The 55,772-nt window shown below is 67.0% G+C and carries 54 protein-coding genes, 4 tRNA genes and 1 other RNA gene; 36 read left to right on the top strand and 23 right to left on the bottom strand.

The features are described from left to right. Positions 1-96 precede the first annotated feature (96 nt). Together AB4Y67_RS15540 and AB4Y67_RS15535 are read left to right on the top strand one after the other, a co-directional pair. Complete coding sequence (locus tag AB4Y67_RS15540; protein ID WP_441406663.1) at positions 97-894, top strand: IclR family transcriptional regulator; 798 nt, start codon at positions 97-99, stop codon at positions 892-894. Between the two features lie 169 nt (positions 895-1,063). Continuing rightward, entirely contained in the window at positions 1,064-2,413 is a 1,350-nt protein-coding gene (locus AB4Y67_RS15535; protein ID WP_441406662.1) for an MFS transporter, read from the top strand. 208 nt (positions 2,414-2,621) lie between these two features. Here AB4Y67_RS15535 and AB4Y67_RS15530 read toward each other — a convergent pair whose 3' ends face one another. Then, positions 2,622-3,686, bottom strand: coding sequence for a D-2-hydroxyacid dehydrogenase (locus tag AB4Y67_RS15530; protein WP_441406661.1), 1,065 nt, complete (start codon positions 3,684-3,686; stop codon positions 2,622-2,624). Between the two features lie 75 nt (positions 3,687-3,761). Here AB4Y67_RS15530 and AB4Y67_RS15525 point away from each other — a divergent pair, with 75 nt between their 5' ends. The 3 genes from AB4Y67_RS15525 to AB4Y67_RS15515 are packed head-to-tail and all read left to right on the top strand — an operon-like array spanning position 3,762 to position 6,554. After that, positions 3,762-4,703 carry an NAD(P)-dependent oxidoreductase gene (locus AB4Y67_RS15525; protein ID WP_441406660.1) on the top strand — a complete coding sequence of 314 codons (942 nt, stop codon included), beginning with the start codon at positions 3,762-3,764 and terminating at the stop codon, positions 4,701-4,703. A gap of 13 nt (positions 4,704-4,716) precedes the next feature. Then, complete coding sequence (locus AB4Y67_RS15520; protein ID WP_441406659.1) at positions 4,717-5,487, top strand: SDR family oxidoreductase; 771 nt, start codon at positions 4,717-4,719, stop codon at positions 5,485-5,487. Continuing rightward, the gene (locus AB4Y67_RS15515) at positions 5,487-6,554 is read left to right on the top strand and encodes an L-idonate 5-dehydrogenase (protein ID WP_441406658.1); all 1,068 of its coding nucleotides are present in this window, start codon (positions 5,487-5,489) and stop codon (positions 6,552-6,554) included. Before AB4Y67_RS15520 ends, AB4Y67_RS15515 begins: the two co-directional genes overlap by 1 nt. A 36-nt stretch (positions 6,555-6,590) precedes the next feature. Here AB4Y67_RS15515 and AB4Y67_RS15510 read toward each other — a convergent pair whose 3' ends face one another. Continuing rightward, positions 6,591-7,319: a FadR/GntR family transcriptional regulator gene (locus tag AB4Y67_RS15510; RefSeq protein WP_441406657.1), complete on the bottom strand. Its 729-nt coding sequence runs from the start codon at positions 7,317-7,319 to the stop codon at positions 6,591-6,593. Between the two features lie 239 nt (positions 7,320-7,558). Here AB4Y67_RS15510 and gndA point away from each other — a divergent pair, with 239 nt between their 5' ends. After that, positions 7,559-8,995 carry an NADP-dependent phosphogluconate dehydrogenase gene (gene gndA, locus AB4Y67_RS15505; RefSeq protein ID WP_441406656.1) on the top strand — a complete coding sequence of 479 codons (1,437 nt, stop codon included), beginning with the start codon at positions 7,559-7,561 and terminating at the stop codon, positions 8,993-8,995. 118 nt (positions 8,996-9,113) lie between these two features. After that, entirely contained in the window at positions 9,114-9,947 is an 834-nt protein-coding gene (locus tag AB4Y67_RS15500; RefSeq protein ID WP_441406655.1) for an oxidoreductase, read from the top strand. A gap of 30 nt (positions 9,948-9,977) precedes the next feature. Here the strand turns inward: AB4Y67_RS15500 and epsC are convergent, their stop codons facing one another. The 3 genes from epsC to msrA form a co-directional block, all read right to left on the bottom strand. Continuing rightward, positions 9,978-10,562 (bottom strand): serine O-acetyltransferase EpsC, encoded by a 585-nt coding sequence (gene epsC / locus AB4Y67_RS15495; RefSeq protein WP_441406654.1) that lies wholly within the window; start codon positions 10,560-10,562, stop codon positions 9,978-9,980. A 37-nt stretch (positions 10,563-10,599) separates the two neighbouring features. Beyond that, positions 10,600-11,535 carry a cysteine synthase A gene (gene cysK / locus AB4Y67_RS15490; protein ID WP_441406653.1) on the bottom strand — a complete coding sequence of 312 codons (936 nt, stop codon included), beginning with the start codon at positions 11,533-11,535 and terminating at the stop codon, positions 10,600-10,602. A gap of 67 nt (positions 11,536-11,602) precedes the next feature. Next, entirely contained in the window at positions 11,603-12,127 is a 525-nt protein-coding gene (gene msrA, locus AB4Y67_RS15485) for a peptide-methionine (S)-S-oxide reductase MsrA (RefSeq protein ID WP_441406652.1), read from the bottom strand. Between the two features lie 79 nt (positions 12,128-12,206). Here msrA and AB4Y67_RS15480 point away from each other — a divergent pair, with 79 nt between their 5' ends. Then, on the top strand, positions 12,207-13,124 hold the full coding sequence (locus AB4Y67_RS15480; protein WP_441406651.1) for a Nif3-like dinuclear metal center hexameric protein: 918 nt from the start codon (positions 12,207-12,209) through the stop codon (positions 13,122-13,124). Between the two features lie 123 nt (positions 13,125-13,247). Beyond that, a complete protein-coding gene (locus tag AB4Y67_RS15475; protein WP_441406650.1) occupies positions 13,248-14,006 on the top strand; it encodes a zinc ribbon domain-containing protein in 759 nt (252 codons plus the stop codon). A gap of 43 nt (positions 14,007-14,049) precedes the next feature. Here AB4Y67_RS15475 and AB4Y67_RS15470 read toward each other — a convergent pair whose 3' ends face one another. Beyond that, entirely contained in the window at positions 14,050-14,814 is a 765-nt protein-coding gene (locus AB4Y67_RS15470; protein WP_441406649.1) for a YaaA family protein, read from the bottom strand. A 34-nt stretch (positions 14,815-14,848) separates the two neighbouring features. Next, entirely contained in the window at positions 14,849-15,742 is an 894-nt protein-coding gene (locus AB4Y67_RS15465) for an alpha/beta hydrolase (protein ID WP_441406648.1), read from the bottom strand. 72 nt (positions 15,743-15,814) lie between these two features. Here AB4Y67_RS15465 and rnpB point away from each other — a divergent pair. The 8 genes from rnpB to AB4Y67_RS15425 all read left to right on the top strand — a co-directional run bounded on the left by rnpB (position 15,815) and on the right by AB4Y67_RS15425 (position 23,300). Beyond that, positions 15,815-16,208, top strand: an RNA gene (rnpB, locus tag AB4Y67_RS15460) — RNase P RNA component class A. Positions 16,209-16,358: 150 nt separating this feature from the next. Next, entirely contained in the window at positions 16,359-17,969 is a 1,611-nt protein-coding gene (locus AB4Y67_RS15455) for a GMC family oxidoreductase (RefSeq protein ID WP_441406647.1), read from the top strand. Positions 17,970-18,285: 316 nt separating this feature from the next. Continuing rightward, the gene (locus tag AB4Y67_RS15450) at positions 18,286-19,782 is read left to right on the top strand and encodes a glyceraldehyde-3-phosphate dehydrogenase (RefSeq protein ID WP_441406646.1); all 1,497 of its coding nucleotides are present in this window, start codon (positions 18,286-18,288) and stop codon (positions 19,780-19,782) included. An 84-nt stretch (positions 19,783-19,866) separates the two neighbouring features. After that, positions 19,867-20,076: a hypothetical protein gene (locus tag AB4Y67_RS15445; RefSeq protein ID WP_441406645.1), complete on the top strand. Its 210-nt coding sequence runs from the start codon at positions 19,867-19,869 to the stop codon at positions 20,074-20,076. A gap of 99 nt (positions 20,077-20,175) precedes the next feature. Further along, complete coding sequence (locus AB4Y67_RS15440; RefSeq protein WP_441406644.1) at positions 20,176-20,994, top strand: HNH endonuclease family protein; 819 nt, start codon at positions 20,176-20,178, stop codon at positions 20,992-20,994. After that, positions 20,991-21,449 carry a DUF1579 family protein gene (locus AB4Y67_RS15435; RefSeq protein ID WP_441406643.1) on the top strand — a complete coding sequence of 153 codons (459 nt, stop codon included), beginning with the start codon at positions 20,991-20,993 and terminating at the stop codon, positions 21,447-21,449. The genes AB4Y67_RS15440 and AB4Y67_RS15435 overlap by 4 nt, the downstream gene beginning before the upstream one ends. Positions 21,450-21,623: 174 nt before the next feature. Further along, the gene (gene ppk2, locus AB4Y67_RS15430) at positions 21,624-22,520 is read left to right on the top strand and encodes a polyphosphate kinase 2 (RefSeq protein ID WP_441406642.1); all 897 of its coding nucleotides are present in this window, start codon (positions 21,624-21,626) and stop codon (positions 22,518-22,520) included. 69 nt (positions 22,521-22,589) lie between these two features. Continuing rightward, positions 22,590-23,300: an alpha/beta fold hydrolase gene (locus tag AB4Y67_RS15425; protein WP_441406641.1), complete on the top strand. Its 711-nt coding sequence runs from the start codon at positions 22,590-22,592 to the stop codon at positions 23,298-23,300. Positions 23,301-23,463: 163 nt separating this feature from the next. Here the strand turns inward: AB4Y67_RS15425 and def are convergent, their stop codons facing one another. The 4 genes from def to orn form a co-directional block, all read right to left on the bottom strand. Beyond that, positions 23,464-24,036, bottom strand: coding sequence for a peptide deformylase (gene def / locus AB4Y67_RS15420; protein ID WP_441406640.1), 573 nt, complete (start codon positions 24,034-24,036; stop codon positions 23,464-23,466). Between the two features lie 45 nt (positions 24,037-24,081). Next, positions 24,082-25,236: an acyl-CoA dehydrogenase family protein gene (locus AB4Y67_RS15415; protein ID WP_441406639.1), complete on the bottom strand. Its 1,155-nt coding sequence runs from the start codon at positions 25,234-25,236 to the stop codon at positions 24,082-24,084. A 117-nt stretch (positions 25,237-25,353) separates the two neighbouring features. After that, positions 25,354-25,426, bottom strand: a tRNA-His gene (locus AB4Y67_RS15410). 157 nt (positions 25,427-25,583) lie between these two features. Next, on the bottom strand, positions 25,584-26,237 hold the full coding sequence (orn, locus tag AB4Y67_RS15405; RefSeq protein WP_441406638.1) for an oligoribonuclease: 654 nt from the start codon (positions 26,235-26,237) through the stop codon (positions 25,584-25,586). Between the two features lie 158 nt (positions 26,238-26,395). On the opposite strand from orn, the gene mptB reads away from it, so the two are divergent. Beyond that, the gene (gene mptB, locus AB4Y67_RS15400; protein WP_441406637.1) at positions 26,396-27,952 is read left to right on the top strand and encodes a polyprenol phosphomannose-dependent alpha 1,6 mannosyltransferase MptB; all 1,557 of its coding nucleotides are present in this window, start codon (positions 26,396-26,398) and stop codon (positions 27,950-27,952) included. Between the two features lie 11 nt (positions 27,953-27,963). On the opposite strand, the gene AB4Y67_RS15395 is transcribed toward mptB, so the two are convergent. Then, positions 27,964-28,644: a DNA alkylation repair protein gene (locus AB4Y67_RS15395; RefSeq protein ID WP_441406636.1), complete on the bottom strand. Its 681-nt coding sequence runs from the start codon at positions 28,642-28,644 to the stop codon at positions 27,964-27,966. A gap of 44 nt (positions 28,645-28,688) precedes the next feature. Here AB4Y67_RS15395 and map point away from each other — a divergent pair, with 44 nt between their 5' ends. After that, on the top strand, positions 28,689-29,456 hold the full coding sequence (gene map, locus AB4Y67_RS15390) for a type I methionyl aminopeptidase (RefSeq protein WP_441406635.1): 768 nt from the start codon (positions 28,689-28,691) through the stop codon (positions 29,454-29,456). Here the strand turns inward: map and AB4Y67_RS15385 are convergent. Continuing rightward, positions 29,453-30,082 (bottom strand): GNAT family N-acetyltransferase, encoded by a 630-nt coding sequence (locus tag AB4Y67_RS15385; RefSeq protein WP_441406634.1) that lies wholly within the window; start codon positions 30,080-30,082, stop codon positions 29,453-29,455. The genes map and AB4Y67_RS15385 overlap by 4 nt on opposite strands. A gap of 25 nt (positions 30,083-30,107) precedes the next feature. Further along, on the bottom strand, positions 30,108-30,602 hold the full coding sequence (locus AB4Y67_RS15380; protein ID WP_441406633.1) for a LapA family protein: 495 nt from the start codon (positions 30,600-30,602) through the stop codon (positions 30,108-30,110). Positions 30,603-30,848: 246 nt separating this feature from the next. On the opposite strand from AB4Y67_RS15380, the gene AB4Y67_RS15375 reads away from it, so the two are divergent. After that, complete coding sequence (locus AB4Y67_RS15375; protein WP_441406632.1) at positions 30,849-31,865, top strand: magnesium and cobalt transport protein CorA; 1,017 nt, start codon at positions 30,849-30,851, stop codon at positions 31,863-31,865. Positions 31,866-31,947: 82 nt separating this feature from the next. Here the strand turns inward: AB4Y67_RS15375 and AB4Y67_RS15370 are convergent. Further along, positions 31,948-32,023, bottom strand: a tRNA-Arg gene (locus tag AB4Y67_RS15370). A 177-nt stretch (positions 32,024-32,200) separates the two neighbouring features. Between AB4Y67_RS15370 and ssb the strand changes: the two genes are divergently transcribed. Further along, positions 32,201-32,773: a single-stranded DNA-binding protein gene (ssb, locus tag AB4Y67_RS15365; RefSeq protein WP_441406631.1), complete on the top strand. Its 573-nt coding sequence runs from the start codon at positions 32,201-32,203 to the stop codon at positions 32,771-32,773. A 114-nt stretch (positions 32,774-32,887) separates the two neighbouring features. Further along, positions 32,888-34,570, top strand: coding sequence for an energy-dependent translational throttle protein EttA (gene ettA, locus AB4Y67_RS15360; RefSeq protein WP_441406630.1), 1,683 nt, complete (start codon positions 32,888-32,890; stop codon positions 34,568-34,570). Positions 34,571-34,659: 89 nt separating this feature from the next. Here ettA and AB4Y67_RS15355 read toward each other — a convergent pair whose 3' ends face one another. Continuing rightward, positions 34,660-35,640, bottom strand: a complete 981-nt coding sequence (locus AB4Y67_RS15355) for an acyl-CoA thioesterase (RefSeq protein WP_441406629.1) — start codon at positions 35,638-35,640, stop codon at positions 34,660-34,662. A gap of 63 nt (positions 35,641-35,703) precedes the next feature. On the opposite strand from AB4Y67_RS15355, the gene AB4Y67_RS15350 reads away from it, so the two are divergent. After that, positions 35,704-36,375, top strand: coding sequence for a hypothetical protein (locus AB4Y67_RS15350; protein WP_441406628.1), 672 nt, complete (start codon positions 35,704-35,706; stop codon positions 36,373-36,375). Between the two features lie 20 nt (positions 36,376-36,395). Here the strand turns inward: AB4Y67_RS15350 and AB4Y67_RS15345 are convergent, their stop codons facing one another. The 3 genes from AB4Y67_RS15345 to AB4Y67_RS15335 form a co-directional block, all read right to left on the bottom strand. Continuing rightward, a complete protein-coding gene (locus AB4Y67_RS15345) occupies positions 36,396-36,839 on the bottom strand; it encodes a GNAT family N-acetyltransferase (protein ID WP_441406627.1) in 444 nt (147 codons plus the stop codon). 148 nt (positions 36,840-36,987) lie between these two features. After that, positions 36,988-37,446, bottom strand: coding sequence for a globin (locus AB4Y67_RS15340; protein ID WP_441406626.1), 459 nt, complete (start codon positions 37,444-37,446; stop codon positions 36,988-36,990). A gap of 4 nt (positions 37,447-37,450) precedes the next feature. After that, positions 37,451-38,116 (bottom strand): mechanosensitive ion channel family protein, encoded by a 666-nt coding sequence (locus AB4Y67_RS15335; RefSeq protein ID WP_441406625.1) that lies wholly within the window; start codon positions 38,114-38,116, stop codon positions 37,451-37,453. A 136-nt stretch (positions 38,117-38,252) separates the two neighbouring features. On the opposite strand from AB4Y67_RS15335, the gene AB4Y67_RS15330 reads away from it, so the two are divergent. Next, positions 38,253-39,278: an epimerase gene (locus AB4Y67_RS15330; RefSeq protein ID WP_441406624.1), complete on the top strand. Its 1,026-nt coding sequence runs from the start codon at positions 38,253-38,255 to the stop codon at positions 39,276-39,278. A gap of 19 nt (positions 39,279-39,297) precedes the next feature. Here the strand turns inward: AB4Y67_RS15330 and AB4Y67_RS15325 are convergent, their stop codons facing one another. Together AB4Y67_RS15325 and pepN are read right to left on the bottom strand one after the other, a co-directional pair. Then, entirely contained in the window at positions 39,298-39,783 is a 486-nt protein-coding gene (locus tag AB4Y67_RS15325; protein WP_441406623.1) for an OsmC family protein, read from the bottom strand. Positions 39,784-39,858: 75 nt separating this feature from the next. Then, positions 39,859-42,414 carry an aminopeptidase N gene (gene pepN, locus AB4Y67_RS15320; RefSeq protein WP_441406675.1) on the bottom strand — a complete coding sequence of 852 codons (2,556 nt, stop codon included), beginning with the start codon at positions 42,412-42,414 and terminating at the stop codon, positions 39,859-39,861. Between the two features lie 158 nt (positions 42,415-42,572). Between pepN and AB4Y67_RS15315 the strand changes: the two genes are divergently transcribed. From AB4Y67_RS15315 to AB4Y67_RS15305, 3 genes are all read left to right on the top strand, one after another. Beyond that, positions 42,573-43,574, top strand: a complete 1,002-nt coding sequence (locus tag AB4Y67_RS15315) for a hypothetical protein (protein ID WP_441406622.1) — start codon at positions 42,573-42,575, stop codon at positions 43,572-43,574. A gap of 120 nt (positions 43,575-43,694) precedes the next feature. Next, complete coding sequence (locus AB4Y67_RS15310) at positions 43,695-44,186, top strand: ribose-5-phosphate isomerase (RefSeq protein ID WP_441406621.1); 492 nt, start codon at positions 43,695-43,697, stop codon at positions 44,184-44,186. Further along, positions 44,186-45,127 (top strand): Fpg/Nei family DNA glycosylase, encoded by a 942-nt coding sequence (locus AB4Y67_RS15305; protein WP_441406620.1) that lies wholly within the window; start codon positions 44,186-44,188, stop codon positions 45,125-45,127. The genes AB4Y67_RS15310 and AB4Y67_RS15305 overlap by 1 nt, the downstream gene beginning before the upstream one ends. 212 nt (positions 45,128-45,339) lie before the next feature. On the opposite strand, the gene AB4Y67_RS15300 is transcribed toward AB4Y67_RS15305, so the two are convergent. Next, a tRNA-Gly gene (locus AB4Y67_RS15300) sits at positions 45,340-45,410 on the bottom strand. A 133-nt stretch (positions 45,411-45,543) separates the two neighbouring features. Here AB4Y67_RS15300 and AB4Y67_RS15295 point away from each other — a divergent pair. The 7 genes from AB4Y67_RS15295 to AB4Y67_RS15265 all read left to right on the top strand — a co-directional run bounded on the left by AB4Y67_RS15295 (position 45,544) and on the right by AB4Y67_RS15265 (position 51,671). Beyond that, positions 45,544-45,618 (top strand) — tRNA-Pro (locus AB4Y67_RS15295). 67 nt (positions 45,619-45,685) lie between these two features. Beyond that, positions 45,686-47,089 (top strand): trigger factor, encoded by a 1,404-nt coding sequence (gene tig / locus AB4Y67_RS15290; protein WP_441406619.1) that lies wholly within the window; start codon positions 45,686-45,688, stop codon positions 47,087-47,089. 246 nt (positions 47,090-47,335) lie between these two features. Continuing rightward, complete coding sequence (locus AB4Y67_RS15285) at positions 47,336-47,965, top strand: ATP-dependent Clp protease proteolytic subunit (protein WP_441406674.1); 630 nt, start codon at positions 47,336-47,338, stop codon at positions 47,963-47,965. Positions 47,966-48,003: 38 nt separating this feature from the next. Then, positions 48,004-48,663, top strand: a complete 660-nt coding sequence (locus tag AB4Y67_RS15280; RefSeq protein WP_441406673.1) for an ATP-dependent Clp protease proteolytic subunit — start codon at positions 48,004-48,006, stop codon at positions 48,661-48,663. Positions 48,664-48,812: 149 nt separating this feature from the next. After that, a complete protein-coding gene (gene clpX / locus AB4Y67_RS15275) occupies positions 48,813-50,093 on the top strand; it encodes an ATP-dependent Clp protease ATP-binding subunit ClpX (protein WP_441406618.1) in 1,281 nt (426 codons plus the stop codon). Positions 50,094-50,195: 102 nt separating this feature from the next. After that, positions 50,196-50,828 carry a mycothiol-dependent nitroreductase Rv2466c family protein gene (locus AB4Y67_RS15270; protein ID WP_441406617.1) on the top strand — a complete coding sequence of 211 codons (633 nt, stop codon included), beginning with the start codon at positions 50,196-50,198 and terminating at the stop codon, positions 50,826-50,828. Positions 50,829-51,377: 549 nt separating this feature from the next. After that, positions 51,378-51,671, top strand: coding sequence for a putative quinol monooxygenase (locus AB4Y67_RS15265; RefSeq protein WP_441406616.1), 294 nt, complete (start codon positions 51,378-51,380; stop codon positions 51,669-51,671). A 43-nt stretch (positions 51,672-51,714) separates the two neighbouring features. On the opposite strand, the gene valS is transcribed toward AB4Y67_RS15265, so the two are convergent. Then, on the bottom strand, positions 51,715-54,333 hold the full coding sequence (gene valS / locus AB4Y67_RS15260) for a valine--tRNA ligase (RefSeq protein ID WP_441406615.1): 2,619 nt from the start codon (positions 54,331-54,333) through the stop codon (positions 51,715-51,717). Between the two features lie 71 nt (positions 54,334-54,404). Between valS and AB4Y67_RS15255 the strand changes: the two genes are divergently transcribed. Both AB4Y67_RS15255 and AB4Y67_RS15250 read left to right on the top strand, forming a co-directional pair. Next, the gene (locus tag AB4Y67_RS15255) at positions 54,405-54,764 is read left to right on the top strand and encodes a DUF488 domain-containing protein (RefSeq protein WP_441406614.1); all 360 of its coding nucleotides are present in this window, start codon (positions 54,405-54,407) and stop codon (positions 54,762-54,764) included. 18 nt (positions 54,765-54,782) lie between these two features. Beyond that, a complete protein-coding gene (locus AB4Y67_RS15250) occupies positions 54,783-55,559 on the top strand; it encodes an SDR family oxidoreductase (RefSeq protein ID WP_441406613.1) in 777 nt (258 codons plus the stop codon). Positions 55,560-55,772: the final 213 nt, after the last annotated feature.

Here is a 55,772-nt window from a genome sequence, read left to right as displayed (position 1 = left end):
TTGGCGACTCCAGACATTATGATGGTTACTGTTCAGCTGAATGAACAGCCGTTCGAACGGCGCCTGCGACACACACGCGATACCTGAAGGAGAATCATGGCCGATTCCCGAGCTCCCCGAACCTCTGATGGACTGGGAAGTGCCTCGCCGGCTCCGGCGGTCACCCGCGCCGCCGCCGTGTTGGAGGCCCTGGCTGCGTCTGCGACCGGACGGCTCACGCTGAGTGACCTCGCGCGGGAGTTGGGAATTCCGAAATCCTCCACATCGAACCTCCTGCTTGCCCTTGAAGAGGCCCGGCTCATCAACCGCCAGGGTGCGGAGTTCACCCTGGGGCGCAAATTGGTCGAGCTCGGCGCGGCCTACCTCAGCCGCCTTGACGAGGTCCAGGAGTTCTACCGTTTCTGTGAGCAGGCTCCGACGCTTTCCGGCGAAACAGTCCGCATCGCCATGCTGGACGGAACCAACGTCATCTACCTGGCCCGCTATGAGGGCCATCCCGCCGTGCGCCTGACGTCCAACATCGGCGACAAGATGCCGGTTTCCCTCTGCGCCGTCGGCAAGGCGCTGCTGGCACGGCTGCATGACCACGATATTGCCGAGATGTTCCCGGACGACGCCGAACTTCCGGTGCTGACCCCCAAGTCGCTGCGGACCGGCGCCGAACTCAAGGCCCAGCTCGAGGTCATTCGGGAACAGGGCTATGCCTTCGAGGACGAGGAGTCCACCACGGGTGTCGTCTGCCTGGCCGTTTCCGTCCCGACCCGCGGTGCGCACGGGCCCAGCCTGGGCCTGTCGGTCACAGCGCTGAAGGCCACCTACTCGGACGAACAGGGCGCCCTGATGGTCAAAGAACTCAAGGAACTGGCCCGGTCCCTGGGCAACCCCATGGGCTAACGCCGGCGCCAACCCCCGCGCGGTGGCGTCCCCGAAAAATATATCGGATTACACATTGGCTAGGTGATCACCATGTTGTACGCTGTTCAACATGGTGATCATCCTCTTCGAGGGTTGTTCATATCCCACCAGGCCAACGGGGGTCTGGAGTGTTCTTGAGGGAGTGCTTGTGACAACCAGTACCAATACACCGCTTGCTGAAGCCGACGGCGCCGTCGTCGATCCAGATCAGCTGCGACGGGCGACTCTTGCCAGCTCCGTGGGCTCGGCCCTGGAGTACTACGACTTCTACATCTACGGCCTGGCCTCGGCCCTGATCTTCGGGCCGCTCTTCTTCAAGCCGCTCGGCGACGACGGCGCACTAATCGCGTCGTTCGCCACGTATGGCGTCGGTTTCGCGGCCCGGCCCTTTGGCGGAATGATCTTCGGCTACATCGGCGACAGGTTCGGCCGCAAGATGGTCCTCATCCTCACTATCGGCCTGATGGGGACGGCCAGCTTCGCCATTGGCCTGCTGCCGACCTTTGAACAGGCGGGAATGGTGGGGGCCGTGCTCCTGGTCACCCTGCGCATCTTCCAGGGCCTGGGCGCCGGCGCGGAGCAGGCGGGGGCCACCACGCTGATCTCCGAAGTCGCACCCCGCCGCCGTCGGGGCTTCTTCGCTGCGCTCCCGTTCGTCGGCATCCAGCTGGGCACACTGCTCGGCGCCGGTACCTTTGCCCTGATCGCCATGGCGGACAAGGCCACCCTGGAGGGCTGGCTCTGGCGAGTGCCGTTCCTGTCCAGCGTGCTCCTGATTGCGGTAGCCATCTTCATCCGGCTGCGGCTGAAGGAAACACCCGTCTTCCAGGAACTTGAGAAGCACAAGAACGTGGCCAAGAACCCCATCGGACAGCTGTGGAAGCACTCCAAGAAGAACACCCTGATCGGGATCGGCCTGCGGATGGGCGAGAACGGGAACTCCTCCATCTACTCCGCCCTGCTTATCGCCTTCCTGGCGTCCAAAGACGGAATCTTCCCCGGCGACAAGTTCATCGGACCCGTCGGCCTGCTCATTGCCGCCGGCTTCGCCGCCGTGATGGTCGTGACCTTCGGTGCGCTGTCGGATAGGTTCGGCCGGGTTCCGGTCTACCGCTACGGCGCGCTGTTCCAGGCCATCATCGCGCTGCCGGCGTTCTACCTGGTGACCCTGGGCAACGTCACGCTCGTGTGGATCGTTATGGTGGTGGGCATTGCCCTGGGTGTCCAGTCCATGCTCGGCCCGCAGTGCCCGCTCCTGCCCGAACTCTTCGGTTCGCGGTACCGGTTCACCGGCGTGGCCATGAGTCGCGAACTCTCTGCCGTGATGGCCGGCGGGCTGGTGCCATTGGTTGGCGCGGCCCTCCTGGCTGTCACCGATCACTCCTGGCTGGTGCTCGCCATCTACTCCCTGGTACTTGCCCTCATCTCGTTCGTCACCACCTTCTTCACCCCCGAGACCGTGGGGCGCGACCTCCTCCTCACGGAGGACGCCAGCTAAGCCCTCGCGTTTGCTGCCCGGTCAGCCGGGCCGGCCGCGCCCCCTTCCGCTCAGGAAGGGGGCGCGGCTTCGCGTTTTGCGTCGCCGGGCTCGACACAGCGCGCATCGACCCAACACGAACCGACACAAAAGGGGCGGCCGTCCGTTGTTGGGAGGGCCGCCCCTGGGCGTGCAACCAGGACCGCAGAAACCCGGCCGAGGTCTGGATCTAGTAAAAGTGAACCGTGTCCACCACGTGGGGGAGTTCGCCGCCGTCGAGGTAGGTCCGCAGATTGCTGCAGAACCGTTCGGCGATCAGCCGGTTCTCGGCGGCGCTGAGGGCCGAGGTGTGCGGGGACACCATCACCTGGGGGTGGTTCCACAGCGGGCTGTCCTGCGGAAGCGGCTCCACGGCAAACACGTCCAGGCACGCGTAGGACACCTGGCCGTTCCCAAGCGCCTCCAGCAGCGCCTCCTCGTCCACAACGGTGCCGCGCCCCACGTTCACGAAGACCGTGCCGGGCTTCATGGCCGCAAAGACTTCGCGGCTGAAGAGCTTTTCGGTGGACGGCGTGCCGGGAAGGGTGTTGACGACGGCGTCCGCGGCGCCCAGCAGGCCGGCGAGGCCGTCGTTGTCCGTGACGTCCTGGATGCCTTCGAGGGGCTCGACCGTCCGCTTGGTGCCGCTGACGGTCATGCCGAGTGCGCGGGCGATCCGGGCAGTCTCCAGGCCGATCTCCCCGAGCCCGGTGACCACGAGGTGGGAGCCGTTGACCAGCCGCGTGGGGGTGCGCAGCTCGGGCCAGTTCCTTGCCGCCTGGTCCAGAGCCAGTTCCGCGCTGCGCTTGAAGCCGTTGAGGATGCCGAGGGCGGCGAACTCGGCGAGCGGCAGGGCGTGCACGCCGGCGGAGGTGGTCACCTTGAACTTCTGCAGCGTCCCGGCGTCGAGCCCCGATGCCTTCACGGCACCGCCGGCTCCTGCCGCCATGGCGTGGATCCACTCCAGGTGGGCATTGCTGCCGGCGATCCTTGCGAGACCCGCGGGGCTCTCGTTGGGGAAGCCGTACAGCACCTGGGCCTGGTTGAGCATGTCCCAGTAGCGCTCCTCCTGCTCAGGTGTCCGGCGGAAGTCCGGATCGCCCGAGTGGTCTGCGGGAAAGCGCTCCGGAGGCAACAGTTCCGGTTCGTAGAGGACGGTAACGGAGGGATCTACTGCGCGGATGCGCTCCACCAGCTCTGCTTCGAGCGGGACGGCGATCGCGACGGTGGTTTTAGTCGTCATGGTGTTCATCATACTGAATGGAGGCTAGGATATTGAACAGATTTCAAAGAGGGCCACTACAGACTAACCACGACGAAGTGAGGCAGCATGGATAGGGACCGGAAGGAAGCCGGCTTTGTGGGTCTGGGCCTGATGGGGGCGCCGATGGCGGCAAACCTCCTCAAAGCGGGTTGGGCTGTCAGCGCCTGGAACCGTTCGCCGGCGGCGCTGGAAGGAATCGAAACCCTCGGCGGCGACCGCGTGGCAGAGGTGGAAGAGCTCCGCGACGCCCCGGTCATCATCTTTATGCTCCCGGATCTGCCCTACATCGAAGACGCCGCCGCGGGGCTCCTGGCCAGCTGGTCCGTAAACCCGCCCGCAGCCGGAACCGCCGTKSTKGTCATGAGCAGYGTCTCGCCGGCSGCGGTSAAGGAATTCGGSGCGCGGGTGGCCCGGGCAAGCGGCGGRAACGCCGTCGTCGTCGACGCTCCCGTCAGCGGTGGCACCCAAGGGGCACTGGAGGGGACCCTGGCCATCATGGCGGGCGCCAGCGAAACTGACTTCCAGCGGCTCCTGCCGCTCTTCAGCGCCATGGGCAGCACCGTGCGGCGGCTAGGGCCGCTCGGGTCCGGATCGCTTGCCAAGGCGTGCAACCAGCTCATCGTGGGGACCACGACGGCGGCGCTCGCCGAGGCAGCGGAACTCGCCGAACGCTCGGGCATGGACGTCACTGCCCTCTACGACGTGCTCGCGGGCGGCCTGGCCGGCAGCAGGGTCCTGGACATCGTGGGCCCCCGGCTCGCCGCGAAGGACTACGAGCCCACCGGACCGGCAAAATTCATGCACAAGGACCTGTCCTTCGTGATCGAGAGCGCCGGTGCCGCCGGTGCCGCCGTGCCGATGGCGGAGGCCGGCGTCGAACTCTACGCGGAACTGAAACGCCAGGGGCTGGGGGACCGGGACCTTGCCGTCGTCCGGCAGGCCGTCGCGAATCTCAGCGACGCCGCCAGAAGCGGCACGACAGTCACCACAACCGTCAACACCAAGTGAGGATCAGCGAACCATGAGCGGACTTTTTGACCTGACAGGCCGGACCGCACTGGTCACCGGCTCCAGCCGGGGGATCGGCAACGCGCTGGCCCGGGCGCTGGCCGACGCCGGCGCCACGGTGGTGCTCAACGGGATCAACCCCGAACGGCTGAAAGCCGCGGAAACCGCCATGGCCGCGGACTACCCGCCGGGGCGGATCTCCAGCTGCGCCTTCGACGTCACCAGCGACACCGAGGCTGCCCGGGGCGTCGCGTGGGTGGAAGAGAACGTCGGACCGCTCGAAATCCTGGTCAACAACGCAGGCATCCAGCACCGGGTCCCCATGCTGGAGCTGGATGTCGCCGACTGGGAGCGGGTGATCTCCACCGACCTGACCAGCGCCTTCCTCGTTGGCCGGGAGGCGGCGCGGCACATGATTCCGCGCGGCCGGGGAAAAATCATCAACATCTGCTCCGTCCAGACGGACCTCGCCCGGCCCACGATCGCCCCCTACATCGCGGCCAAGGGCGGACTGCGCAACCTGACCCGGGCCATGACGGCCGAGTGGGCGGGGTCCGGCCTGCAGATCAACGGCATCGCACCCGGCTACATCCACACCGAAATGACCCAGAACCTCGTGGACGACGAGCAGTTCAATACCTGGATCCTGGGCCGCACTCCGGCGCATCGCTGGGGGACCGTGCAGGACCTCGCCGGCCCGGCGGTCTGGCTCGCGTCCGACGGCTCGAATTTCGTCAACGGCCAGACCATCTTCATCGACGGCGGAATGACAGTGGTGGTCTGATGGGCGGCGTAGCGGAACTTCCGGCCATGGCGGCCGCAGTGGTGGCCCACGCGGCGGGTGATCTCCGGATCGAGGACGTTCCCGTCCCCGCGCCGGCGCCCGATGAGGCAGTCGTCGAAGTCGCCTTCGGCGGTATCTGCGGCTCGGACCTGCACTACTGGCTGCACGGAGCCGCGGGGGAATCGGTCCTCAAGGCGCCGATGATCCTGGGCCACGAGATCGTGGGAACGGTCCTCGTGGCAGCCGGAGACGGCTCGGGGCCCGCGGCCGGCACGCGTGTCGCCGTGCATCCCGCCACACCGGGGCCGGGGTCCGCCCCGTATCCGCAAGACCGTCCGAACCTTTCGCCGGGCTGCACCTACCTCGGCAGTGCGGCGCGGTTCCCGCATACCGACGGTGCCTTCAGCCGGTACGCCGTCCTGCCCGCCCGGATGCTCCGTCCCCTGCCGGCAGGGCTGGACCTCAGGACAGCCGCGCTGGCGGAACCTGCGGCCGTGGCCTGGCACGCTGTCTCCCGTGCGGGAGACGTGGCGGGAAAGACGGCCCTCGTGATCGGCAGCGGGCCCATCGGCGCGCTGGCCGTGGCTGTCCTCAAGCGTGCGGGGGCGCGGCGGATCGTGGCCGTGGACATGCACGAACGCCCGCTGGAAATTGCCCGCGCCGTGGGCGCGGACGAGGTCCTCAAGGGCGACGATGCGGAGGCTATTGCGGCCGTCGGGGCCGACGTTGTCATTGAATCCTCGGGCAGCCACCACGGCCTGGCCTCCGCGGTCAAGGGTGCCGTCCGCGGCGGCAAAGTGGTGATGGTGGGGCTCCTGCCCTCAGGGCCGCAGCCCGTCCTGATCTCGCTGGCCATCACCCGCGAGCTGGAGCTGCTGGGGTCCTTTCGCTTCAACGACGAAATTGACGACGTCATCAATGCGCTCGCCGACGGATCGCTGCTGGTGGATCCGGTGGTCACCCACACCTTCCCGCTCGGCAGCGGACTGGAAGCCTTCGAGGTGGCCAGGAACGCGGCGGCATCGGGAAAGGTGCTGCTGGACTTCAGCCCGGATGCAGGGGAGTGAGCATGGCAGGGGCGCCACGGCGGCGGGGCAGGACGGCTAGGGCCGCGGGACCGCGACGAACACCCTCGGCTGGTCCTTCCACTCAGGTTCCATGTCCGAAATGGTCTCCCGCATGATCCGCTCCGAGGCCTCGCGGGCCGCCGCCGGGTTCCCGGCGGCAATCGCCTCCGCCACGTCCACGTGCCACTGCAGCGCCGTGTCGCGCGGGTGGTCCGGCATCAGGCCGTGCACGGTTCGCCCGGTCAGTGTCTCGGCCACCTGGCCCACCAGGTTGGCGAACATTTCGTTCCCGGAACCGGTCAGCAGCAGGGAGTGGAAGTGGATGTCCAGCTCCAGGAACTTCGGCACATCCCCGGCCCGGCCGGCGTCGCGCATCGCGTGCGAGACGTCCACCAGCTCGCGGCGGATCTCCTCCGGGGCGTTGGCGGCGGCCAGTTCGGCGGCCACGGGCTCGACGGCGGTGCGCAGCTCGGCGAGGGAGCGCAGCTGCGCGCCGCGGCCCTCGCCGGCGAGGCGCCACCGGATGACCTGGGGATCGAAGGGATTCCACCGGTTGGCCGGCAACACCCGGATGCCCACACGTTTGGTCGTTTCGACCAGGCCGAGCGACTGCAGGACACGCACCGCCTCCCGGACCACCGAACGGGAAACCTGGAGTTCGGCTTCGAGGTGCTCGGCCAGCATGATGTGGCCGGCCGGGAGATCGCCCGCCACAATGCGGGTGCCCAGGTGCTCAATCGCACGGTGGTGGAGGCTGGTTGACATAGTGGTAAGCATAGTGGTGCGGGTGCCGATCCGGCCGCCGTTTCGTCCCCGACCGGCGTGCAGGGCGCCGGAAATCATAGACTGTTTGTGACGCGCCATATTCCGCCACGTGGGCACTGCTTTCCAGCGGCCCGCGGAAATACATATGGTTTATTGACAGCCACTGATCCCAAGAAGAAAAGTTCCGCCCCACGCGCGGGACGAACTGCACTCGTTGCACAGAATGAATTGGAGTTTTGATGTCAGCACACATCGGTGTCACCGGCCTTGCGGTGATGGGGGCAAACCTCGCCCGCAACCTGGCCCGGAAYGGCTTCACCGTTGCCCTGCACAACCGGTCCGTCGAGAAGACCGACGCCCTGCTGGCGAAGCACGGCCAGGACGGCGACTTTGTCCGCACAGAAACCCTGCAGGAGCTCGTCGACTCGCTGGAAAAGCCGCGCCGCGTGCTGATCATGGTCAAGGCCGGCAAGCCGGTCGACTCCGTGATCGAGCAGCTCGAGCCGCTCCTGGAACCGGGCGACATCATCATCGACGCCGGCAACTCCCACTATGAGGACACCCGCCGCCGCGAAGCCGCGCTCGCCAAGAAGGACCTGCACTTCGTCGGCATCGGCGTCTCCGGCGGTGAGGAAGGCGCCCTCAACGGCCCCTCGATCATGCCCGGCGGCTCCAAGGAGTCCTACGACGCCCTCGGGCCGCTGCTGGAAAAGATCGCCGCCCACGTCGACGGCAAGCCCTGCTGCGCCTGGATCGGCACCGACGGCGCCGGCCACTTCGTCAAGATGGTCCACAACGGCATCGAATACGCCGACATGCAGGTCATCGGTGAAGCCTTCGACCTGCTGCGCTCCGGCGCGGGCATCGAACCGGCGGACCAGGCAAAGATCTTCGAAGAGTGGAACAAGGGCGAGCTCGCCTCCTTCCTCATCGAAATCTCCGCCGAGGTCCTCGGCCACGTGGACGCCAAGACCGGCAAGCCGTTCGTCGACGTCGTCGTGGACGCCGCCGGCCAGAAGGGCACCGGCCGCTGGACGGTCATCTCCGCGCTCGAGCTGGGCTCCCCGACGTCGGGCATTGCCGAATCCGTCTTCGCCCGCGCCCTGTCCTCGCAGGCGGAGCAGCGTGTGCTGGCCCAGGAACTGCTGGCTGGCGGCGAGGCCGCCGTCGAGGTCCCCGAGAGCTTTGTCGAGGACGTCCGCCAGGCGCTCTACGCCTCCAAGCTGGTCTCCTACGCCCAGGGACTGGACATGCTCACGTCCGCGGCCAAGGAATACGGCTGGGACCTGAAGCTGGACGAGATCGCGTCGCTGTGGCGCGGCGGCTGCATCATCCGCGCCGAGCTGCTCAAGGAAATCACCAAAGCCTACGCCGCGGAGGAGAAGCCGGCCAACCTGCTCTTCGCTCCGGCGTTCACCAAGGCAATCGCGGACGTCCTCCCGGCCTGGCGCCGCGTGGTCTCGACGGCCGTGCAGCTCGGCATCCCGGTGCCGGTGTTCTCCTCGTCCCTGGCCTACTACGACGGCATGCGCCGCAAGCGCCTCCCCGCCGCGGTGATCCAGGGCCAGCGCGACCTCTTCGGCGCGCACACCTACGGCCGCGTCGACGCCGAAGGAACTTTCCACACCCTCTGGGGCGAGGACAAGTCTGAAATCGAGGCAGTGGACACCCACTAGTCCCTCGACCGACACCGACGGCCGGTGCTCCCGTTACTCTGGGAGCACCGGCCGTTCGCGTTTCCCCAGGAAACCCGTCCACACGGCCGTCCACGTCGCCGACCCAGGAGTGCAGCAGATGACCCAGCCCGTAGCATTTGTCACCGGTGCCTCCACCGGAATCGGTTTTGAGACCGCGTGGAAGCTCGCGGGCCGGGGTTTCACCGTCTATGCCGGGGCGCGGCGCGTCGAGAAGATGGAGCCCCTCAAGGCCCACGGGGTGACGGTCCTGGCGCTGGACGTCACGGACGAGGAGTCCATGGCCGCCGCCGTCGGGCAGGTGATTGCCGACCACGGCCGGGTCGACGTCCTGGTGAACAACGCCGGCTACGGTTCCTACGGATCGCTGGAGGAGGTGGAGCTGGCCGAGGGGCGGCGGCAGTTTGACGTCAACCTCTTCGGGCTGGCGCGCATGACCCAGCTGGTGCTCCCCGGGATGCGGGCGGCGGGGCGGGGGAGGATCATCAACGTGTCCTCGATCGGCGGCAAGATGTATGAGCCGCTGGGTGCCTGGTACCACGCCACGAAGTTCGCGGTCGAGGGACTCAGTGATTCGCTGCGGATCGAACTCAAACCCCACGGAATTGACGTGTGCATCATCGAGCCGTCGGGAACAGAATCGGAGTGGGGCGCCATCTCCGGCGACAGCCTGCTGGCCACGTCCGGCCAGGGGCCCTACATGGACCAGGCGAAAGTCGTCGCGGCGGCACTGGCTTCCACCGTGGGATCCTCGATGTCCACGCCCCCGGACGTCATCGCCGATGCGATCGTCCACGCCGCGACGTCGCCGCGGCCCAAGACCCGCTATCCGGTGGGCAAGGGGGCGCGGGCCATCCTGCTGCTGCGGCGGCTGCTGCCGGACCGGGCATTTGACGTCGTCATCTGGAGAATCTACAAGCGTTTTCCCGCGTAGCCTCTCCGGCTTCAGGCAGGGAAGCTCCGGTCAGATCCGGTATTCGATCAGGTATTCGGCCGGGTCGACGGCGGGCTTGGTTTCGCGCTGTGCGTCCCGGTGCCGCCATGTGGCCGGCACGCCCGTGAGGATCGATTCGGCCGGGGCATCCTTGACCACGACGGCGTTGGCGCCCACGGCGCTGTCCCGGCCGATGGTGATGGGGCCCAGGATCTTGGCTCCGGCGCCGATCACGACGCGGTCCTCAATGGTGGGGTGGCGCTTGACCTTGGCCAGGGAGCGGCCGCCGAGGGTCACTCCGTGGTAGATCATGACGTCCTCGCCGATCTCGGCGGTTTCGCCGATGACGACCCCCATGCCGTGGTCGATGAAGAAGCGGCGGCCGATCGTTGCGCCGGGGTGGATCTCGATCCCGGTCAGGAAGCGGGCCAGCTGCGAAATCAGCCGTGCCGGGAAGCGCAGCGCCGGGTTCTGCCACATCCGGTGCGTCACGCGGTGGAACCAGATCGCGTGCAGGCCGGAGTAGGCAAAGAAGTTCTCAAAAGAACCTCGAGCCGCCGGGTCGTGCGACCGGGCGGCGTCGAGGTCTTCCTTCAGTCTTGCGAAGAAGCTCACAAAGACCTTTCTACGAAATCTTGGGACAGGGCCGGGCTCAGCCGCGGATGTCGTCGTACAACACGGTGGAGATGTAACGCTCACCGAAGTCGCAGACCACAGCAACAATAAGCTTACCGGCGTTCTCCGGGCGCTTGGCCAGTTCCAGGGCCGCCCAGACGATCGCGCCGGAGGAGATGCCGCCGAGGATGCCTTCCTTGACGCCGAGCTCCCGGGCCACGCGGACCGAGTCCTCCAGGGTGGCGTCGAGGACCTCGTCGTAGACGTTGGTGTCCAGGATTTCCGGGATGAAGTTGGCGCCGATGCCCTGGATCTTGTGCGGGCCCGGGGCGCCGCCATTGAGGATGGCGGAGTCCTTCGGCTCGACGGCGATGATCTGCACGCCGGGCTTGCGCTCTTTCAGCACCTGTCCGACGCCGGTGATGGTTCCGCCGGTGCCGATGCCGGCGACGAAGATGTCTACCTTGCCGTCGGTGTCGGACCAGATTTCCTCGGCCGTGGTCTGGCGGTGGACCTCGGGGTTGGCCTCGTTGGCGAACTGCTGGGCCCAGATGGAGTTCTCCGTGTTGGCGACGATCTCCTGGGCCTTCTCGACGGCGCCACGCATGCCCTCGGAGCCCGGAGTGAGCACAATCTCGGCACCGTAGGCGCGGAGCATGACGCGGCGTTCCGTGGACATGGTTTCCGGCATGGTCAGGATGACCCGGTAGCCGCGGGCGGCGCCGACCATGGCCAGGGCAATGCCGGTGTTGCCGGAAGTGCCTTCAACGATGGTGCCGCCGGGCCTCAGCACCCCGGCCTTCTCCGCGGCGTCGACGATCGCGACGCCGATCCGGTCCTTGACGCTGTTTGCCGGGTTGTAGAACTCCAGCTTGACGGCCACAGTGGCGTCGAGTCCTTCGGTCAGCCGGTTGAGCCGAACCAGCGGGGTGCCGCCAATCAGCTGGGTAACATCGTCATAGATCCGTGCCATGGGTGTCTGCGCCTGTCTGTGGGAGGGGAGTACTGAGGTCAGCCTAACGAGGGCCCGCAGGCCCTAGCTAAGCATTAAGCCATGCAGAGTAATATTTCCGGGCCTTGGCCAGCTTTGGATTGATGATCACCTGACAGTAGCCCTGCTCCGGGAACTTGGCGTAGTAGTCCTGGTGGATTTCCTCTGCCCGGTGGAACACGGGAAGCCGGCTGACTTCCGTGACGATCGGATGCGCCCACAGCGACTGGTTCCGGCCGATCGCGTCCTCAAAGAGGATCTTCTCCTCGGTGGTCTCATAGAACATCGAGGAACGGTATTGCGTGCCGACGTCGTAACCCTGGCGGTTCAGCGTGGTGGGGTCATGGAGGGCGAAGAACATGTCCAGGACAACCTCCGCCGGGATGATCTCCTCATCAAACGTGACGGCAACGACTTCGGCGTGGCCGGTGGTTCCGGAGCAGACGGAGTAATAGTCGGGGTTGCGGTCGTGGCCTCCGGTGTAGCCCGAAACGACCGCGCTGACACCCTTGGTTTTCTGGTAGACGGCGTCGAGGCACCAGAAGCAGCCTCCGCCGAGGACAAAAGTTCTCATGCACTGTTCAATGGTCGAAGGGCCCCGATGATTCCCGGAGTCTGCGGGGCCGGCCGTTCCATAGGGTAAAAATGTGGGTATGGAACCTGTAAACACCGATGTTTCAGCCAGCCCTTCCGATGGAAGCGACGCTGCCGGCAACGGATCCGCGGAAACGCCCGGGGCCCCCACCCTGGGCATGATCCTGCTGGCCGTCGAGGAGCTCTGGCCGGAATCACTCGCCGAGGACTGGGACGAGGTGGGCCTCGTGGCGGGCCACCCTTCCGCCGGGGTGAGCAGGATCCTCTTCGCCGTCGATCCCACCCTCGAAGTGATCGAGGAAGCCATCGAGTTTGGCGCCGAACTGCTCATCACCCACCATCCCCTGCTGCTGAAGGGCGTCACCTCGGTCGCGGCCACCACCGCCAAGGGCCGGGCCGTGCACCGCCTGATCGAATCAGGGACGGGGCTGCTGACTGTGCACACCAACGGTGATTCCGCCGTCGGCGGCGTCTCGGATGTCCTGGCCGACGCGCTGGGACTGCAGAACGTCGCCCCGCTGAGCCCTGCGGCGAACGGCCTGCCGGAGGAAGGCATCGGGCGGGTCGGGGACCTCGAGGACGTCCTGACCCTGGGCGACTTTGCCGCCCGCGTCTTCGGCATCCTGCCCGCAGTCGCCGGCGGAGTGCGCGTTTCCGGGGACCGGGACGGGCTGGTCCGCCGCGTGGCAGTCTGTGGCGGCGCCGGGGATTCGCTCCTCGGCGAGGTCCGGGCCAGCAACGCCGACGTCTTCCTGACCGCGGATCTCCGGCACCACCCGGCGTCGGAAGCCCGTGAGGCGGCGGTCAACGACCGGCCGTACCTGATCGACGTTTCCCACTTCGCCAGCGAGTGGCTGTGGTTGCCGGCTGCCGCCGAGGCGCTGGGCAACGTGCTGAGCGACCAGGGCCACGACGTCGAGATCCGGGTCAGCACCACCAACAGCGATCCGTGGGACTTCATTCTGACTCCGGGCTAAGACTGGCGTGCGAGGGGCACAGGGTGAGCGGAGCGAGGCCGCGGAGCACGCTAGGCGCTAGAGTCTAGGGAGCGCCGATTAGGTGCCCGGCTCCGGCCGGCAGGGAACAAGCGGAGGTAAATAGTGGCCAAGGCAGCACCGGCGGAACAGTTGAAGTTGCTCGAATTGCAGGGACTTGATGCGAAGCTCAAATCCCTGTTCAACCGCCGCCGAAGCCTTGAAAGCGACTCCCGGATCACCGATCTGGAAGCTGCCCTCAGCGTGGCCAACGGCGAACTCGGTGCCGCGAAAGTGGCCGTCCACGACGCTGAACTCGAGCTCAAGCGTGCCGAGGCGGACGTGGAGCAGGTGGCCTCCCGGATTGAACGGGACGAGGCGAAGCTCAACAGCGGCACCGGCCTGTCCAAGGACCTCGTGGCCCTGCAGCGCGACCTTGTGTCCCTGAACAAGCGCCGCTCCGACCTCGAAGACGTTGAGCTGGAAGTCCTTGAGCGGCTGGATTCCCTCCGCCTGCGCCAGGCCACGCAGCAGCAGATCGTGGACGACATCCAGGGCTCCTTCGGCTCCATCCGTGCCGAGCTGGACGAGAAGCTCGCGGAGATCGGCGCCGAAGCCACAGTGGTGCGCGGCCAGCGTGCCGAATTCGCCGACGGCCTGGATGCCGGGCTGCTGGCGGTCTATGAGAAGACCCTGGCTAAGCGCGGTGTCGGCGCGGCCCGCCTCTTCCACGGAACGTCCGAGGGCTCGGGCATGCAGCTCAGCCCCGGCGACCTCGCCGAAATCAAGGCCGCGGCCGAGGACGACATCGTGTTCTGCCCCGACTCCGGCTGCATCCTGGTCCGTTCCGCCGAGTGGAGTGGACCCAACCTCCCGACTGCCTAGCCGTCAAGGCCGTTTCGGGGCCCGAAACGGCCCCTGCCGCGAGCTAGTTGGGCAGGATGATGTTCAGGGTGTGCGGCTTCCTGGCCGTGCCCTCCACCAGTTCCACGGGCCACTTTTCGGCCGCCGCCTTCCGCAGCTGGGCGGGAGTCTGCGGCGCCTTGCCCCGGCGGGTCAGGAGGTGCCGGGCGAGCTCGCCCCGGGTGTGCTTGGCGAAGTGGCTGACCACCTTCCGCACGCCGCCGACCTCGGTGAACACGTTCACCGCAACGGTCTGCGGCGGCGGGGGAGCCCACGCGGCGGCGTAAGTGCTGGAGCGGCAGTCCACCAGGAGTTCGCCTGCCGAGGCGGCCGCGAGGGCCTCACTGAGCTGCGGCTTCCAGAACGACGCCAGCCGCCCGACGCCGGGCAGTGCGGTGGTCATTGACAACCGGTAGGCAGGGACGCTGTCGCCGAAGCGGATGGCACCCCAGAGCGCGGAAATGACCAGCACGGATTCATCGGCTTTGCGCTTCTGCGCCGCCGTCAGTGAGTCATAGCCCAGCGCGTCGTACAGCACCCCGGAGTAAACCTGATGGGCAGGCGCCGCCGGCTCGGCGTGCAGCCGCGTGTTGCGTTCGACGTCGGCCCGCAGCGAGGCTCCGACTCCCAAGAGCGCCAGGGCGTCCTCGTGGGCGCTGACCCTCCCGAGACCCTCCAGCACTTTGGCCCGGTAGGCGTTCAGTCCGGGGAAGCTCAGGGACGTCCAGTCGACGGCGTCGCCGGCCGTGGCGGGGGTCTTGCCTTCGGAGGGCGGCAGCAGAATCAGCACCGCACAATCTTAGCGGTCCATTTCCGGCGCGGGTTCAGGTGATGTTGCTGCCGAGGAAGGACAAGACGTCGGGGAGGATGGAGCGCCAGTAGCCGTCGTCGTGACCGCCGGGCTGGAAGCCGCCTTCGACGTCGCCCGGCAACTCTGCGCGGTAGGCGCGGACGGTGGCGGCAAGGTCGTCCCCGGTGCCGCAATCGACCCTCTTGGGCAGCGCCGCAAGCCGGGGCCGGAGCGCGAACACGTCGTTGGCCGCGAAGTCGGCCGGCCCGTCGAAGGCACCCTCGATGCGCGAGTCGTAGTTGTCCCACACCGCCGGACTCATGGCCGCGACGGCCCGGAGCCCGGGCAACCGGCCCTGGGAGGCGAGCAGCAGGGAGCCGAAGCCGCCCATGGAGAGACCGAAGAGCCCGACCCGGCCGAGGTCGAATCCGTGGCCGCCCAGAAAGGGAACAAATTCCTTCACCAGCATCGACTGGGTGTCACTGCCGTCCGCGCGGGCATGCCACCAGGTGTTGCCGCCGTCCACGGCCGCCACACCAAACGGCGTCCCGCCGGCATCAAGGTGCCGTTGGAGGGCCTCGTGGGCGGCCAATCCGTCCAGTAGTACCTTGTGGCTTCCGCCGAGACCATGCAGGAACACTGCCACGGGCAGTTGCGGCTGCGCGCCGCCGCGCGGCATGTCCGGTGCGGCCACGGCCCAGTGGCTGGTGACCCCCGGGCGGTAGGCGGAGACGAACGAGCCGCTGCTGGTCCGGACCGTCAGAGGCTCGGCGCGGGCCGGCGTAGCGTTCGTCGTCGGGCCGGCGGGTGCCGCGGGGGAGGTGATATCAGGCGCGGTGTCTGCAGTGCAGGCCGCCAACACGGAGGCGCCAAGGCCGATTCCGGCCAGCTCAAGCAGCCGCCGCCGGGTCAGGTCGGACTGGTCCATTCCCCGATCATAGGCCGGGCCGCCGGACGTGTCGCCGGACGCGTCCCCGCTGACCGTAGAATGGACAGCGGATGGGTTGACCAGGCGGCCGCGCGTCACGCAAGTGGCTCGAGGAACGTCCGGGCTCCGCAGGGCAGGGTGGTGGGTAACGCCCACTCGGGGTAACCCGCAGGCCAGTGCCACAGAGAACAGACCGCCTGCATGCCGCGCGTGCGTGCACGGGCTGCAGGGCAGGTAAGGGTGAAACGGTGGTGTAAGAGACCACCAGCTTCCCGGGTGACCGGGAAGGCTAGGTAAACCCCACCCGGAGCAAGGCCAGACAGGGCACGTTTGAGGGCTGCCCGCCCGAGTGTCCGGGTAGGCTGCTGGAGGGCGTCGGCAACGGCGTTCGTAGATGGATGGCCGCTACTCCCACGCCGGTAACGGCGCGGGAACACAGAACCCGGCGTATCGGTCAACCCATCCATTCACCCCCCAAGGAGCGCTGTCCTCCCTGCCGCGGGCCGTCCACCTGCCGCGTTGCAGGTAAATCCAGATGCTTGACATCATCCGCGCGAAACTACAGACTTCACTCAACGCTTGGGGGCGGCGTTTCGGCGATGGTTGAGGAGTCAGAGTGCCGGATGACGCAGCATACGACTATGTGATTGCCGGGGGCGGGAGCGGCGGCAGTGTTCTGGCGGGCCGGCTCAGCGAAGACCCCTCAGTCCGCGTCCTGCTGCTCGAGGCCGGCAGATCCGACCGCCATCCCCTCATCCACATCCCCGCAGGCTTCCCGAGGCTCAAGAACGGGCCGTACCAGTGGGACTATGCAAGCATTCCGCAAGCGCACAGCAACGGCCGCCGCATCCCGCTGGCCCAAGGCCGCGTGCTGGGTGGCGGCGGGTCCATCAACTCCCAGGTCTTCACCCGTGGTGTGTCTGAAGACTACGACAGCTGGGTCAAGGATTTTGGTTGCGTGGGCTGGTCCGCCGACGAGGTGAAAAGGTACTTTGTGCGCTCGGAGTCGAACAGCCGGCTCTCGTCCCCGTACCACGGAACCCAGGGCCCGCTGGGAGTATCCGACCTCCTGCGTCCCCACAAGCTCTCGGCGGCCTTTGTGCAGGCGGGCCAGGAGTACGGACTGCCCTACAACAGCGATTTCAACGGGGCCGAGCAGTACGGCGTCGGTTTCTACCAGACCACCACGAAGAACGGCCGCCGGTGCAGCGCGGCCGTTGCCTACCTCAAGCCCGCCCGCAAGCGGCCCAACCTCACCGTCCGCGCCAATGTGACAGTATCCAAGGTGATCATCAAGAACGGCCGGGCAGTCGGGATCCACGCCATCGAAGGCGGCAGCCCGCGAACGTACAGCGCCAACCTCGAGGTGATTATCTCGGCCGGCGCCTTCGGTTCACCCAAGCTGCTGCAGCTGTCCGGCATCGGCGACCCGGAAGATCTCGCCGCCGTCGGCATCGATACCGTCCATGCCCTGCCCGGCGTCGGCAAGAACCTGCACGATCACTGCGACGTGGACATCGTCTACGAGCTCAAGGATTACCACAGCCTGGACCGGTTCAATCAGGTGCGTCCGGCCACGGTCATGGCCGGCGTCGAGTACCTTGCCTTCCGTTCAGGACCCTTCGCTTCAACCCTCGTCGAGGCCGGCGGCTTCAGCTACGCCAACCAGGAGGAGAAGACCCCAGACCTGCAGTTCCACTTCCTGCCGGCCGCCCGGGCGGGAACGGGCGGTGCTGCCTTGAAGCCCGGGTTTGGTGCCACGCTGAACTCGTACTTCCTGCGGCCCCGGAGCCGGGGAACGGTTCGTCTCGTATCTTCCGACCCGGGCGCAGCGCCCCTTATCGATCCGAACTACCTCGCGGACGACTACGACCTCGAGATGGCCATCGCGGGGGTGCAGCAGAGCCGCCAGATCATGGAGCAGTCCTCGATGACGGCGCTCACCAAGGCCGAACACATCGGCGACGGCGGCCGGGTGAAAACCCGCGACGAGTACGTGAAATTCGTGCGCTCCTACGGCCGGACCTCTTACCACCCCGTGGGCACCTGCGCCATGGGAACCACTGACGACGCCGTAGTCTCGCCGCGGCTCAAGGTCCATGGCCTCGAGGGATTGCGGGTCGTTGACTCCTCGATCATGCCCCGGCTGGTGAGTGCCAACACGCAGGCGCCGACCATCATGATCGCCGAAAAGGCCTTTGACATGATCCTCGAGGACGCCCGCTAGGCGAGCCGGACTGCCGGCCGGGCCGGGGACCGGATCCCAGGCCCACAGCCATCACGGGGCACCTGCGTCACGGGGCCCCGGGGCCGGTGTGAGTCATTTCACGCACTCCCCGGGCCGCACCCCGCCGGGCCGCCCGTAGAATGGATGGTGAACGTAGAAGTTCTGCCGCCGGGTCTGCGTTCGCAGCCGGTGGTTTTTCTTTGCTTGAACAGGCGCCCGGGGTGGACCGAATCCCCGGCGCCGAGGTACCGGACAACCTCCGGCCGCCACTTCCGCATACGAGGTCGTATGTGGTGGATTCTAGGAAGGTATTTCTGTGAGCCAGACGTCAGATTCTTGTCTTGATACGTGGATGGGCCGGGAGGCGCTCGCCGAGGCCATGATTCCGGTGATCGGCCGGCTGTACCGCGAGAACAACGTGGTCACGTCCATCCATGGCCGCAGCCTGATCAACAAGTCCACCATGAACATCCTCAAGGCACACCGTTTCGCACGCCGGATGAGCAAGGAAGAACTGCGCCTCGAGGAAACCGCCCCGCTGCTGGACGCCCTGACCAAGCTGGAGCTCGGCGCCGCAGCCATCGACATTGCCCGCCTCACCGAGAAGTACCGCGTCGAAGGCAACGGCGCCACCCTGGACGAGTTCCTTCGTAAAGAACTCGCCGACGTTGTGGGCAAGCGCGGCGGCGACGACCGCACCAGCACCGACGTCGTTCTCTACGGCTTTGGCCGCATCGGCCGGCTCCTGGCCCGCCTCCTGATCGAAAAGGCCGGCGGCGGGCACGGCCTGCGCCTGCGCGCCATCGTGGTCCGCCGCGGTTCGGACAACGACCTCGCCAAGCGCGCCAGCCTGCTGCGCCGCGACTCGGTCCACGGCTCCTTCGAAGGCACCATCAAGGTGGACCTCGAGAACGACACCATCACAGCCAACGGCGTCCAGATCCAGGTCATCTACTCGGACAACCCCTCGACGGTTGACTACACCGCCTACGGCATCCACGACGCCCTGGTCGTCGACAACACGGGACGCTGGCGCGACGCCGAGGGCCTGTCGCAGCACCTCCAGAGCAAGGGCGTCTCCCGGGTGCTGCTCACCGCTCCGGGCAAGGGCGAGCTGAAGAACATCGTGCACGGCATCAACCACACCGCGATCACCGACTCGGACAAGATCGTCTCGGCAGCCTCCTGCACCACCAACGCCATCACCCCCGTCCTGAAGGCGATCAATGACCGCTACGGCGTGGTGCACGGCCACGTGGAGACGGTCCACTCCTTCACCAACGACCAGAACCTGATCGACAACTTCCACAAGGGCGACCGCCGCGGACGCTCTGCCGCGCTGAACATGGTCATCACCGAGACGGGCGCCGCCACGGCGGTGGCCAAGGCCCTGCCGGAGCTCCTTGGCAAACTGTCGGGAAGCTCCATCCGCGTCCCCACCCCGGACGTGTCCCTGGCCATCCTGAACCTGAGCCTGGAAAACGGCACCACCAAGGACGAGGTCAACGACTACCTGCGGGAGATGTCGCTGCACTCGGACCTCCGGAAGCAGATCGACTACATCGATTCGCCTGAGGTGGTCTCCACCGACTTCGTCGGCTCACGCCGCGCCGGTATCGTCGACGGTCTTGCCACCATCTCCAACGACAAGAACGTCATCCTCTACGTCTGGTACGACAACGAGTTCGGCTACAGCTGCCAGGTGGTCCGCGTTATGGAGGAAATGGCCGGCGTGAACCCGCCGTCGTTCCCCGCCAAGGACGCAGCCGCAACCCTGGAAGCTGCCGGCCTGCCGGTCGAGGTCACGGCCTGACGCTCCGGCCCTGAATTCTGTCCTGTTCTGTCTTTCCCGGCCGATCCTCTGGAATCGGCCGGGAAAGGGCACCACAATAGTGCAATGGAACAGAACTCGGCAGTGGAGCACGAAACCACCCTGGAACACGCCCTGGACGTTGCGCGGCAGAACTCCAAGGAAGCCAAACGGCTTCTCGACGATGCCCGTGCCAAGCATGCGGCCGGTGAGGTCGACGAGTCGCGGGTCCAGCAGCTCGAATCGCTGATGGCCCTCGCCAACGAAGACCTCGTGCGGGTGACGAAAGAGAACTGAGAAGGCACTCGTCCTCCACACTGTGGACAACCCGCACGGCACCGGGGGACAGGCCTAGGCTTCGGGTGTGGAGAGACTTCGCCCCGCCCCGGAGCCCGCGTGACGCTCACGTGGGCGGCATACCGGAAAGAGCGACGGCGGTCCCGCCTGGCGTGGACCCTGCTGGCCGCCGCTGCCCTCGCCGCCGTCGCGGGGCTCGGCTGGTTCTTCACCGCCGGACAGTTTGCCGCCGTCGAGCCGCCCGCCGACGGACCCAGCGAGGCGCCCGTGCTGGCGGCCGGCTGGATGGAAGCCGTTCCCTCCGTGCGGCCGGTCCCCCCGGGCACCGCCGCGGAACTGCTGGACACGCTCCCGGTCAAGGGCCGGGCGGGCCGGGACAACTACGACCGCAGCGCCTTCGGCCAGGCGTGGCTCGACGTGGACCGCAACGGCTGCGATACGCGCAACGACATCCTCCGCAGGGACCTTGCCGGCGCYGAATTCAGCAAGGAATCCAGCTGTCGGGTGGCCAGCGGAACCTTCCGGGAACCCTACACCGGCCGGCAGGTCACGTTTCGCAGGGGAGCCGAAAGCAGCAAAGCGGTGCAGATCGACCACGTCGTGGCGCTGGGGGATGCCTGGCAAAAGGGCGCCCAGCAGCTGACGCCTGCGCAGCGCGAGCACCTGGCGAACGATCCGCTGAACCTCATCGCCGTCGACGGCCCCGCCAACCAGGACAAAAGCGCGTCCGACGCCGCCACCTGGCTGCCGCCGAACAAGGCCTTCCGCTGCCACTACGTCGCCCGGCAGGTCTCGGTGAAGGCGGCCTACCGGTTGTGGGTCACTCCGGCGGAGAAGGACGCCATGAAGCGTATCCTCGGCTCCTGCCCGCAACAGCAAACCATTATTCCGGAACCGGCCGCTAGACTGCAGCGATGACTGAAACCATGACAATCGTCGAGTTCCTTGCACCCTATTTCGGCAGCTGGAACGGCACCAACGACTTACGGATCATGCCGACGGACGACTACCGGCGATCACCCGGGGGTGCCACGGCAGGCGTGACCGCACACGACTTCGCCACGATCTCCTACACCTGGGCGGAGGACGGCAAGCCGCAGGACGGCGTGCTGCTGCTCGGCGGTACGGCAGCTGCGGCCAAAGCGGTCTGGGCGGATTCGTGGCACACGGCCAAGACCTGGCTGAACCTGGCCGGGGAGGTAGGACCCGACGGCGTGCTCCGCCTGACCGGCTCGTACCCCGCACCGGAGGGCCCGGACTGGGGCTGGCAGATCCACATCACGCCGGCGGAAGCGAAGATCACCATGCATAACGTCGTCCCCGGGCATGATCCCTACCAGGTCGTCGAGCTGCTGACCGGCACTCCGCGCTAAGCGGCAGGGGCAGGCTTCCGTGGCCCCAGCATAGGAGCCGGAGTTCCCGCTGTCCCGGTCCGGCGCCCCCTTGTGGGCTGTCAGCCGCTCGGCGAGAATGGGCGCGGCAGGGAAGTCCGCGACACAGCAGGGACAGGTAGAGCCCGCCACGCCGCACGGAACGGGACGGGAACCATGGCACATCCAAAGCGCGGCTCGGGCAAGGCCGGCTCCGGCAAAGCACATGCGGGCCAAAAGGGTGCCAAGGGACACGCGCCGGAACGCCCCGGGCGGCTGGCCCTCGGTCTCTACGAGGCCGAGCTGTACCGTCTCCAGGCCGAGCTCGTCGCGCTGCAGGAGTGGGTCCGCAGCACGGGCGCACGCGTGCTGGTGATCTTCGAAGGTCGGGACGCCGCCGGAAAAGGCAGCGCGATCAAGCGGGTCACCGAATACCTGAATCCGCGTGTAGCCAGGACCGTGGCGTTGCCGGCCCCGACGGACCGGCAGCGGGGTGAATGGTACTTCCAGCGCTATGTGGCGCATCTTCCCGCGGCGGGCGAGATCGTCCTGATGGACCGCTCCTGGTACAACCGGGCCGGCGTCGAACATGTGATGGGATTCTGCACTCCCGCTGAACACAAGCGCTTTATGGCCCAATGCCCGGTCTTCGAGCGGCTGTTGATCCAGGACGGCATCCTGCTCTTCAAATACTGGTTCTCGATCAGCCACACGGAGCAGGAACGGCGCTTCAAATCCCGGCTGAATGATCCGATGCGGCAATGGAAACTCTCCCCGATGGACCGTGACGCGATCCTCCGCTGGGAAGACTATTCGCGGGCCAAGGATGAGATGTTTGTGCAGACGGACACGGCCGAGTCGCCCTGGTATGTGGTCGAGGCGGAGGACAAACGGCGGGCCCGGATCAACATGATCGCCCACCTGCTCTCCAGCATCGACTACACCGAAGTGCGCACAGAGCCGGTGACGCTGCCCGAACGGCCCAAGGCCGTGAACTACACGCGCCCGCCCCGGGAGCTGTTCCGGTACGTTCCGGATCACGCGTCGAAGCTCGAGCGCCCGGACGAGGGGTAGCCCGGGGTTCCAGGAAATCATCCGCCCGTCCCGGGCCATTAAGTCCGCCCGGGCAGGTAGGGTACCGGCATGGACATCATCCTCGTACCCGGATTCTGGTTGGACGCCTCATCGTGGGAGGAGGTGACTCCGCCGCTGGTGGCGGCCGGACATCAGGTTCACCCGCTCACGCTGCCCGGTCTGGAATCGGCAGATGCGCCGCGGGCCGGGATCGGCCTGCGCACCCACATCGACGCGGTCGTGGCGACAATTGACACCTTTGATGACCCCGTCGTGCTGGTGGGCCATTCGGGTGGCGGCGCCATCATTCACGGCGCCGTCGATGCCCGCCCGGGACAGGTGGTGCGGGCAATCTACGTAGACAGCGGGCCGCTCGGCGACGGCGGCGTCATCAATGACGAACTGCCGGACGACGGCGACGCGGTCCCGCTTCCGCCGTGGGAGCTGTTCGAGGATGAAGACCTCACCGACCTCGACGACGACTTGCGCGCCATGTTCCGGGCCCGTGCCATCCCGCAGCCCAAAGGCGTGGCCCAGGACCAGCAGCGGCTGAACGACGAACGCCGCTACGACGTCCCGGCGACCGTCATCGCCTGCGAGTTCCCGTCGTCCATGCTCACCGAAATGATCGCCGGCGGCCACCCGTACGTCGCGGAGCTCGGACGCGTCCGCGACGTCGATTACGTGGACCTTCCCACCGGCCACTGGCCGCAGTTCACCAAGCCCGCTGAACTGGGCGCGGCAATCCTTGCCGCCGTCGACCGGACGCCGGGGAGCTAGCCGGCCGGTCACTTCGGAACCGGTTACTTGGGTGGGGAATCTCCGCGGAAATTCCCCACCTTTGCGGCGCGACCTTGGGCGCGTCCCGCCAAAACGCCGGCGGTTTCCTGCGCATCGGCGTCAAAGGGGGGAAGTCCGCGCACCCGTGCCGCCTGGCCGAGTGTCAGTGCCCGAAGGGGTCCGGATCCACGCCTGGCATCCAGGTCAGCCCGGGGACGCCCCAGCCGCTCTTCTTGGCCAGCTTCATGGCCTTGCGGGCATACCGGTCCATTAGCCGGTTGACGTAGAGCTTGCCGTCGAGGTGGTCGTATTCGTGCTGGATGACCCGGGCGAACCAGCCCGTGGCCTCGAATTCGACCGGGGTGCCGTTCCCGTCGAAGCCCTGCACCCGGGCCCACTCCGCACGCTTGAGCGGGTACTGCCCGCCCGGGAAGGACAGGCAGCCCTCCTCTTCCTCATCCGGGTCCGGCAGCGCGCCGGAAACCTTGGACAGGGTCAGCACCGGGTTGACAACGACGCCGGACGGCGGGGCGCCGTCGTCGTTGTCGAACTTGTAGACAAACAGCCGCTTGCCCACCCCCACCTGCGGCGCGGCGAGACCGACGCCGTTGGCGGCGTCGTTGGTTTCGAACATGTCGGCGATCAGGGTCCGGAGTTCGTCGTCGAAGACTTCAACCTCGGCGGCCCGGCGGTGGAGTACGGGCTCACCCCAGATCGTGATGGGCAGGACGGTCATGTCAGAAGGTTCCTCTGGTGCAGTGCTGTGTATACGGGGGGCGGGTCAGTCGGCGATGGTGCGGCCGATGACGTCGCGCATGATTTCGTTGGTGCCGCCGAAGATCGTCAGCAGCCGGGCGGCCAGGTAGGCCTGCGCCACAGGGTATTCCAGGATGTAGCCGTACCCGCCGTGCAGCTGGAGGCAGCGGTCGGTGACGGATTTGGCGCGCTCGGACGCCCACAGCTTCGCACGGGCGGCGGACGCGGCGTCCAGCTCGCCGGCGTTGAAGGCCAGGATCGCATGGTCCACGTAGCTTTCGGTGACCTCGACCTCGGTGAGGATGTCGGCCAGTTCGAAGCGGCTGTTCTGGAAGTCGATGATTCGCTCACCGAAGGCGTTGCGGTCCTTCGTGTAGCGCACTGTCGCCTCGTAGGTGGCGCGTACGACGGCGGAGCTCGCCACCGCGATCGCGAGCCGGCCCTGGGGGAGCTGCCCGGCAGCGTACTGCAGGCCCTTGCCCACTTCGCCGACGAGGTCCGTGTGCGGAACCCGGACGTTGTCGAAGAACAGTTCGGCGGTGTCCGAAGCCTTGAGGCCCATCTTGTCCAGCTGTTTGCCGGTGTTGTAGCCCTCGCCCTTGCTGACCATAAACAGGGAGAAGGAATCGTGGTTTCCGCGGCCGGTGCCGCCGTCGGTGCGAGCCAGGACCAGGGAGGCGTCGCCGGAGATCCCGTTGCCGATGAAGGTCTTCTGGCCGCTGATCAGCCAGTCGTCGCCGTCGCGGACGGCCTTGGTGCGGATGCCGCGGAGGTCCGAACCAGCGCCCGGCTCGGTCCAGGCGATCGATGTGACCTTCTCGCCGGAGACCATGCCGGGCAGCCACCGGCTCTTGAGCTCGTCGGAGCCGTAGGCCAGCAGGTGGGGGAGGACCAGGTCATCGTGGAGATGGAAGGCCAGTCCCACGGCCAGGTGGTTGCTCTTGGCGAATTCCTCGTCGATCACGGCGCGGAAGCGGTAATCGTCCATGCCCATGCCGCCGAACTCCTCCGGGACGGCCAGGCCCAGGAGGCCCTGCTCCCCGGCCGCCGTCCACAGTTCCCGGGACATCATGTGGTCTTCGTCCCACTGGGCGTAGTGCGGTGCCACGGCACGCGTGTCGAACTCGGCAGCCATCTCACGGAACATCTCGTGGTCTTCTTCAAAAAGCTTGCGCTTCATTGCGTTTCCTTCCGTTCGCGTTCCTGGCACGGACAACTGCACAGACAACAAAGGCCGCACCGGATATCCGGTACGGCCTTCGTCTAAGGTCGGACAATCACTGCCGTCCTTTATGAGGGTGAGCGACGGGGGTTGAACCCGCGACCTCCTGGACCACAACCAGGCGCTCTGCCAACTGAGCTACGCCCACCATGTGCCCCGCCATGCCCTCCGGTGATCCGGCTGGCTGAAAAGGCAACGACAAATAGCTTACCTGCTCTTCGGGGCTGCTTTTGCCACTTTCTTAGGTTTTCATCAAAAATTTCCGCAAACGTGGCGCAGATTACTAACCGAAGATCAGTCCGGGGCTAGGTCGCCGGCGTCCCGGACGGAGCCTCGGCGGGTGCCGCTTCCTCCACTGTGCCCATGACCCGCCTGGCGATCCGCTGGGCGGTGGCGCTGTCCGGTCCGGGCGCCGGGACGAAAACGGCCTCGCGGTAGTAACGCAGTTCGTCGATCGAATCCTGGATGTCGCCGAGGGCCCGGTGGCCGCCGAGCTTGGCGGGGGACTGGAAATAGGCCCGCGCGTACCAGCGCCGCGAGAGCTCCTTGATGGTGCTCACATCGATGACCCGGTAGTGCAGGTGCTCCACGAGTTCCGGCATGTCACGGACCAGGAAGACCCGGTCCGTGCCCACCGAATTGCCGCCCAGCGGGGCCTTCTTGGGATCCGGCACCCACTTCTTGATGTAGTCCAGGACAATGGCCTGGGCCTCCGCCATCGTCTTGCCGTGCGGGAGCTCCTCGAGCAGCCCCGAGCGGGTGTGCATGTCGCGGACAAAGTCGTTCATCTGCGCCAGGGCGGCGTCATCGGGCTTGATGACGACGTCGACGCCGTCACCGAGGATATTGAGCTCCGAATCCGTCACCAGCGCGGCAACCTCGATGAGGGCGTCGTTCTCGGTATCCAGGCCGGTCATTTCGCAGTCGATCCAGACGATGCGTTCATTAGAAATAGGCACGCGCTCAGCCTACCGTTTCGTCGCCGCCGGGCGGTCCGATGCTAGGATTTCGGGTACGCGGCCGGCGAAACTTTTCGTCATCGCGGCCAGCCCCTGGCCGGTTCCCACGGCCGGCTGAGGCTGCAGTAGAGCCCCACAACAGATTGGACGATCCTGAGATGACGGCGCCTGTGCCTGCGGCGGGGAAAACGGTTGCCGGCACGTCCCCGGCGGCAGCCGTTGCTGACGTGGACAATGCACGTTCACCGCTTCTGGCGGGATTCGTCGGCTCGCTCTTCATGGCGATCGGTTCTCTCGGCGTCGGCTGGCTCGCGCCGGCCTCGGAGCTCCGCCGCGTTCCATTGTTTATCTGGATGCGCACCGAAGCCCTCGGCGTCGGCCTGTGCATTGTGCTCCTGGCCGTCGGCGGGATGCTGCTCGTCCGCGCCTGGCTCAGGCTAGGCCAGCGCGTCCGGGTCTGGGGAGCCGAGGCCCGCAAGGCAACCCTGCAGGCGGTTGTCCTGTGGGGGCTGCCCCTGATGTTCTCGGTGCCGCTGTTCAGCCGCGATGTCTACGCCTATATCGGGCAGGGCCGGCTGATGGTGGAGGGTTTCAACCCGTACGAAAACGGCATTTCCGCGCTGTCGAACTACTTCCAGCTCGGGGCCGACAAGATGTGGACCGAGGCCCCCGTCCCGTACGGCCAGCTGTTCCTCTGGATCGAGCAGTTCGTGGTCTGGTCCACCAACGTGCACCCGGAAGCCAGCATCATGCTGTTCCGGCTCGCCGCCCTGGTGGGAATCGTGCTGTGCATTATCTACGTGCCGAAGCTCGCCGAACTACACGGCGTAAACCCGCACCGCGCCCTGTGGCTGACGGCAGCCAACCCGCTCTTCCTCACCAACTTCATCGCCAGTGTCCACAACGACGCGCTCATGATCGGCTTGGCCCTTGCGGGAATTTACTACTGCGCCACCCGGCGTGTGATCCTCGGCCTGGTCCTGGTAACCCTGTCCATCTCGGTCAAGCCCATCACGATCGTCTTCCTGCCCTTCATCGGCCTGCTCTGGGCAGGAAAAGGCGCCAGCTGGCCGCGGAAGTTCGTGTTCTGGGGGCTCACCGCCGGCATCAGCGTGGCCCTGCTGTACGCCATGAGCCTGGTGAACGGCTTCGGTTTCGGCTGGATCAGCGGGCTGTCGGCCCCGGGCAGCATCTGGATCTGGTACGCCCCGGTCGGGCTGCTGGGTCTGGTGGTCGCGTCCATTTTCAACGCCTTCGGACTCGACGGCTGGGGGCTCGCCAAGTGGGTGTACGACGCCGGAAAGCTGCTGGCGCTCGGCATCATCGCCTGGCAGATCTTCCGCGGTGATTACGACCGCCTGATCCGCCGGCTCACGCTGGCGTTCGCCGCCGTCGTCGTCCTGGCCCCGATGATCCAGTCCTGGTACGTCGTCTGGCTCATCCCGCTTTTCGCCGTCACTGGCATCCGCGACGACTGGCAGGTTAAGGCCCTGTACTTCATCGTGTCGTTCTTTATGGTGTACGCGATCTCGGACCAGCTGGAGGTCTTCCCCTACCTGCAGACCGCGGATCTCGGCCTGGCACTGGCGCTGGCCCGCAACGCCGCCGCGATTATTGCCCTGCTCTTCGCCCTGTACCTGATCTTCCTCGACCCCAAGACCAAGCTGCTCTTCAGCAAGTCTGAGGAGCCGGTCACCACCCGCCCGGTGATCTGAGATTCCGCAGGTCAGCTGATTTTCCGCAGGGCCTCCCGGCGGGAGAGCGGGCTAAGCGCTTCGCTGTGACGCGCCGCGAAGCCCCGGACCCAGCCAGGGTCCGTGGCGGCGTAGTCCCGCAGGGCCCAGCCGATCGCCTTCCGGATAAAAAACTCCGGGTCAGCTAGATTGGGTTCGATGACCGCGGCGAGCAGGACGGGATCCGTCGCCGATTTTGCGCCCAGCTGTGCAGTGATGGCCGCCCGCCGGATCCAGAAGTCCGCGTCCGTGCTCCAGCGGATGAGTGTGGGGGACATGTCCTCCCGGTGGGTTTGCAGCAGCCCGCAGAGACGGTGCGAGACTCCGTCCACCAGATCCCACCACGCGCCGGAACGGATGATTTCCTCGTAGAGCGGCAGCATGCCCAGCTCACCGGCGGCCAGCCGCAGGCCCGTGAGGTCGATGGCCGCGTAGCGTTCCTCCCGGCAGCCTGCGCCCCGCCACAGCTCGAGCACGGCGGACTGCAGTTCCTGCAGGGACCCCGGAGGCAGTTCCTTGGCAGCGGCCTTGACGATGCGCCGGACCTCCGGAACCCGGACGCCCAGCGAGGGCATCTCCGACTTGAGGTAGGCCTGCGCCCCTGCCGCACGGGCCGGATCGGCGGCCTGCCGCAGCCGTGATCGGATCGCGGACAGCAGTTCAGGGTTGGCCATGGGGCAACTTTAGCCATGCTTTCGCTGGCCCTAGAGTTGGAGGCATGTCGATGATCAAGACCCCAGCCGAAATTGCCCTGATGCGCGAAGCCGGCCGGGTGGTGGCCAACACGCTGGAACGCGTGCGCGAGGCCGCCGCCGTCGGCGTGTCCCTGAAGGAACTGGACGAGGTGGCGGCCGCGACAATTGCGGCTGCCGGGGCCACGCCCGCCTTCCTCGGCTACAAGCCGCGGTGGGCTTCGGTACCGTTCCCCGGAGTGATCTGCACGTCCGTCAACGATGCCGTGGTGCACGGCATCCCCAACGGCTACCGGCTCCAGGACGGCGACCTGCTCAGCGTGGACTGCGGGGCGTTCCTCGAGGGCTGGTGCGGGGACGCCGCGATCAGCTTCATCGTGGGCACGCCCGACCCCGTGGACCAGGCCCTGGTCGACGCCACCGACGCTGCCCTGGCCCGCGGCATCGAGGCCGCCCGGATCGGCAACAAGATGGGTGACCTCGGCTACGCCATCGGCGGGGCATCACGCCGCGCCGGTTACGGCCTCCTCGAGGACCACGGCGGCCACGGGATCGGCAAGACCATGCACGCCGAGCCGGACGTTCCCAACGACGGCCGGCCGGGCCGCGGCATCAAGCTGACCGAGGGCCTGGTCATCGCGATCGAGCCCATGCTGATCCTGGGCCGCAAGGACGACTACTTCCACGACGACGACGAATGGACCCTCCGCTCGTCCAACGGCCGCCGCGCCGCCCACAGTGAGCACACTGTGGCCATCACCAAGGACGGGCCGGTCATCCTGACCCTGCCTTAGGGGTTGCCGGCCGCTGGTCGGGGCGCCGCCAGGCGGACGACGGCGCGTCCCGGCACCGCCGCGCTGACGGCCTCGAAGCCGGCCGCCAGGAAGAGGTTCAGGGTGCCGTGATAGAGGTCTGCCGGGCCGGCTTTGGGACGTTGCGCGGGATCGACGGGATACCCCTCCACGACTTCGGCGCCGTGGGCGATGGCGTGCCCGACGGCGGCGGCGAGCAGCGACCGCGCCACACCGGCCCGGCGCTGGCCGGGGGAAACCACGAAACAAGTAACGGACCACACCTTGTTCCGCCCGGGATCCTGGGCCACCTCCGGGCCCGCCGCCGTCAGGACTTTCGAGCGCAGGATCCTGGGATAGCAGCCGCGGGGCTCCACCGCGCACCAGCCCACCGGACTACCGTCGCGGAAGGCCAGCACCCCCGGTGCCGGGGCGCCGCCGTCGAACTTGTCCCGCAACTGGCCTTTCCGCTGCTCCGGGGTCGATACGGACCACTCCGGTCCGGTGAAGGCGAAGAACCTGCACCAGCAGCGCGAAGGCTCGCCCCGGACGCCGAAGAGGCGCTCGACGTCGGGCCAGCCGGCAGCGGCGGTGGTAATCGCGGTTTGCCCCAGCGGTTCTGCGTCCATGGGAAGAGGCTAGCGTCCTGGTGCGTCAGCGCGTGCGTGTGCCCTGGCCGGCCTGCCGGCTGACGCGCGCGCGGTGCGCCGCGAGCCGGAGCTGGATGATGCGGGCGGCTCCTGCGATGGCGACAAGGACGCCGCCACCGACCGCGGCGATGAACAGCGCAATACCGAGCGGGACCGATCCTTGGAGGCCGAAGAACTTCACCTGGACATATTCCTGGTTCTGCAGGATGAAGGCGATGAGCAGGATCAGCACTACCAGTGCGCTGGCGACCGCGGCCCAGACCATGCCCGCGCGGGTGACCTGGCGTGTCTCCGGGGCGGGGGAGGGTGCCTCTTCCAAGGGAGTCTCGGCGCGGCGCGCCGGCGTTGCAGCAGCCGGATCCCCCGATACCAGGTCTGTGGCGCCGGAAGGCTGGGGGCTGTAGCCCTCCTCTGCGGTGGCGTCAGCTGCCCCCGGGTGCTGGGTGCTCAAGGCGTTTGTGGGATCGTGGGGATCAAATCCGCGGGGCGTCTGGGTCATGGCGGCCGTACCTTTCGGTTGCGGACAGGCACAGGGGCTTTCCCGGCGGCCTGCCTGTCTGGTCAATACTAAGCGTGCTGATGGCTGACGGCGACATGACGTGCGGGTGCGCTGCACGGGACTCACCGATCGCGCTGGAGGAACCTGCCGGACGGCGATGGCCCACAGGAAGCCGGGGCTGTTGGCACGGGGCGGGCGACGGTATAGCGTCGCAGCCAGGGAATGCCTTGTGGAGGAGGCGCGGGCGTGAGCATTGTCGACAACGCCGTCTACGTGGACGGATACCGGACAGCGGACCCGGAGAGCCTGGACGAGACGTACTTCGTGTTGCGGCAGCGCCAGGGCATGGCCTGGATCGGGCTCTACCGGCCCGATGCCGAAGAGCTGCATTCCGTGGCCGAAGAATTCGATCTCAACCACCTGGCCGTGGACGATGCGCTCGCCGGGCACCAGCGGGCCAAGCTGGAACACTACGGCGAAACACTTTTCCTGGTCCTGCGCCCCGCCCGGTATCTGGACCATCTGGAAAAGGTTGAGTTCGGCGAGATCCATGTCTTCCGCGGGGCGGACTTCGTGGTTACGGTGCGCCGGGCCGAATCGCCGGATCTGGCCCGGGTGCGCCACCGGATGGAGTCCCAGCCCGCATTTCTTGCCCTCGGTCCGGACGCTGTGCTTTACGCGATCCTGGACCAGGTCGTGGATGAGTACGAGCCTGTTGTTGCCGGCCTGGAAAACGACGTCGACGAGATCGAGGACGACCTCTTCGCCGCGGACCCGGGCGTGTCCCGGCGGATCTACGAGCTCTCCCGCCAGGTCATCATGTTCCAGCGGGCGACGGCTCCGCTGATAACCATCCTGCAGTCGCTGATGGCCGAAACGCCGGACCATCAGCCCCTTCCCGAGCTGCAGGACCACTATCGGGACGTCCTGGACCATGTGCTGCGGCTGAGCGAACGCATCGCCGCCTTCCGCGCCCTGCTGCAGAATGCGCTCGCCGTGAATGCGGCGCTGGTGGCGCAGCGGCAGAACGACGAAATGCGGCTGCTGACGGAGTCGAGCTTCGCCCAGAACGAGCAGGTCAAGCGGATATCGTCGTGGGCGGCCATCCTGTTTGCGCCGACGCTGATAGGCACCATCTATGGGATGAATTTCCGCAGCATGCCTGAACTTGACTGGGTTTTCGGCTACCCGATGGCGCTTGGCCTGATGATCGGTATGGGCCTGGTGCTGTACTGGACGTTCAAGCGCAACAAGTGGATCTAGCGGCCGCCGCGATTGCAGGCACCTGGCCCGGGGGATCGCGGCCCTGACCTGCGGAATGTTCCGGCAGGCCAGAGCCGCACTCTGGTGCCCCAGGAGGGAATCGAACCCCCGACCGGCGGATTAGAAGGCCGCTGCTCTATCCCCTGAGCTACTGGGGCATGCCGGCGTACCAGCCCGGCAGCTGCCGGGGGACGCCTCAAAAAGCTTACCGTGCCCTGCGGCTGTCTGATGTCAGGGTTTTCCACATGGCGCGCCCGGGCCCTCGCGCAGGTCCGTCCGCGGCGCGAAGCTGAAGGGGCCTGCTAGGGCACGACATTTCGAGACAGGACATAAGCATGAGTGACAACATCACGGTCCGCGGCTTCGTCGCCACGGAGCCCAAGAGTTCGACGACGCCGGGCGGCGTGGCGACGGCGTCGTTCCGGCTGGGCTCAACCGACCGGCGCTACGACCGCGCCAAGGACGCCTGGGTGGACGGGAACACCAACTGGTTCACCGTCCAGGGCTACCGGCAATTGGCGGGAAACATCGGCTGCAGTATCAAGAAGGGCCAGCGGGTCATCGTTATGGGGCGGCTCAAAATGAGGAGCTGGGAAAATGACGGCCGGATCTACCACGTGGCCGAGATCGCCGCCGAGTCCGTCGGCCACGACCTCATGTGGGGGTCCGCCAACTTCATCCGCACCGCCACCAACGGCCCCCAGGACGCTGCCGGACAGCCCGGGTCGGCCCCGGCCTTCCCAGACAGCGGCCGTGAAAGCCAGGAGGATGACGAGTCGCAGGAAGGACACAGCGACGACAGCGCCGGCGACGGGGCCGGATCCCACACGGTTTTCATCAATGACGTCAGCGGCGAGGCGGAAGAACTCGACCAGGAGACGGGCGAACTGAAAGGGGCAGCCGCCTGACAGGGCACCCGCAGCCGGGGTGCGGCGGCTGAGGCCGCATCCTGTCCGCCGGCGGGTGGACATCAGGACCCCATGAATGTGAGTTATCCCGGCTGAACCACTAGATTTGTACCCATGGCGGAATTTATCTACACAATGACCAAGGCCCGCAAGGCCGTTGGCGAAAAACTTATCCTCGATGACGTAAGCATGTCCTTCTTCCCGGGGGCCAAGATCGGCGTCGTCGGACCGAATGGTGCAGGTAAGTCCACCATTCTCAAGATCATGGCCGGTCTGGACACGCCGTCGAACGGTGAAGCCCGGCTCAGCCCCGGCTACACCGTCGGTATCCTGCTGCAGGAGCCGCCGCTGAACGAGGACAAGACCGTCCTGGGCAACGTCCAAGAGGGCGTCGGCGAGATCTTCGGCAAGATCCAGCGCTTCAACGAGATCTCCGAAGAGATGGCCAGCCCCGACGCTGACTACGATGTCCTCCTTGAGGAAATGGGTCAGCTGCAGGAAGCGATCGACGCGGCCGATGCCTGGGACCTCGATTCCCAGCTTGAGCAGGCCATGGACGCCCTCCGCTGCCCGCCGCCCGAAGCCGACGTCACCTTGCTCTCCGGTGGTGAGCGCCGCCGCGTCGCCCTCTGCAAGCTCCTGCTCCAGAAGCCGGACCTGCTGCTCCTCGACGAGCCCACCAACCACCTCGACGCTGAGAGCGTGCTCTGGCTCGAGCAGCACCTCTCCGCATACCCCGGCGCCGTCCTCGCCGTCACCCACGACCGGTACTTCCTCGACCACGTGGCCGAGTGGATCGCCGAAGTGGACCGCGGCCACCTGTACCCGTACGAGGGCAACTACTCCACGTACCTCGAGAAGAAGCGCGCCCGTCTGGAAGTCCAGGGCAAGAAGGACGCCAAGCAGGCCAAACGGCTCACTGAGGAACTCGAGTGGGTCCGCTCCAACGCCAAGGGACGCCAGACCAAGTCCAAGGCCCGCCTGGCCCGCTATGAGGAGATGGCTGCCGAGGCCGACCGCACCCGCAAGCTGGACTTCGAAGAGATCCAGATTCCGCCGGGACCGCGCCTGGGCGGCCTCGTCCTGGAGGCGAAGAACCTGCAGAAGGGCTTCGAGGACCGCACCCTGATCGACGGGCTGTCCTTCACCCTGCCGCGCAACGGCATCGTCGGCGTCATCGGCCCCAACGGCGTCGGCAAAACCACCCTGTTCAAGACCATCGTCGGGCTCGAGCCCCTCGACGGCGGCGAGCTGAAGATCGGTGACTCCGTCAAGATCTCCTACGCGGACCAGAGCCGCGGCGGCATCGACCCGAACAAGACCCTGTGGGAGGTCGTCTCCGACGGCCTCGACTACATCCAGGTCGGCCACGTCGAAATGCCGTCCCGCGCCTACGTCGCCGCCTTCGGCTTCAAGGGCCCGGATCAGCAGAAGAAGGCCGGTGTTCTCTCCGGTGGTGAGCGCAACCGCCTGAACCTGGCACTGACCCTCAAGCAGGGCGGAAACCTGCTGCTCCTCGACGAGCCGACTAACGACCTCGACGTCGAGACGCTCAGCAGCCTCGAAAACGCCCTGCTCGAATTCCCGGGCTGCGCCGTCGTGGTCTCGCACGACCGCTGGTTCCTGGACCGGGTGGCCACCCACATCCTGGCCTACGAAGGCGACGAGGAGAACCCCTCCAAGTGGTACTGGTTCGAGGGCAACTTCGAATCCTACGAGGAGAACAAGATCGAGCGCCTGGGCCCGGATGCGGCCAAGCCGCACCGCGTGACCCACCGCCGCCTCACCCGCGACTAGTCCACGAGGCACGAAGTGCAAAACGAAGGCCGGCTCCCGCAAGGGAGCCGGCCTTCCGCATGCCAGCGGCGTGCAGGTGGCGCCGCGGATTAGCCGCGGTCAGCCTTGCGCATCTGGTGCTGCAGGACCTTGGACTGGACGGCGCCCTTGACCTTGTTTTTGAGGTCCGTCGGAATCCGGATCATGCCCTCCTGCGCCACCGTGGCCACGTGGACGCCGTCTCGGCTGAAGATTTTGCCGGTGGCCAGGCCGCGGGCGCCCTGGGCGCTGGGGGACTCCTGCACGTAGAGCAGCCACTCGTCCACGCGGAGGGGACGGTGCCACCACATGGCGTGGTCCAGGCTGGCCACCGACATGCCCGGGGTAATCCAGCTCATCCCGTGCTTGCGGAGGATGGACTCCAAAATCGTGTAATCGCTCGCATAGGCCAGGGCCGCCCGGTGCAGCTCCGGATCATCCGGCATCGGCCCGAACGTCTTCATCCAGACCGCGTTGCGCGGTTCCTTGTCGCCCTTGGCCGAGACGTACAGGGCCGGGTCGACGTGCCGGATATCGAAAGGCCGCTCGTAAGCCCAGTGACGGGCCACCGGGTGGTCGTACTTGCCCAGAAGATCAGCCGTGCTGGGCAGCGACTCCGGCCCGGGAATGCCGGCCGGCATTTCGGTCTGGTGCTCGATCCCCTCGTCCTCGTCCTGGAAGGACGCGATCATGGACAGGATGGGCATGCCCTCCTGGTACGCGTGCACGCGCCGCGCCGAGAACGAGCGGCCGTCCCGGAGCCGCTGGACGCCGAAGGTGATGGGTTGGTTGGCGTCCCCCGGACGCAGGAAATAGCCGTGCATGGAGTGCACGCCGCGACCCTCAGGAACGGTCCGGCTCCCGGCGATCAGCGACTGCGCCAGCACCTGGCCGCCGAACACGCGGTGCCGGGGCTGCTGCTGCGACGGGCCCATAAAAATGTCCTCGTCCGTCCGGGCACCCTCGAGCTCCCCGAGGTTCAGCAATTGGAGGAGTGAGGAGGTGGGGTCCTGTGTCGGCGGCCCCTGCAATCCGGCTTCGGCTTCAGTCATGGTTCGACTCTAGACGTCACTCCGGCGCCGTCCCAAAGAGGCACAGCCGGTAGAGTCGAGATTGTGTCTGACGTCCTCACCCAGCCCCTCCAGTTCACCGATCCCCGCGACCTCGCCGATCTGCGCACTTTCGCCACCCGCGCCAAATCGATCGACGACGGCGCGATCCGCCTCCAGGCGTCCGGCCCCGTGCTCGCCGCCTACGTCTGCGTGTTGCGGCCGCGGCTGCTGGGGGAGTCGACGCCCACCATCCTCGGACTGCGGACCATGGCCCTGGCCCGGCCGGCGGACACGGATGTCACCGTGCCGATCTCTGCGGTGCTGGACCGGCTGGCACGTGCCGGGGAGAACGACGTCGAGCTGCCGCTGCCGCCGGTAACCGTCACCGAATCCTGGGCCGGCGTCGGGGCCCCGCGGGGCGGATGGGAAGCCGTCGGCACGCTGCAGGATTCCGCGCTGCGCCAGTCCGCCGAGGCCGGCATCACAGAGATCGCCGCCATCATTCCGGACAAACCCGGCGCGTTGATCGTCAACAACGCCCGCGCCACGGTCTGGGGGAGGGAGCTGCCGGGAGCCGCCGGGCTCCCGCTGGGGGCGGCCTTCGCGGCCCTCACCCTCGGCTTCCTGGCCGACGGCGAACAGCAGCTCTACCGGGCCGGACGCTGGTTCCGCCTCAGCGGTGACCGCGGGCACGTCCTGGCCCGCACTGGCTCGGGACTCGACCTTCCGCTGTAACGACGGTCTGTGGCACCACGTCAGAACCGGAGGACGCGAAGCTCGTCGGCCGCCTGGAAGCCCAGCCGGGCATAGAAGTTGCGTGAGGCCGGAGACGGCGAAAGCACCATCCGCGCGGCCTTGATGCTCTGCGAGAACTCAATCGCCGCCCGCACCAGCCGGGCTCCGATTCCGGCATTCCGGAAGTCCGGCAGCACATAGACGTTGCCGAGATAGACCCACCGGGAGGGGTGCTTCCCGGGCTTCGGCATCCGCTCGAAGATCATCAGGTTCAGCATCCCGACCAGTTCGCCGTCCACCTCGGCAACAAAGAACTTTCGAGGGTTGGCCTCCAACCAGCCGCTGTAGACGGCGTCGAAGTCCGGATCGTCGTCGAGGCCCGGTTGCTGCTCTGCTGCCCACGTCGCCCTGAGCGCGGCAAGGGCGGCCCGGTCATCTGTGGAGTCCTCGCGAATTATCGGCATGCGACATACCCTACGGCGTTCGCAGACTGCCTCGGCGGGATTCTAACTGCGGGGAACTTGCCGCCCAATACCCTGCCGGGTATTCTGAACGCAGAAAGACCCCGGAGGCATTCCCCCAAGTGCCTCCGGGGTCTTTCCATGTCGGCTGTCAGGCCGTGGACGGGCTGTTCACCATGGACAGCGCCGCACGCTCCATGTAGTCCCAGAGGGTCCCCTCATACAGGGGCGGGAGGTCCAGGGAATCCACCGCGGTACGCATGTGGAGCAGCCAGCGGTCCTTCGCTTCGGGGGTGACCTGGAACGGCATGTGGCGCATCCTCAGCCGGGGATGGCCGCGCTCCTCGCCGTACGTCGTCGGGCCGCCCCAGTACTGCTCGAGAAACATCAGGAAGCGCCGCTTCGCGGGGCCCAGGTCCTCCTCCGGGTACATCGGCCGCAGCAGCGGATCGGCCGCCACGCCGTCGTAGAACACGTCGATGAGCTTCACGAAGGTCTTGTGGCCGCCCACGGCGTCGTAGAAGTTGTCCGTGTAGCCGGGCTGGCTGAACGGGTCGTTCTGCAGGAGCTGCTTGGGCTGGCGGGGTTCGCCGGCGCTGGGAATTGTCATGCCTCTATTCTCCGGCCTTCTGCTGGGGGGCACTGTCCGCCCCGCCCTCCGGCGGTGTTACGGGCGGAATGTAGGTGCCCTGGGAGCGGTTGCCCACGCGCAGGATTTCGCCGTTGCGCAGGTACCAGATGGTGCCGTCCTCCGCCCGGACCCGGGTGATCCGCAGGTTCATGGCCTCCACCGTGCCCACCACCTCGGAGGTTTCGATGACGTCGCCGATGCCGTACTGGTCTTCGATGGTGATGAAGATGCCGGCCAGGAAGTCCCGGATCAGCTGCTGGGCGCCGAAGCCGATGGCGATACCGAGGATCCCGACGCTGGTCAGGATCGGCGCGACGTCCACGTTCAGGTTCTTGAGCACGTACACGCTGGTGAGGACGGAGATGAGGACGCCGACGACGCTCCGGAGCAGCGCTCCGATGGTGTGGGCCCGCTGGACCCGGCGCTCGTGCTCCAGCGCGCGGAGCGCGGGAGCGGCCCAGCGGAAGTACGGCTTCTTGAAGAAAGTGGATCCCGCGGCGATGCGCTTGGTAATGACGGAGATCACGAAGGAGGCCGCCAGCCACAGGGCGATGCCGACCCCCAGGCTGATGAGGACACCCGCCACGTTGATCTCCGACACGGCCGACATGTCGGGCGGGGTGATGGGTTCGGTGGTCATGCTGAACATCGGCGGGGGTACTCCTTGTAGCTGTGTTTCTGTTGCCGGCCGGTAGCGCCGGGCTGTGCGTCCTGAGGGGCGGCCGGCGTTCGCCGGGCGCATAACGCTCTGGTCTCATTCAACATTAGCGCCGTACCGTGGCCCCATGCGCATCCTGGTTCTCGGCGGCACCGCCTTCCTCTCCGCAGAAATTGCCCGGCAGGCCGTGGCCGGCGGGCACGACGTCACCTGCCTGGCGCGCGGAACGGTTTCCGCCCCGCCCGACGGCGCCACCTGGCTGCGGGCGGACCGTTCGCAGGGCGCGGCCGCCTACGCAGCCGCCTCGGAGGGCGCTGCCTCCGGCGGCGCGTGGGACGCCGTCGTCGACGTGTCGCGGGACCCCGGCCAGGCGCGGGAGGCGCTCGAGGCGCTTGCCGGCTCTGCCCGGCACTGGACCTTCGTCTCCAGCTGCTCCGTCTACGCAGACCATTCCGTGGCCGGGGCGGCCGAAGACGCCGGCGTCCTGGCGCCGCTCGCGCCCGGCACGGAGCTCAGCGCCGGGAACTACGGCGAAGCGAAGTCCGCGATCGAGCACTGGACCGCGGAGCTCGCCGGGGACAGGGCCCACCTCTGCCGGGCCGGGCTCATCGGCGGCCCGGGCGACGGTTCGGACCGCTACGGGTACTGGCCGGCGCGCTTCGCCCGGGACGCCGATCCGGTCCTGGTCCCGGACATCCCCACGGACGCCACCCAGATCATCGACGTCCGCGACCTCGCTGCCTGGATCCTCACCGCGGCCGAAGACGGAATCACCGGGGCGCTGAACGCCGTCGGCGAGCCGGTGCCGTTTGCCGCCTACCTCGAGGAATCCCGGCAGCTCGCCGAGGGCGAAGCGGACGTCGTCGTCGCACCGGAGGACTGGCTGGCGGCACACGGTGCGAACTACTGGGCCGGTCCGGACTCGATGCCGTTGTGGCTGCCGCCGGGCCACGACGGTTTCGCGACCCGCAGCAATGCCGCGGCCCGTGCCGCCGGTCTGCGCACGCGGCCCTGGATGGACACGCTGCGGGACACCCTCTCGGATGAGCGCAGCCGCGGGCTCGGCCGCGAACGCAAGGCCGGGATGAGCCCGGAGACGGAAGTCCGGATCCTGGCCGAGTACAGGGCAGGGGCCCCAGCCGGACTCGACTGACCGGGCCTGCGGAACGTGCTCAGCCCGCTGGGCTCTCGACCACAGTGCTCGGCTCGTGCAGCACCGGGAAGTTGACGCTCCGGGCGATGAAGCAGACCGCGTTCGCCCCGGCGTGCAGTTCCTCCATGAGTTCCTCCGCCGCCGGAGCCGCCAGGGTCACCCGGGGCTTGAGCGTCACCGATTCAAACTGCCCGCTGCCGTCCCGGTTGGTCCGCATCAGTCCCTCGGCCCGGTCCTCGTACGCCGTCACCACGACGCCCTGCTTCACGGCGACGTGCAGGAAGGACAGCATGTGGCACTGGGACAGTGCCGCCAGCAGCAGCTGTTCCGGGTTGTAGCGGGTCCGGTCGCCGTGGAAGGTCGGGTCCGCCGAGCCCTGCAGCACGGGCAGCCCGGGGATCTCGATGTCGTGGTCCCGGGAATAGCCGCGGTACGACGCCGTCCCCTCGCCAAGGTTCCCGGTCCAGCGGACTGTCAGCGCATAGCGGTGCTCATCGAGGCTCATGGGTCCAGCCTAGAACGAAGGAACCCCGGCGCCACACAGGGGCGCCGGGGTTCCTTGGGTTCCGGAGGCAGATGCCTACCCGGCGTCGGCCTGGCGGGCGCGCAGGGCGCGGGCCACGCCGTCGCGGTTCTCCAGCATCATCCGCCGCAGGGCCGCGCTGTCCTCCGGCAGGGCGGCCAGGAATTCATCGGTCCGGTCGACGGTCGCCTGCGTGGTCAGCTGCGCAGGGTAGAGCCCGACGACGATCTGCTGCGCCAGCGCGTGGGTGCGTTCCTTGACGATGCCCGGGACGGCGTCGAAGTACTTCTCGGCGTACGGCTCCAGCAGGGACGTGTCCAGCACCCGGGTGAAGCCGGTGACGGCCGAGCCCTGGAGCGCGTTGGACAGATCGCCCTTGACCACAATCGAGGCCCAGGCGGCGGCTTTGGCCTCCGGCGTCGGAATCGCGGCCGTCGCGAGGGCCGCAGCGTTCTGGCCGGTGGCGGTGTTGTCGTGCTCGAGCTCGGCGTCGATCTGCTCCTGCCCGGCGCGGCCGCCGGCCACGAGGGAGGTGATCAGCTCCCACCGCAGGTCCTGGTCCACGGCCAGGCCCTCCAGCGTCAGGCCGCCCTCCAGCAAGCCGGACACGGTGTCCAGCTGGGACGCGCTGCGTGCCAGCAGGGCGTAGGACTTGACGAACTGCAGCTGCGCGTCGGAGCCGGCCGGGACGCTCGACGCGAGGTCCCAGAGCCGGTCCGCGGCGGCGACCGCCGTGGCTTCCTTGTGTTCCGCGGCCACATAAAAATTCAGTGTGGTGGCCAGCTGGCGCAGCTGGACCAGGATCACGGAGGAATCGGATTCCTCGGCGATGTTGGCCAGGATCAGTTCCACGTAGCCGCGGGCAGGGGTTTCGCCGTCGCGGGCCGCATCCCAGGCCGAGCCCCACACCAGGGTGCGGGGAAGGCTCTGGCCGAAGTCCTTCAGATGCGCCGTGGCGGTGGCCAGGGAAGCCGGGTCAAGACGGACCTTGGCGTAGGCGAGGTCGTCGTCRTTCAGCAGGATCAGGTCCGGCTGCGCCAGTCCGGCCAGGGCCGGCACGTCGGTGCGCCCGCCGTCGACGTCGAGCTCCTCGCGGTGGACGCGCTCCAGCTTCCCGGAGCCGTTGAGGTTGTAGAACCCGACGGCGAGCCGGTGCGGGCGGAGGGTGGGCTGGCCCTCGGTGGCGGACTGCAGGATCGCGAAGGAGGTGATTTTGCCGTCCGGGCCCACGGACAGCTCGGGCTTGAGCGTGTTGACGCCGGCGGTCTCCAGCCAGAGCCGGCCCCACTCGTCCAGGTCGCGGCCGCTGGCCTTTTCGAGTTCGGCCATCAGGTCGCTGAGCTCGGTGTTCTGCCAGGCGTGCTTGCGGAAGTACTCGCGGACACCGGACATGAACTCCTCAGGACCCACCCAGGCGACGAGCTGTCGGAGCACTGAGGCGCCCTTGGCGTACGTGATGCCGTCGAAGTTCACCTCGACGTCCTCGAGGTCGTTGATCTCGGCGAAGATCGGGTGCGTGGTGGGGAGCTGGTCCTGGCGGTAGGCCCAGGACTTCTCCACCGAGGCGAAGGTGGTCCAGGCGTGGTCGAATGCGGTGTTTTCCACGGCGGCCAGGTGGGACATGTACTCGGCGAAGGACTCGTTGAGCCAGAGGTCGTTCCACCAGCGCATCGTCACGAGGTCCCCGAACCACATGTGCGCGAGCTCGTGCAGCACGGTGATGGCGCGGCGCTCCACCTGGGCGTCGGTGACCTTGCTGCGGAAGACGTAGCCTTCCAGGATGGTCACGGCCCCGGCGTTTTCCATGGCCCCGGCGTTGAACTCGGGGACGAAGAGCTGGTCGTACTTCTCGAACGGGTACGGGCAGCCGAACTGGGCCTCGAAGAACTCGAAGCCCTGGCGGGTGAGTTCGAAGATGTTGTCCGCGTCCAGGTACTGCATGAGCGATTTGCGGGCGAAGACTCCCAGCGGGGTGACCTTCCCGTCGGCGGAGACCACTTCGCTGCGGACGGACTGGTACGGCCCGGCGATCAGGGCCGTGACGTAGGACGAGAGCCGCGGTGTGGGAGTGAATTCCCAGACGGAGCGGGCGCCGCCGTCGGCGCCGGGGATGGTCTCGACCCGCACCGGGGTGGGGGAGTTGGAGATGACATCCCAGTGCGAGGGCGCGATGACCGTGAACGTGAAGCTGGCCTTGAGGTCGGGCTGTTCGAACACGGCGAACATCCGCCGGGAATCCGGAACCTCGAACTGCGTGTAGAGGTAGACCTCCTGGTCCACCGGGTCCACGAAGCGGTGGAGCCCTTCGCCCGTGTTCATGTACGGGGCCTCGGCGACGACCAGCAGCTCGTTGTCCGCTGCGAGGTCCGGCAGCTGGATGCGGACGCCGTCGGACACCTCCGCCGGGTCAAGTTCGACGCCGTTCAGGGTCACGCTCTGCACGGCGTCGGTGACGGCGTCGATGAAGGTCGAGGACCCCGGCGTGGCCGTGAACTTCACGGCGGTGGTGGTGCCGAACACTTTTTCCCCGCGGGTCAGGTCGAGTTCGACCTCGTAGGAGTCGACGGCGATCAGGTCGGCGCGCTCGCGTGCTTCGGCGCGCGTCAGGTTCATTCCGGGCAAAGGGGGGCCTCCAAGGATGCTTAGGGGTGGGAACTCGATACTGTGAAATTATTCTTTCACTTCTGCGGCGCTTGGCAAGTTGCCTGGGTCACACCAAGTTACCGGACGCCGGGCCGCCCGGTGCAGGATCCCAGAGTAGCGTTGGGGATATGGGAAAGCTTCGAGACTCCGTCGACGCGAGGGCGCTGCGCTTCGCCGTGGGGTTCCCCCTGATGCTTGCAGCCGGGTTTACGGTGTGCGCTTTCCTGATCCGGCCCGATCTGCCCGAGCCGCTGGCGGTCCGCTGGGCCGGGGGAGCCGCCGTCGACTTTGCGCCGTTCGGGGCTGTCGTGGGGGTCGGTGCGGCCATGATCGTGCTGATCGGCTGGGCCGTGCTGGTGCAGGCGGTCCCGCTCTCCCGGCCGGCCATCATGCGCCGGATCATGATGGGGACCGGACTGTTCGTGACCCTCTTCATCGCCACCGTCCTCGCCGCGGTGCTGGTTGGCCAGCTCGGACTGGAAGACCCCGGCCAGTCGCAGGTGGACGTCGCCGTGCTCGCCATGGGCAGCGGCGCCGCCCTGGGCCTGGGCGTCGTCATGGGCTTCGTCTTCAAAGCCGACGAGCGCTGGTCCACGGACGACGACCGTGCCATGGCGGAAGCCCTGGCCCGTGAACTCGATCCCGACCTGGCCCGCGATTCCGTGAGCCTGTGGGTCCACGCCCGCAGTTCGGTCTTCGTGATGCTGGGGATCGCCACCCTGCTTCCCGCCGCCCTCCTCACGATCGCGGTGCCCTGGCTGGGCGCCCTCCTGGTCGCCCTGGCCCTGCTGGCCGCCGCCTGCCTGTTCGCCCGCATCCGGGTGGACCGCAGCGGCCTGCGGGTCTTCGCCGCGGGGTTCGTCCGGGTCATGGACGTGCCGGCCGCTGCGATCTCGGCGGCGACGCCGAAAGAGGTCAGGGCTGCGGACTACGGCGGCTGGGGCTACCGGAGCCACGGCTCGGCGACCGCCCTGCTGGTCAGCAGCGGGCCCGCCGTCGTCGTCGACCGCTCGGACGGGCGGACCCTGACCGTCAGCGGCGGCAGTGCCACGACCGCGGACAACGTCGCGCAGGTGATCTCGCGGGTGGCCGCCCGGGCGCGCCGGACCGGCGACGCCGCCGACGTGTGAAGCCCGGGACGCCGGCCGAACAAGCCTCCCGGCCCGTGCCCTAGTAGGCTGGGAACAGCCCCCACCCTGCACCAGCAGCCCACGTGACCGCACCGGACTGCCCGACTGAACGGATACGCCGTGACCCCCTCCGACTTCCCGCGCGTGCACATCGCCACCGACCACGCCGGCATGGAACTCAGCGCCCACCTCGTCAGCCACCTCACCGCAAAGGGCTACGACGTGGTCGACCACGGACCCCAGGCCTACGACGCCCTGGATGACTACCCGTCCTTCTGCATCAACGCCGCCCTCGCGGTGGTGGCGGACCAGGAAGCCGGCACCAACGCCCTCGGGATCGTGCTGGGCGGCTCCGGCAACGGCGAGCAGATCGCCGCCAACAAGGTCAAGGGCGCCCGCGCCGCGCTGGCCTGGAACCTGTCCACCGCCAAGCTCGCGCGTGAGCACAACGACGCCAACGTGGTCGCCGTCGGCGGCCGCCAGCACAGCGTTGCCGAGGCCACCGAAATCATCGAAGCGTTCCTGGCCGAACCCTTCAGCAACGACGAACGCCATGTCCGCCGGATCGGCAAGATCGCCGCCTACGAACGCACCGGCGAGGTCATCGAGTAGTGCCGGAAGGGCATTCCGTCCACCGGCTGGCCCGCCAGTTCGGGGACGTTTTCATGGGGGAGCGGCTCGCCGTCTCCAGCCCGCAGGGCCGGTTCACCCAGGGCGCGGCGCTGCTGGACGGCCACACCCTCGTCGGCTCCGTGGCGCACGGTAAACACCTCTTCCTGGAGTTCGAGCACGGGCTGTTCCTGCACGTCCACCTCGGCCTCTACGGCGCCTGGGACTTCGGTGGCGACGACGGCTTCCGTGGCGCGTCCAGCATCGGAGCGCCCCGCAAGGTGGGGGAGCGGGAAGAGTACGACGCCGTCGGTGGGGATGCTGCCGGGCCGGCCGGGGCGTACGCGGGCCCGCCCGCACCGGTCGGGGCCGTCCGCGTCCGGCTCGCAGGCGCCCACGGCTGGGCCGATCTCCGCGGCGCGACCACGTGCGAAACGATCACGGACGCGGAGGCCGGGGCCGTGCTGGCGCGGCTCGGCCCGGACCCGCTGCGGAACCTTCCCGGCGACCGGGACTCCTTCACCGCCGCGGTCCTGGCCAAACGCACGCCGCTCGCCGCCCTGCTGATGGACCAGAAGGTGATTGCCGGCGTCGGGAATGTCTACCGCGCCGAACTGCTGTTCCGGCAGGGCCTGGACCCGTGGCTGCCCGGGAAGGGACTCTCCACGGAGGCGGCCCTGCGGCTCTGGGACGACACCGTCGCCATGATGTCCGGCGGCGTCCGCGACGGCCGGATCATCACCACACCGCCAAGCTACTGGACCGCGTCCGACGGCGGCGTGCCCGCGGCCGGCGGACCCCGCGGCCTCCTGCCCGCCCCGGAGCAGTCCCACTTCGTCTACCGGCGGCAGGGACTGGACTGCCGCGACTGCGGCACGCCGGTGGCCCTGACGGATCTCGGCGCCCGGAAGCTCTACTGGTGCCCGTCCTGTCAGCATGGCTGACGCAGGAGGGCATGTGCCGGCGTCCCTCCGGGGCGCCTTTGGCCGCGGTTCCCGGCTTTGGCCCGGCTATCAGCGGCGTGTCCGTGTCAAAGTGGCCCCGGTCCGCGTCCAGGCCGAAGAAGCCTGGGCAGGCGCCGCGGCCCCGGTGCCGGCCGCTGGACCCGGACACAAAAAAGCCCCTCCGCGGAGGGGCTTTTTTCGTCATATTTCGGAGGGGACGACGGGAATCGAACCCGCGTAATCAGTTTGGAAGACTGAGGCTTTACCATTAAGCTACGTCCCCGGGAATTCGCAGGAACTTTCCTGCAAAACTTCCGGGCGGCTGTTGAAGCCGGATACAACTAAACCCAATTCAGGGCCCCGCTGTCAAATGTGCAAACCGGCACAATATGACCGTAGACTGTTCTGTGCACTTACGGGGTGTAGCTCAGCTTGGCTAGAGCACCTGCTTTGGGAGCAGGAAGTCGCAGGTTCAAATCCTGTCACCCCGACTCTGCGAGTACCGCCAGGCTTTGGCGGTGCAGAACCCCACCCCCTAAAACCAGGAGTACTTAGACTGTGAAGAGCGCTGTCGAGAACCTCACCCCCACGCGGGTCAAGCTCAATGTTGAGGTCCCCTTTGAGGAATTGAAGCCCAGCATCGCAGAGGCATACAAGACTGTTGCTTCGCAGATCCAGGTCCCCGGCTTCCGCAAGGGCAAGGTCCCCTCCAAGCTCATCGACCAGCGCGTTGGCCGCGGCTACGTGCTGGAGACGGCCATCAACGACGGCCTCAACGGCTGGTACCAGGCTGCCGTGCAGGAAACCGGCATCCGCCCGCTGAGCCGTCCCGAGGTCGAAATCACCGAGGTTCCGGACCCCTCCGCCACTGACGGTGAACTCAAGTTCCACGCCGAGGTTGACGTCCGCCCCGAGATCGAACTGCCTGACTACGCCGGCATCAAGGTCGAGGTCGCAGCCGCCGAGTCCACCGACGCCGACGTCGACAAGGCCCTGGACGAACTGCGCGGCCGCTTCGGCACGCTGAAGTCCATCGACCGCCCGGCAGCCGACAAGGACTTCCTGACGATCGACATCACCGCCTCCATCGACGGCGCCGAGGTTGATTCCGCTGCCGGCCTGTCCTACCAGGTCGGCGCCGGCACCATGCTCGAAGGCCTTGACGAAGCCGTCACCGGCCTCAGCGCCGACGAAGATGCCATCTTCGACACCACCCTCGTGGGCGGCGAGCACGCCGGCGAGTCCGCACAGGTCAAGGTTGTGGTCAAGTCCGTCAAGGAGCGCGAGCTTCCCGAGGCTGACGACGACTTCGCCCAGCTGGCCTCCGAGTTCGACACGCTGGCCGAGCTGCGCGAGGACCTCGCCAAGCAGGCCGCAGAGTCCAAGGTCGTCGAGCAGGGCGTCGAAGCCCGCGACAAGGTCCTCGACAAGCTCGTTGAGCTCGTAGAGGTTCCCGTCCCGGAATCCGTCGTCGAAGAGCAGCTCGAGCAGCACTTCAACGCCGAGAACGCCCACGGCGAAGGCGAGCACGACACCGAGGAGCACCGCGCCGAGGTCAAGGCCAACACCGAGCGCGCCTTCCAGAACGAGATCATCCTCGACGCCATCGCGGAAAAGGAAGAAGTCAACGTCAGCCAGAACGAGCTGATCGACTACATCGTCACCACCGCCGGCCAGTACGGCATGGACCCGAACCAGTTCGCCCAGATCATCGATCAGAGCGGCCAGGTCCCCATGATGGTTTCCGAGGTCCGCCGCCGCAAGGCACTGGCCGTCGTCCTGGGCCAGGCCGAGGTCACCGACTCCGAGGGCAACAAGGTTGACCTCAGCGACTTCGTCCGCCCCGGCGGCGAAGAGGCACTGGTTGAGGCAGCAGCCGGGACCGAGGCCGACGTCGAGGAAGCCGCTTCCGAGGAAGCTGCCACCGCCAAGAATGATGACCCGGCAGCAGTGAAGTTCTAACACTTCCTGCTCCTGCAGTTCCCGCCCGCACCCCCGGATCAACGATCCGGGGGTGCGGCTTTTTAAGCCCACGATGAACCCTCCCGGGCAATCGTGCGCCGTCAGCGAACAGCCCCGCGCCTGAGCACAAAGCGGGCCGGAAAACCGTTAGTGTCCATGTAGGAAAGTTCAGTGATGTCGTCCAGTGGCGTCACCGTCGCCAGCGAGAGGTAAGTACACATGTCACAGCAAGCAGGGGCACCCCGGATGGCTACTGTCGATCCGGCCGCCCAGGATAACTACATTTACAACCGCCTGCTGAAAGAGCGCATCATCTGGCTCGGCTCCGAGGTCCGCGACGAGAACGCCAACGCGATCTGCTCGCAGCTGCTGCTGCTCTCGGCCGAGAACCCCGAGAAGGATATCTACCTCTACATCAACTCACCGGGCGGCTCCGTCACCGCCGGCATGGCCATCTACGACACCATGCAGTTCATCCCGAACGACGTCGTCACCGTCGCCACCGGCCTTGCCGCCTCGATGGGACAGTTCCTGCTCTCCTCCGGCACCAAGGGCAAGCGCTATGCCACCCCCAACGCCCGCATCCTGATGCACCAGCCCTCCGGCGGCATCGGCGGCACGGCCTCGGACATCAAGATCCAGGCCGAGCTCATCCTGCACATGAAGAAGGTCATGGCCGAACTCACTGCCGACCAGACCGGACAGTCGGTTGAGACCATCCTCAAGGACAACGACCGCGACAAGTGGTTCACGGCCAAGGAAGCCCTCGAATACGGCTTCTTCGACAAGATCGCGGCGCACGCCGGGTCCGTGGCCGGCGGCGGCGGAACGAACGCCAACGGCAGCGACTCCACCGACGCAGCCACCGAGAACTGACCGGCACGTAGACAGCAATGAATTCAGGAGCAATGAACATGAACTACAACTTCGGTTCGACTGCCGGTAACCTGCCGAGCAGCCGCTACGTGCTGCCGCAGTTCGAAGAGCGGACGCCTTACGGCTTCAAGCGCCAGGACCCGTACACCAAGCTGTTCGAGGACCGCATCATCTTCCTGGGTGTCCAGGTCGACGACGCTTCCGCCGACGACGTGATGGCGCAGCTGCTGGTGCTCGAGTCCACCGACCCGGACCGCGACATTACGCTCTACATCAACTCCCCGGGCGGCTCCTTCACTGCCATGACGGCGATCTACGACACCATGACGTACATCCGCCCGGAGATCCAGACCGTCTGCCTCGGCCAGGCCGCCAGCGCCGCAGCCGTGCTGCTCGCGGCCGGCACGCCCGGAAAGCGTCTTGCCCTGCCGAACGCCCGCGTGCTCATCCACCAGCCCTCGCTGTCAGGCGGCCAGGGCGGGCAGGCCTCGGACCTGGAAATCCAGGCCGCCGAGGTCATGCGGATGCGCTCCTGGCTCGAAGACACGCTGGCCAAGCACTCCGGCCGGACGCCGGAGCAGGTCAACAACGACATCGAGCGCGACAAGATCCTCACCGCAGCCGAGGCCATGCAGTACGGCCTGATCGACCAGGTGCTGGATTCCCGCAAGATGAAGCCCCAGGCCATTGCCAAGTAGCGCAACAAGTATGTAACAAGCAGTTTCCGACGCCGGTGCGGCCCACTTTAAGTGGCCGCCCCGGTGTCGGCATTCCACCCAACCGGCCTAAAGTGACCTAGAGTGGAACATGTCACAGGCGGCAGCAAGATACTCAAAGGGGTTCACATATGGCTCGGATTGGCGAGAGCACGGATCTGCTGAAGTGTTCTTTCTGCGGAAAGAGCCAGAAGCAGGTTCGGAAGCTTATTGCCGGGCCCGGCGTCTACATCTGCGACGAGTGCATTGAACTCTGCAACGAGATCATTGAAGAAGAACTCGCCGAAGTTGCTGACCTGGGAAGTTTCGAGCTGCCCAAGCCCCGCGAGATCTTCGACTTCCTGCAGGAGTACGTGATCGGCCAGGAGCCCGCCAAACGCTCACTCGCCGTCGCCGTCTACAACCACTACAAGCGCATCCAGGCCGGCCACGCCCCCAAGAGTGGCAGCCTCGCCGAAGGCGTGCACCACGACGACGTGGAGATCGCCAAGTCCAACATCCTGCTGATCGGCCCCACCGGCTGCGGCAAGACGTACCTCGCGCAGACCCTGGCGCGCCGCCTCAACGTACCCTTCGCCGTCGCCGATGCCACCGCGCTGACCGAAGCTGGCTACGTCGGTGAGGACGTCGAGAACATCCTCCTCAAGCTCATCCAGGCCGCCGACTACGACGTCAAGAAGGCTGAACAGGGCATCATCTACATCGACGAGATCGACAAGATTTCGCGAAAGAGCGAAAACCCCTCCATCACCCGGGACGTCTCGGGCGAGGGTGTGCAGCAGGCCCTGCTGAAGATCCTCGAAGGCACGGTCGCCTCCGTTCCGCCGCAGGGCGGCCGCAAGCACCCGCACCAGGAATTCATCCAGATCGACACCACCAACGTGCTGTTCATCGTGGCCGGCGCCTTCGCCGGGCTCGAGGAGATCATCGGCTCGCGGTCCGGACGCAAGGGCATCGGCTTCGGCGCCCCGCTCAACGAGGTCAAAAACAACACCGACTCCTACGGTGAGGTCATGCCCGAGGACCTGTTGAAGTTCGGGCTCATCCCCGAGTTCATCGGCCGCCTCCCGGTGATCACCACGGTGTCCAACCTGGACCGGGCCGCGCTCATCCAGATCCTGTCCACCCCCAAGAACGCCCTCGTGAAGCAGTACCAGAAGATGTTCCAGCTTGACGGCGTCGAGCTGGTCTTCGATGACGAGGCGCTGAACACGATCGCCGACCAAGCACTCGAGCGCGGCACCGGCGCCCGCGGGCTCCGCGCCATCATGGAGGAAGTCCTGCTTCCTGTGATGTTCGACCTGCCCAGCCGCGACGACATCGCCACGGTGGTCATCACAGAAGACGTCGTCTCCAGCAAGGCAGCGCCGACGATGATCGCCCACGACGTCAAGCGCCGCAAATCCGCCTGATCCGGAATAAATGTTCTGCGCCTGCCGCTGTTAACTTTGATGCGCCCGTTCACTGAGACGGTGGCGCACCTTCCCCAGCAGACTTCCCTTAGGAGATCACCTGTGCCTGAAACCCTGACCACCCCAGCCGAGACCAACAAAGCCGACTTCTGGTTCGACCCGATGTGCCCCTTTGCCTGGGTGACCTCCCGCTGGATCGGCGAGGTGGAAGAAGTCCGCGACATCAAGACCGAGTGGCACGTGATGAGCCTCGCCGTGCTCAATGAGGGCCGCGACGAGCTCCCCGAGCAGTACCGGGAGTTCATGAAGAAGGCGTGGGCTCCCGTCCGCGTCATCACTGCTGCCGCTGAACAGCACGGTGCCCAGTACATCAAGCCGCTCTATGACGCCATGGGCACCAAGATCCACAACGAAGGCAACAAGGACATCGACGAGGTCATCGCCAAGTCGCTGGCCGAGGCAGGACTGCCGGCCGAGCTCGCGGCAGCCGGCCAGAGCGACGAATTCGACGCGCAGCTCCGCATAAGCCACGAGGCAGGCATCTCCCTGGTCGGACAGGACGTTGGCACGCCGGTCGTCGCTTTCAACGGCACGGCCTTCTTCGGCCCGGTCCTGACCCGCATCCCGCGCGGCGAGGAAGCCGGACGGATCTGGGACGCCACCGTGACCCTGGCATCCTTCCCGTACTTCTTCGAAATCAAGCGCAGCCGGACCGAAAGCCCGGTCTTCGACTAGGCCCGCAGACGCCGCGCCGGACACCTGTCCGGACCGCCAAGAGCCCCGGAAGAATTACTGTGATGTAGTTCTTTCGGGGCTCTTGTGCATCGGGAACGGCGGGACAACAATGGAACTTACCCACTTCGAAAGAAGAGGGACGCAGGAACCAAAGATTCAGTGACACTCATCCGACGCAGCCTTCGGCAAAGTCAGATGATGGCTACCAGTGACGAGGTAGGAAGACCTGGAAATCCAAGGATCCCGCCAGATTGTCTAAGACGTCACGTGACAATCGAAAAGTCGAAGCCCCACCAACGGCAAAACGCTGATGGGGCTTCCCCTTTGCCCAAAACCTGGTCGGGCCCAAGAACTGGTCGGGCCTAAAAACTGGTCAGGGGGTGGGGGCTATGACCTTGCAGAGACAGGCAAGCACCCGGCCCGCGGATCAGGGCCGAAGGAACAAGCCCGACTGCGCCGCTGTTGCTTCCAATGACAGGGCAACGATGCCGTGATTTCCACACATCCGGCCGATTCTGTCCCGTGTCCACCTGCGAACTCTGGAGCGCCATGCCCATCACTGCCCACCTTGACTTGAACCTTAAAGCGGAACACCTGCCCACAGCGCCTGCCGCGCTCCGCGACATCCTCGCCGATACAAGGGCGTTTGACGGCTGCCTCGGTGTCCATGTGCTGGTCGATAGCACTGATCCGGCGCACTTTCTCGTCGTGGAACAGTGGGCCTCACTGGAGCACGACTCCGCCTACCGCGCCTGGCGGGCAGGCGAGGGAGCGAGCGGGCTGGGAGAGCTCCTGGCCGCCCCGCCGGTGCTGACACGCTTCGAGACCTCCTTCGAGATCTAAGGCGCCCGGAAGGCAAAGCCCCGTGCCTGGTTGTCGCAGCCTGCTAGGACTGGGCGGCCGGCTCGGCCGGCGCCAGGACGACGTCGCTCACGGCCAGTTCGCCGTCGCCGCCCACCAGGGTCAGCTCCCGCGCGTTGGCGGCGGCCTTGAGGTCGCCCAGGCCGGCTTTCAGCTGCGTGATGAGGGTTTCCGAGGCCGTGATGGTCGCGGACAGGACCTCGGTGCGCTGCTTGACCTTGGCCTCCGACTTGGCCTTGCGGATACCGCTCAGGGCGGTGCCCACTGTGGCCAGGAGGGTGGTGTCACCGTCGACCGCGACGGGGGCCGGCCAGGCGGCACGGTGCACCGATCCGGCGCGCCACCAACTCCAGACTTCCTCTGTGGCGAAGGGCAGGAACGGGGCGAACAGGCGCAGCAGCGTATCCAGGCTCGTGGCCAGCGCGGCGAGGACGGAAGCCTGCTCGGCCTCGCCCGCGGCGCCGTAGGCACGGTCCTTGATGAGCTCCACGTAGTCATCGGTGAAGTGCCAGAAGAAGCTCTCCGTGATCTGCAGGGCCCGGGCGTAGTCGTAGCCTTCGAACGCCTTCGTGGCCTGCTCGACCACGTCGGAGAGCTGCGCCAGCACGGCCCGGTCCAGGGGGTTGCCCAGCACGGACAGGTCCGCGGACACCACGGAATCCTCGGTGGCGCCCAGGTTTAGGACGAACTTGGAGGCGTTGAGGAGCTTGATGGCCAGGCGGCGGCCGATCTTCATCTGCGCGATCTCGTAGGCCGTGTCCGCACCCAGCTTGGCCGAGGCCGCCCAGTAACGGACGGCGTCCGAGCCGTACTCCTCGAGCACGTCGGTCGGGACGATCACGTTGCCCTTGGACTTGGACATCTTCTTCCGGTCCGGGTCCAGGATCCAGCCGGAAATCGCGGCGTGTTTCCACGGCGCGGAGTCCTGCAGGGCGTCGGCGCGCACTGCGGAGGAGAAGAGCCAGGTCCGGATGATGTCGTGGCCCTGCGGGCGCACGTCGAAGGGATACACCTTGGCGAACAGCGCCTCGTCGGTGCTCCAGCCGCCCACGATCTGCGGGGTCAGCGAGGACGTCGCCCAGGTGTCCAGCACGTCGGCGTCGCCGGTGAAGCCGCCAGGCACGTCGCGCTTGGCCTCCTCGTACCCGGGGGCCGCGTCCGCTGCGGGGTCCACGGGCAGCTGCGCGTCGGACGGAACGATCGGGGCCGCGAAATCCGGGTTGCCGTCGGCGTCCAGCGGGTACCAGACCGGCACCGGCACACCGAAGAAGCGCTGGCGGGACACGAGCCAGTCGCCGTTCAGCCCGGAGATCCAGTTCTCGTAGCGTGAGCGCATGAACGCCGGGTGGAAGTCGATCTCGTGGCCGCGGGCAATGAGCCGCTCACGGCGTTCAGCGTCCCGGCCGCCGTTGCGGATGTACCACTGGCGGGAGGTCACCACTTCGAGGGGCTTGTCGCCCTTTTCGAAGAAGTTGACCGGGTGCATGATCTTTTTCGGCTCCCCGTCGAGGAGTCCGGCAGCGTTGAGCTGTTCGACCACTGCTTCCTTGGCGCTGAAGACGGTCTTGCCGGCAATCGCCTCGAAGGCGGCGCGGCCCTCGGCGGCGGTGATCCACTCGGGGGTCTCGCCGATGATGCGGCCGTCGCGGCCCACGATCGCGCGGGTGGGCAGCTGGAGTTCGCGCCACCAGGTGACGTCGGTGAGGTCACCGAACGTGCAGACCATGGCGACGCCGGAGCCCTTGTCCGCCTTGGCGAGCGGGTGGGCCTTGACCTCCACCTCGACGCCGAACAGCGGGGAGGTGACCTTCTTGCCGAACAGCGGCTGGTACCGTTCGTCGTCGGGATTCGCCACGAGGGCGGCGCAGGCGGCCAGCAGCTCCGGGCGGGTGGTCTCGATGTAGATCTTCTCGCCGTCTTCGGTGAAGAAGGGGTAGCGGTAGTAGGCGCCCGCGACTTCGCGGTCCTCGAGCTCGGCCTGGGCCACGGCGGTGCGGAAGGTGACATCCCACAGGGTGGGCGCCTCCGCCATGTAGGCGTCGCCGGCGGCGAGGTTCGCCAGGAAGGCGCGCTGGGAGATGGCGCGGGACTTGTCATCGATGGTGCGGTACGTCAGGTCCCAGTCCACGGACAGTCCGAGCGTCTGGAACAGGTTCTCGAAGACTTTCTCGTCCTCGACGGCGAGTTCCTCGCAGAGTTCGATGAAGTTCCGGCGCGAGACGACGTCGAAGTCGCGCTGGTTCTTCGCGGGCTCCGTCGGCGGACGGTAGCCGGCGTCGTACGCGGTGGTGGGGTCGCAGCGCACGCCGTAGTAGTTCTGCACGCGGCGTTCGGTGGGCAGGCCGTTGTCGTCCCAGCCCATGGGGTAGAACACGTTCTTCCCGGTCATGCGCTGATAGCGGGCCAGGACGTCGGTCTGGGTGTAGGAGAACATGTGGCCGACGTGCAGCGAACCCGACGCCGTGGGCGGGGGAGTGTCGATCGAGTAGACCTGCTCCCGGGTGGTGTCCGGGTTGAACTTGTAGGTCCCTTCGTCAAGCCAGCGCCGGGTGAGGGCGTCTTCCAGCCCCTCAAGGGCGGGCTTGTCCGGAACGTTGATGGGGGCGGTGGTGGGCGTGTCTGTACCCTGAGTGTCTTCAGCCATGGGCCAATTCTTCCACGTCCCGGCGGGTTGACCTGCAGGAGCGTGCAGGGCGGCTTTAGTAACATGCGGAAATGGAAGATTCTGCCGGACGTTTCGTGATTAAGCGCGTCTATGACGAACCCGCCGACGACGACGGCTGCCGGGTTCTGGTGGACCGGCTATGGCCGCGCGGTGTCAGCAAGGAGCGCGCGCAACTGGAGTTGTGGCTCAAGGAGGTGGCGCCGTCGCCGCCGCYGCGGACGGAGTTCGCGCATATGCAGGAGCGCTTCGCCGACTTCCGCGCCGCCTATGAAGCCGAACTCGACGGCAACCCCGCCGTGCAGACGCTGCGTGACCTGGCCGCGGAGCACGGGAAGGTGACCTTGCTGTTCGGGGCGAGGGACCCGCGGACCAACCATGCCCGGGTGCTGCTGGAGTTCCTGCAGCGCTAGAACGTTTAGGGTGGTGCCATGACTGAGGAAATCGACAGCAAGACATCAGCAGCCAAATCAGCAGTAGTCACGGGCGCCAGCACCGGAATCGGCGAGGCCACCGTCCGCGCACTCCGGGGCGAGGGCTGGACCGTCTACGCTGTGGCCCGGCGTGCGGACCGGCTGGAGGCGCTCGCCGCGGAAACCGGGGCGGTCGCTCTTCCGGCGGACCTGACCGACGACGCCGACGTCGCCCGGCTCCTCGACGAGGTGACGCGCGCCGGCGGCATCGACACGCTCATCAACATCGCCGGCGGCGCCCGCGGCGCGGACAAGGTGGCCGAGGCCAAGACCGAGGACTGGGAATGGATGTTCGAAGTCAACGTCCTGGGCACCATGAAGCTCACCCGGGCCTTCCTCCCGATGCTGCGCGCCTGCGGTGAAGGCACCGTCCTGAACCTGACGTCGACGGCGGGACTCGCCGCATATGAGGGCGGCGGCGGCTACAACGCAGCCAAGTTCGCCCAGCACGCGCTCACTGGCGCCCTGCGCCTCGAAGAGGCCGAACACAACCTCCGCGTGATCGAGGTGGCGCCCGGCCTGGTCCAGACGGAGGAGTTCGCGCTGAACCGCCTGGGCGGGAACCCGGACGCCGCCGCGAAGGTCTACGCCGGCGTCGAGAAGCCCCTCACCGCGGCGGACGTCGCCGACGTCGTCCGGTACGCCGTCGCAGCACCGCACCACGTCAACCTCGACCAGATCGTGATCCGTCCGGTGGCGCAGGCGGCCAACTACAAGCTGATCCGCAAGGCGTAGCTCAGTACCCGGCGCACACTCGGTGCCGGAGTCGCAACGCGGGGTCACTTCCGGCCCATAAAGCCCCCGCAGAATCATACGGTCGTTGCAACATCTGATTTTTTGGAGGTTGCCATGCCGAGTGGTTTTCGGGCGCCGGATGCGCTGAAGGATGAGTTCTTTTCGCTTCTGCGGCAGGGGGTGTCGGTCAAGGAAGCCTCTGCCCGGATTGGG

Source organism: Arthrobacter sp. YAF17 (assembly GCF_052113365.1).
In the GTDB taxonomy this organism is placed as follows: domain Bacteria; phylum Actinomycetota; class Actinomycetes; order Actinomycetales; family Micrococcaceae; genus Arthrobacter.
Note: the sequence above shows the minus strand (reverse complement) of the source record. Positions and strands in the feature narration are given on the sequence as shown.

Bases quoted from the DNA above. Each gene is read 5' to 3' on its own strand.
- AB4Y67_RS15540 (WP_441406663.1), top strand. From the start codon at position 97: ATGGCCGATTCCCGAGCTCCCCGAACCTCTGATGGACTGGGAAGTGCC.
- AB4Y67_RS15530 (WP_441406661.1), bottom strand. From the start codon at position 3,686: ATGATGAACACCATGACGACTAAAACCACCGTCGCGATCGCCGTCCCG.
- AB4Y67_RS15520 (WP_441406659.1), top strand. From the start codon at position 4,717: ATGAGCGGACTTTTTGACCTGACAGGCCGGACCGCACTGGTCACCGGC.
- AB4Y67_RS15515 (WP_441406658.1), top strand. From the start codon at position 5,487: ATGGGCGGCGTAGCGGAACTTCCGGCCATGGCGGCCGCAGTGGTGGCC.
- AB4Y67_RS15510 (WP_441406657.1), bottom strand. From the start codon at position 7,319: ATGTCAACCAGCCTCCACCACCGTGCGATTGAGCACCTGGGCACCCGC.
- AB4Y67_RS15500 (WP_441406655.1), top strand. From the start codon at position 9,114: ATGACCCAGCCCGTAGCATTTGTCACCGGTGCCTCCACCGGAATCGGT.
- cysK (WP_441406653.1), bottom strand. From the start codon at position 11,535: ATGGCACGGATCTATGACGATGTTACCCAGCTGATTGGCGGCACCCCG.
- msrA (WP_441406652.1), bottom strand. From the start codon at position 12,127: ATGAGAACTTTTGTCCTCGGCGGAGGCTGCTTCTGGTGCCTCGACGCC.
- AB4Y67_RS15480 (WP_441406651.1), top strand. From the start codon at position 12,207: ATGGAACCTGTAAACACCGATGTTTCAGCCAGCCCTTCCGATGGAAGC.
- AB4Y67_RS15465 (WP_441406648.1), bottom strand. From the start codon at position 15,742: ATGGACCAGTCCGACCTGACCCGGCGGCGGCTGCTTGAGCTGGCCGGA.
- AB4Y67_RS15445 (WP_441406645.1), top strand. From the start codon at position 19,867: ATGGAACAGAACTCGGCAGTGGAGCACGAAACCACCCTGGAACACGCC.
- AB4Y67_RS15435 (WP_441406643.1), top strand. From the start codon at position 20,991: ATGACTGAAACCATGACAATCGTCGAGTTCCTTGCACCCTATTTCGGC.
- ppk2 (WP_441406642.1), top strand. From the start codon at position 21,624: ATGGCACATCCAAAGCGCGGCTCGGGCAAGGCCGGCTCCGGCAAAGCA.
- AB4Y67_RS15425 (WP_441406641.1), top strand. From the start codon at position 22,590: ATGGACATCATCCTCGTACCCGGATTCTGGTTGGACGCCTCATCGTGG.
- def (WP_441406640.1), bottom strand. From the start codon at position 24,036: ATGACCGTCCTGCCCATCACGATCTGGGGTGAGCCCGTACTCCACCGC.
- AB4Y67_RS15415 (WP_441406639.1), bottom strand. From the start codon at position 25,236: ATGAAGCGCAAGCTTTTTGAAGAAGACCACGAGATGTTCCGTGAGATG.
- mptB (WP_441406637.1), top strand. From the start codon at position 26,396: ATGACGGCGCCTGTGCCTGCGGCGGGGAAAACGGTTGCCGGCACGTCC.
- AB4Y67_RS15395 (WP_441406636.1), bottom strand. From the start codon at position 28,644: ATGGCCAACCCTGAACTGCTGTCCGCGATCCGATCACGGCTGCGGCAG.
- map (WP_441406635.1), top strand. From the start codon at position 28,689: ATGTCGATGATCAAGACCCCAGCCGAAATTGCCCTGATGCGCGAAGCC.
- AB4Y67_RS15385 (WP_441406634.1), bottom strand. From the start codon at position 30,082: ATGGACGCAGAACCGCTGGGGCAAACCGCGATTACCACCGCCGCTGCC.
- AB4Y67_RS15380 (WP_441406633.1), bottom strand. From the start codon at position 30,602: ATGACCCAGACGCCCCGCGGATTTGATCCCCACGATCCCACAAACGCC.
- ssb (WP_441406631.1), top strand. From the start codon at position 32,201: ATGAGTGACAACATCACGGTCCGCGGCTTCGTCGCCACGGAGCCCAAG.
- ettA (WP_441406630.1), top strand. From the start codon at position 32,888: ATGGCGGAATTTATCTACACAATGACCAAGGCCCGCAAGGCCGTTGGC.
- AB4Y67_RS15355 (WP_441406629.1), bottom strand. From the start codon at position 35,640: ATGACTGAAGCCGAAGCCGGATTGCAGGGGCCGCCGACACAGGACCCC.
- AB4Y67_RS15345 (WP_441406627.1), bottom strand. From the start codon at position 36,839: ATGCCGATAATTCGCGAGGACTCCACAGATGACCGGGCCGCCCTTGCC.
- AB4Y67_RS15340 (WP_441406626.1), bottom strand. From the start codon at position 37,446: ATGACAATTCCCAGCGCCGGCGAACCCCGCCAGCCCAAGCAGCTCCTG.
- AB4Y67_RS15335 (WP_441406625.1), bottom strand. From the start codon at position 38,116: ATGTTCAGCATGACCACCGAACCCATCACCCCGCCCGACATGTCGGCC.
- AB4Y67_RS15330 (WP_441406624.1), top strand. From the start codon at position 38,253: ATGCGCATCCTGGTTCTCGGCGGCACCGCCTTCCTCTCCGCAGAAATT.
- AB4Y67_RS15325 (WP_441406623.1), bottom strand. From the start codon at position 39,783: ATGAGCCTCGATGAGCACCGCTATGCGCTGACAGTCCGCTGGACCGGG.
- AB4Y67_RS15315 (WP_441406622.1), top strand. From the start codon at position 42,573: ATGGGAAAGCTTCGAGACTCCGTCGACGCGAGGGCGCTGCGCTTCGCC.
- AB4Y67_RS15285 (WP_441406674.1), top strand. From the start codon at position 47,336: ATGGCTACTGTCGATCCGGCCGCCCAGGATAACTACATTTACAACCGC.
- AB4Y67_RS15280 (WP_441406673.1), top strand. From the start codon at position 48,004: ATGAACTACAACTTCGGTTCGACTGCCGGTAACCTGCCGAGCAGCCGC.
- clpX (WP_441406618.1), top strand. From the start codon at position 48,813: ATGGCTCGGATTGGCGAGAGCACGGATCTGCTGAAGTGTTCTTTCTGC.
- AB4Y67_RS15265 (WP_441406616.1), top strand. From the start codon at position 51,378: ATGCCCATCACTGCCCACCTTGACTTGAACCTTAAAGCGGAACACCTG.
- valS (WP_441406615.1), bottom strand. From the start codon at position 54,333: ATGGCTGAAGACACTCAGGGTACAGACACGCCCACCACCGCCCCCATC.
- AB4Y67_RS15250 (WP_441406613.1), top strand. From the start codon at position 54,783: ATGACTGAGGAAATCGACAGCAAGACATCAGCAGCCAAATCAGCAGTA.